Genomic DNA, 56,605 nt, shown 5'->3' on the forward strand with positions numbered 1-56,605 from the left:
CCTCTACTTTTAGCGTGCTCTAAAAATGGGGGGATTACCCTTGCAGGGTGGCATGGCAGTCGGCTGGTATCCCGGCCATACTTCCGACGCATGCGCGTATTACCTAACGGTTACCGCAAAAATCGGGACTGCACGACGAGTTACGTAAAGCTCGCCGGTAAAACCAAGAAAGCCACAGGTTAGACCGCTATGAGCCTAGGATGAAGCACAGGCGGCAAGATACGAAGTAAAACTTGGACACCTATGCGACGCGGCAGACTTCAAACAATTAGTTCCGAAAACTTCCACGATTTACTTCGGAGCGCTGCTATATAGCAAAGACCGAACTACTGGCCGACGAACGCGACCGAGCCGCCCGCCAGGCTGCGGAAAGCGCGCACCAGAGTGCGGAGCTGGGTAGCCAGCTTGCCGCCGAGCGCGCCAGGGTGACTGAGCTTCGCGGACGGCTTGAGCGAACAGCGCCGAAATCGGAATCGGCCAGCGAGGAGTTGGGTTTGGCACGGGCAGCGCGTCGTCAGCGGCGACCCTCACGAAGCAAGCCAGACAAATAGGCCAGGCCTGACGCCAGCGGCCCGAGTCCCACACGCCGATCCGCGAGCTGCAGCCAGTTGTCTCGTCTGTCATCACTGAACATCCGACGCGATTCCGTATCCATAAATACTTCCGTTGTACCTAAAGCTATTGACGTGATGAGTAGGCCATGAAGATTTACCTAAACATATAGACTCGACGGGGAAAACGGGGCTTTGACGCCGAGTCGGTAGATTAAGGTGCCCCGAGTACGGAGTTTTAGGTACGAGCGCTCCCAAGGTTCTTGAATTCATAAGTTCCGCACTGGCCCAACTGGCATAACGAGCTTCACGACCATAATTCGCATAATCTATATTATGTTAAATGCGCTGTTTGTCGATGGCTTGGTACACCTTGGCCGGGGACTTCCACACCTGCCCGGCAGCCCTCAACCCAACAAGTCGACCGACAGAATATACCCCTCCAGAGCGACAGAATGCCGTGAGTTCTTGCACATCTGGAAACGAACGCGACTTACTCACGCTATTCTGTCATGGTACCAAGGGGGTCACCAAAATGTTCACACTATTCTGTCGCTCCCCGAGCACTCGTTTTGGCTCCCAGTGATCCATTTTTCGACATATCCACAAGATTCTGTCGCGCCGCTCTATGCACCCAAGACTGTAGACGGACAACATACTCACATCTTTTTGTCGCCGACAGAGCACTCACTCTATCCTTTCGGTGCGGGCGGCCCATCGTCGCCGGCAACAACGGGATTCCGAGGCCTGGACGGTGCCCGCCAGGCCTGCCTAAATGCAGGTCTTGAACGGAACAAAACCCTTTCGGTGCCACGGCAGCTTATTCCTTCTGCTACAGGAAACGGCAATAGGTGCTGCGGCGAGCTTTCGAACGCACACTGAAGGCATGAACCGACATGCTTTCAGTCTTCCGGACGAATGATGCACGAGAGTCCAGCGGTAACTTGGAGGCCTTAGATGTCGAGCTTAGTGTCGTTACCCCCATAGGAATCGTATGGAGGGCTCAATGAATTTGAATCACTAGAGTCTGGTGCCGATGCCAGTCTAAATGCGCATCTGACCTTTGTGTTGTCGGATTAGCCAGTGAGGTTGCGTGTGCACTCAATGGCCGTTGGGCGGCTTGTAACGCGATTGCTGTGTACAGGGAGGTTGCAAGGAGTGATACCAATCTCAGATGAAACGAACTCGACATTAGCAGATATATTGTCGAGTTAAGGAAAGAAGCGCGAAATAACGTGTTGAATTCCTGACTTCTCACCTTTCACGGCCTGCGTCATCAGCTCTAAAACAAGCGGATTCTCTGTTCCATCACAGGCGTTGAGGCATCGACCAGTCTATCCAAAGTCGACAGGAGGCGGAAAAGTTGACCTATTTATCCGTCACTTCCGCTGACTCCTTTGGCGCGCCGTTTGCTTACGCTGCGCTGAGTGGATGACTCTCGACGAGTACTAGTTTTGACTCTGCTCCTCTCCAACTCGTCCCCCAGAAGGTTTGCTCGTGCACTGTCAGTAGCTGCTTGACGTATAGCTGCTTCAAGCTGCTCCCGCACTGACTGTAGCTCTGCCCTCTCGCGATCACGCTCATTAGTCAGCGTCTTAACGGAGTTCTGCAGCGCGCCGATCTGTTCCCTGAGCTGCCCGATTGTCGCCTGCGTCGCGTTTTGCTCGATGCGTGCCCGCTCAATGGCAGCGGCATGCTCTGCCCGTTCCGCTTCGGCCTTCTTCTGAAGCTTCGTCGCGGCTGTGCGTTCCCTGTCAATTTCGAGGAGCCCGCGTCTTTCCATGTCGGCGAACCGATCCTCAGTCAAACGAGTACGATCCGCTAGCCTCTCCCGCTCCGCGGCGTATTCGGTGCTCGATTGCTCCATGCGCGCCTGCATGACGTCAAGCTCGCGACGAGCATTTTCCAGCCGCTGCTCCAGTCCTTTTCTGGTGGCGGCAGCGGCCGCGAGCTCCTGCCGAAGCAGAGCGGCGGCGTCCTCACTCGTTCGCAGTTGTGTGTGGACGTGCTCGAGGGCTTGCAAGGCATCAGCGCGTTCGGCCTGGGCATTTGCTAGGCCCGCTTTTGCGCTGTCGACTACGGCAGCGGCCTCTGCCTGGAGTGTGGTCAAGGACTCAAGCGATTTCAACTGAGCTGACTTCCATAAGGTAGCCACCAGGTCGCCGGCTGCCGTTCGCAACTCGTCCGGGAGGTCCGAATGCTCGACCGTGACACGGGAGCGTTCGCGTAGCGTCTTCCAGAAGTTGTTCAGTGCTTCAGTCGGCGCCGACATACTGCCCTTACGCACGAGCTGATACAGCTTGTTCGCTGTTGGCGTGATGCCGTGCCGAAAAAATAATAAGACGCAGACCTCGCGGTAAAGATCCTGGGTGCGCGGGAACCGCTCACGCAGCTCCGCGACACCGACAGCGATGGCGCTTTCGATGGAAAGCTCTTCAGTCTTCATAATTAAGGCTCCGGGCGTCGTGGACACCAATATTATTACGTAATACGTAGAATAGCTAAGCAACCGCCTCGGAAATATGACATTACTCCTATAATGTCAGATCCAGCCAAGGTTCCTTCCTCTTATGCCGCGGCTGCGCCGCAAACGCTTCCCGCACAATCGAGGCACGCGCCTGGGACGGCGTACGTGCCCATCGTCAGCGTCGGAATGCTGGCGGCAGCCCACCACACAGCCTTATTGAAATGCTAATGCTCCGTTAACCCTCAACCCTTAGGCTTCTTTCCTAAGCGGTCCGCCAGCACGGAATGGCCGTGGATGGCAGCCATGTCGGCTGTCCGTTAGGAGCGCCGTAGTGGACGAATTTGACGTGGGTAGATGGGCAATACCGGCGCTGGCAATCTCCGCCAGCGCTGCCGTGAGCTGGTGGTACCGGCACAGGCGCGGCTGGCACAGCTGGCCAGCGATATGGAAAACGATTCTCGGCAGCCTGGTTGTGGCGCGTGTCATCTTCGTGCTGCAGAACGCACCGGAATATGCGGGCGAACCGCTCTCGATAGCCGATTTGAGTGACGGCGGCTTCTCTGACGCTGGCGGCATCCTTGCGGCATTCGTGCTGGGCGCACACTTTACGGCCCGGACTGGCACGCCGCGCCGTCCGGTCCTTGCGGCGATCCTCACCGGTGCCGTCGTCTGGATAGGTGGCGCGATCGCCACGCTCAATTTCGGGCCGCCCAGTACTCCAGTACCCCTGGTCGAACTACGGCGTCTCGATGGCACTCCGGTCCAGTTGCGGACCCTGACAGACAAGCCGATGGTGGTCAACCTGTGGGCGACGTGGTGTCCACCATGCCGACGCGAGATGCCAGCGCTTGAGGAAGCCCAGCGGCGTCACCCCGGCATCACCTTTGTCTTCGTCAACCAGGGTGAGGACGCGGCGACAATACAGGCCTTCATGGCGCAGCAAAAACTCAAGCTCGACAACGTATTCACCGACCGTGCCCGGGAAGTGGGACGGCGCACCGGCTCATTTGCCATGCCGACAACCCTGTTCTATGGCAAGGATGGGCGCCTCTTCCTGCGTCACATGGGGGAGCTAGACCGTGATGGCCTCGACACGCGCCTCGAGATGCTGGCGGCGCCGGTGAATGGATTCAAGCGCTGAACATCCAATAGCGCCCTGCCGAAGCGCCTTAGCTTACCGTCGCCGGCAACGAGTGACGACGCGCGTGGGTAGCCACGCCTTCCATATGCGGCCGATGCGCGACCTACCCGCGGCGAGCTTGAAAGTGCTGACCATTGCCAGAAGCTTCTCGGCCTGCGCCTGCATTGAACCGCAGCAGCAGCGGCCTCTTCCACGTGTGCCGCATCCTGCTGCGTAACCAGGTCCATCTGCGCGTTGGCGTGGTTAACGCGGGCGATCGCGGCGCTCTGCTCCTGCCCGGCAAGGGCGACTGCGGGCATGATGTCGGTGACACGCTTCACGCACGCACTTAGCCCGCGTCTTCGTTGGAAGAATCAGGCTGAGTCGCCCGATGAGGCATCCACAGTTTGGGGTACGCGGATGGCTTAGCTCATGTAGCGCCCTGCCCTGCTCGCGTTGGCGACGCGTGTCACTCCGCGCCGTAAATCACATCATTTGAACTTGGCCAGCGCCGGATCGCTTATCCGTTGTTCAGGCAGGCCAGTCATGGCGGGCAGTTCCGACAGGCGCGGCATGCCGCTCTTCACCTGGACCTTGCCTTGGCTGTCGCGCCAGACCACGCCAGGGGTACCGGCGATGCCGAACTGCTCCATCAGCTCGCCATTCCTGCGGATCGACGCCGCCACCGCGGGCTGGTTCTGCTCGGTCTTGCCGGCCTGTGGCTTCCACGGCTTCCCATGGTTCTGTTCCATGTGCCGGAAGGCCGCGGTCTTGTCCGGCGATGCCAGCACCTCGATCGCTTTCGGCATGCTCGTCGGGCCGAGCGTTGCGACGGGGATCCAGCGCACCTGCAGTCCAGCCGCCTCGTACGGCTGGACTGCACGCCACATGAAGTGGCAATAAGGGCAGTTCGGATCGACGAAGGCGTAGATGATGCTTTTCGGATTCTTGGTGCTGCCCTCGGCGATGAATGCCGATTTCTCCAGTTGTGCGAATGCGGCTGCGAAATCCGGCTTGGGGATGTACATGTCTTCGTGCTGGGCCGAGAGGTTCTGGCCACGTTCATCGATCAGCGCTCCCGCCACCAGCGTCTTTCCGTCCGCCGTTGTGTATACGAGCGAATGGCGCCCCCCCTGGGAAAGCACCCAGCCGGTGAGCCCCGAGCCGGCCGGGAACTGCCTGACCACCTTGACGCCGGCGCTTACGGCGCGCTCCAGGACCGGTGGGGTCTGCTCGGTGGCGAAGGCGGCCGTATTGATGAGTGCTGCTGCGAGTGCGGTTGGCACCGCGTATTTGAAAGCCTGCATGTCGACTCCGATAGTGAAGGCGTTGATTAAGATTGGGGGGGGGGTTGCGCGGCTTCCGCCTTGCGAAGCGAAGCGAGGAAGGAATCGGCATCCTCGTAGCCGATGACTCGTGTGCCGCCGAGTTCACGGCCGTCGGCGCCGAAAAAGATGATCCCGGGTGGGCCGAACAGGCCAAAGCGCTTGAGCAAGGCCTGGTCGGCCGCGTTGTTGGCAGTGACGTCGGCCTGGAGCAGCAGCATCTGGTCGAAGCGTGACTGTACGCGCGGATCGGAGAACGTGAAACGCTCCATTTCCTTGCATGACACGCACCAGTCCGCGTAGAAGTCGAGCATGACGGTCTTGCCCGGGCTCCGGGCCAGGACGGCATCGAGCTCCTCGATCGAGCGGATTCTCTGGAACCGGGTCTCCTGGTGCGCCTCCGCCGTGGCGAAAGGCGCCAGCGGATCGGTCCCGCCAGCGGCCAGGCCGGCCAGCTGCGCCGCGCCCAGCACCCCGACGACGAGGCCGGCGGCCACACCAAGCGGCCGGCGTGGACGCGGCAGCAGTAGCGACGCGGCATAGCCCGTTCCCAGCAAGCCCCAGCCCAGCATCAGCGCCTGGGGCGGCAGGACCGGCGCCGCGATCCACAATGCGGTGCCCAGCATCAGCACGCCGAAGAAGCGCTTGACACCCGTCATCCAGGCGCCCGCGCGCGGCAGCAGGGTGCCCGCCGAGGCGCCGACCAGCAGCAGCGGCACGCTCATTCCGGCGGCCATCGCGAACAATGCGCTGCCGCCGATGAAGGCATCCTTGGTCTGGCTGATGTACACGAGCGCGCCCGCGAGCGGTGCGGCGACGCAGGGACCGACGATCAGTGCCGAGATGGCTCCCATTGCAAACACCCCCGCGTGCGTGCCTGTCCCCTGCCGGTTGGAGGCTCCCGCCAGGCGCGACTGGATCGCCGCCGGCACCTGCAGCTCGAACACGCCGAACATCGGTAGCGCCAGCACGACCATCAAGAGGGCGAACGCGCCCAGCACCCAGGCGTTCTGCAGCGCCGCTGCCAGTCCTTCGCCCGCCAGGCCGGCCGCCACGCCCATCGCGGTATACACGATCGCCATGCCGAGCGAATACGACACCGACAGGGCAAGGCCCCGCAAGCGCGACGCGGAACCCTTGTCGCCGACGATGATCGAGGAGAGGATCGGCAGCATCGGCAGCACGCAGGGCGTGAACGAGAGGCCCAGACCCAGCAGCAGGAACATCGGGACGATGACCGCCAGCTCGCGGCTGCTCAAGGCCCGTTCGATGCGTCCACTATCGTTGTCGTCGGTCAGCGTACCTTCGAGGGCGGCTGCTGCCGGTTGCGCAGCAGCGGCCGGGCGCAGCCCCGATGGCCCGGCGGCCTCCAGGACCGCGCTCGATGCCATCGGCGGATAGCACAAGCCCTTGTCGGAGCAGCCCTGCGAGGTGGTCTTCAATGTGAAGCTTCCCGTCCCGTCCACGGGAATGCGCACCCTGACCACGCCGCGATAGGTTTCCATTTCCTTCTGGAAGGTCTCGTCGAAATGCTTCTCGCCAGCCGGGAACACAGGCTGTCCGAGCCGGGTCTCCCCGGCTTCGAATGCGAAGCGCTCGCGGTACATGTAATAGCCGGGCGCAATGTCAAAGCGCACTTCAGCGGTCTGTCCGTCGACCATGTAGGCGGCGAAGCGGAACGCCTGCTCGGGCGGCAGGAAATCGTCTTCAGCGGCCGCCGCGTTGCCGGATGCTGCAAGCAGCACCGCGGCAAGCGGAACCAGCAGCAGCGCAAGCAGCCACCGGCCCATTCCGGGTAGCGTTCGTGATAAGAAGACCATACGCTCTCTCCTGTCTTTCATTAATGTCGCTCTCTCGCGTTTCCGGTTCAGCGCTTGCTGCGCAGGACCGCCAGGTGTTCGGCCAGCGTGGCGCTCGATACCTCGCCCATCCGCTTGTCGACGAGTATTCCGTTCGCGTCGACAAACAGCGTGGTCGGCAGGCCCGGGGCGCCGGCTGCCTTGGCCAATGCTCCGCCGGGGTCGAGCACCACGTTCCGCAGCGGCAGGCCCTCGGCCTTCAGGTAGGCACGTACCGTGGCGCTGTCCTCGCCCTGGTTGACGAATACGAAGTTCAGGTCGTTCGCTTCGCGCTGCGCCTTGCCAAGGGCGGGCATTTCTCTCCTGCAAGGCGGGCACCAACTGGCCCACAGGTTGACCACCATGGGCTTGCCGGCAAATGCGGACAATGGAACGGCGCGTCCGTCAAGATCCGTCAGCATCACCTCGGGCAGGGCCTGGCGCTCGGTGGCCATGCGGATCAGCCCGTTCCCGGCGATCCAGATGAAGATGCCGGCCCATAAGGCAATGACGATCGCGGCGCGCTGCTCGGCCCTGCGCCATGCCAGGATGGCGCCGATGATGACAGCGGCCGTGAAGCCCGCGACCGGCGCCAGCCCGCCGTCGCGCAGGTCCGGCAGCCGCCAGGGTTCTTCCGCGTACAGCGGCCAGTAACGGGCGACAAAGACGATGCGCGCCACCAGGATCGCCCCGGCGATGATCAGCCAGAGCGAGCCCTCGGCCTTCACGCCGCGCCTGGCCGCCACCCTATTGCCGATGGCGGAACCGAGGATGATCGTTGCGAATGCGACCAGCAGTTGCGCGGGCAAGGCAAGCGGGCCGAGTGTGACAATCATGGTGGTGTGCTTTCCTGCGCATGGCGCCGGCCCGACGGGCCGGTTCGACGCCTGGCGAATACAGCCATCCTATTGCCTGACGATTAGCACCACATTAAGAATTCTGTCGAATTACCGGGAGGCACCGGTTTCGCCGCCGCCGTTAATCACGGGATAACCGTAAAGCGGTAAGATCGCGCTTCCTGCATCTACTACTCGGGTTAGCCATGCGTGTACTCGTCATCGAAGACGACGAACTGGTCGCCAGCGGCATTCTTGCCGGCCTGCGCCTGTCCGGAATCGGGGCCGACCATGTCGCCAATGCCTCGCAAGCGGAAATGGCCGTGCAGACCGGCCGCTTCGACGTCCTCCTCCTCGATCTCGGCCTGCCGGACACCGACGGGCTCACGCTTCTCAGGCGCTGGCGCGGCGCCGGCAAGGACTGGCCGGTACTGGTCCTGACAGCGCGCGACGACGTGCAGGACAAGGTGGCTGGCCTGCGCAGCGGCGCCGACGATTATCTGGTGAAACCCTTCGAACTCGACGAACTGGTAGCACGGCTGCATGCCTTGCAACGGCGTAGTGCCGGCCGCAGCGTCGACCGCATCGAGCATGGTCCGCTCGCCTTCGATCCCGCCACCCAGGTGGTGACGCTGGATGGGAACCCGGTCGAGCTGTCGCGGCGCGAACTGGCCCTGCTCCAGGCATTGCTCAACAGCGGCCAGCGCATCCTCAGCACCGACCAGGTCAAGGATAGCCTGTATGGGCTGGGCGACGGCGTCGAAAGCAATGCCCTGAACGTCCACATCCACCACCTGCGTCGCAAGCTCGGGCCGAATATCGTCGAAACCGTGCGTGGCCTCGGGTACCGGCTTGGCAAGGCGGGGGCATGAAGACGCTGCGCCTGCGCCTGTTGGTCACCATCGGCGCCTCGTTCGCACTGTTCTGGACCCTGTCGTCGCTGTGGACGCTGGTCGACCTGCGCGACGAGTTCCGCGACGCACTCGACGAACGGCTGGCGGCATCGGCGCGCATGGTCGCCGCGCTGATTGCCGACTCGCCCCATCTTTCGGTGCAGCCGGGTTCGCGCGGGGCCAGCCCGATCCCCTACCTGGTACGCACCGACAACGTGGCCTGCGAGATCCGGCTGGTGCGGGGCGGCATCGTGGGCCGCACCGAGAACAGCCCGGAACGCCTCGGCCTGGTGTCACCCGGCTACCGCACCCGCGTCATCGACGGCGTTACCTGGCGCAGCTACACCATCGAGCACAACGGTATGCGCATCACCACCGCCGACAAGACCGAGCGCCGCCAGCAGCTGTTCCGCAATATCGCCTTCGCCACCTTCGTGCCCTTCCTTGTCGCCATGGCGGCGACCCTGATCGCGCTATGGTTCGCCGTACGCCATGGCCTGCGGCCACTGGAACGGATCCGCGTTGCCCTCGAAGCCCGCGAACCCGGTGCGCTCCACCCGCTGCCCGAGGAGGACCTGCCGCGCGAGATCGCCCCGCTGGTCACGACCGTCAACGGCCTGCTGGCCAGGATCGAACGCACCATCGAGCGTGAACGGCGCTTCACCGGCGACGCCGCGCACGAATTGCGCACACCACTCACCGCCGTCAAGACCCATCTCCAGGTCGCCCGCATGAGTGGCGATGGGCCGGACACGGCGGTAGCTCTCCAGCAGGCCGAACGCGGGGTAGGACGCCTGCAGGGCATCATCAACCAGCTCCTGATGCTGGCGCGCGTCGAGGGTTCGATGGCATTCGAGGATGACGAGCGCCTGCACGCAGCCGCAATCGCGGAGCAGGTCCTCATGCACCTTCCGGCGCAGCAGGCCGCCAGGGTGTGCGTTCACGACGAAGGCGGCGCAGCACGCGTTCTCCGCATACCCGCATCCCTCGCCGTGACGGCGCTGCGCAATATCCTCGACAATGCGCTGCGCTACAGCGATGCCGAGGCCACTGTCGTGCTGCGGATCGTGCAGCATGGCGGGACGGCGGGCTTTACGGTGGAAGACCAGGGCAGCGGCATGAGCGATGCGGACATCGGCAAGGCCGGGCAGCGCTTCTGGCGCAAGGGCGGCGGCCAGGGCAGCGGCCTCGGCCTCTCGATCGTCATGGCGATCGTCGCGCGCTACGACGGCAGCTGGAAGCTCGAACGCCGCGCGGGAGGCGGGCTGGCCGCACACCTGGCCTTCCCTGCCGCATGAGCTTCGAACGACATGCCTCGCCGTCGGTGCCTTGGTAAAGGCACCTGCCTATGCGTACGTGCAGCGCCGCCACCGGTTTTCTGCTGGCGCGCGCAGTCGTATTCGATGCGCCGCTGCGGGACTCCGTCACGGGCGCTCTGCCAGACAACTTTAGCGTCCGGACTGCGGTCATGCAGGGCCGCTGACACGAAAAGCGGACGTTGCTTTTACTCTTCAAGCCAGTGCAAGGCCTGGCTAAGGTCGTTATAGAAAACACGGTATTCGCCTTCACCAAATTGTCCGAATGCGATCCGTGCAAAGTAGGCCAACCGAGTATTCGCCACCAAAATGGCTTTACGCAGGGGCCGGTCGTGGAACAGTTGACTGGCTTCTTTTTCGAGTTTTTCCTGCAACAGTGCATGCTCGACATTGGGCGACTCGATTTCCAAGCCGTCGTAGAGAACGCGCGTGTGTCCGGTATCCTGTAGCAGCTGGACGACCCGCTTGTGGGTTTCCTCAAGCATGCTTTCGCTTAATTCACCTCTCAATCGCGCCACTATGACATGGCCGAGAGGTTCGATCCACAGTTGAGTATTCGGCATCTTATACAGTTAAAATAGTTTGAAACCTATATGTTGGCTACAATCACCCGAGGCCACCGATACTTGACTGTGCCCTCTGATCCGATGGCAGAGGTCGGGACCGACAAGTGTACGGTCTTGTTGCTATCAGCACAAGGACGGTTTTTTCTGGCGTCTATGGATTCCCCCCCGGTTTGCCAAGCATTCATGGATAGGAGCGATCGGGCTCAAGGCAATATCTTGGCCGAACGCCAGTGGCGCAATGTCAAACAGGAGGACGTATATCTGGCCGCTTTCGCCAACACGTAACAGGCGCTCAATTACAATGAGCCAGCGAGCGGCAAGCGTAGTGGCAGTGGCAGTGGCAGTGGCAGTGGCAGTGGCAGTGGCGCGCTGATGGTCGGCAAATAGACAGTACGCAAGTGCTGGGCCAACGCCGGCCAACTGCAGTGACAGAAAACACCGCAGCCTTAACCCCGAAGAATTGTCTCACCGACGGGTCACTTTATATTGTCCCGATTTGGTTCTTTTTTATACATTTTACTGCACATGAAAATATCAGTTATTGGCACCGGTTACGTCGGACTAGTTTCAGGCGCGTGCTTTGCCGATGTCGGCAATACCGTCCTGTGTATGGACCTGGACCAACACAAAATCGCGATGCTCAACGCTGGCCGGAGCCCTATCTTCGAGCCAGGCCTTGATGCCCTGATCGCCCATAACACGGCGGCCCGCAGATTGCTTTTCACCACGAATTATGACGAAGCGGTCGCGGATGCAGACATCATTTTCCTGGCCGTGGGTACGCCGCCGGATGAAGATGGCAGTGCCGACCTGACGCACGTTCTTTCGGCGGCGCACAGCATCGGCCAGCTCATGCAACGGCCGATTACCCTGGTCAACAAATCTACCGTCCCAGTGGGCACTGCCGACCGGGTAAGAAGCGTGATTGCCGAACAACTCCGGGCCCGCGGTGTCTGTATCGACTTTTCTGTCGTCAGCAATCCCGAGTTTCTCAAGGAGGGGGCGGCAATCGAGGATTTCATGCGCCCCGCCCGGATCATCGTGGGCAGCGACAATCCGCAGGCGACGAAAATCATGCGGAACCTTTATGCACCGTTCAGCCGTAATCATGAAAAGCTGCTGGAGATGGATGCGCGCAGCGCCGAGCTGACGAAATACGGCGCCAATGCCATGCTGGCAACGCGCATCAGCTTCATGAACGAACTAGCGAACCTGGCGGAGACGCTGGGCGCCGACATCGAGCTGGTGCGGCGCGGCATAGGCTCGGACCCGCGCATTGGCCCGGATTTTTTGTATCCGGGAATAGGCTATGGCGGCTCCTGCTTCCCCAAGGATGTCCGGGCGCTCTTAAAAACGTCGGCCGACCATGGGCAGAAACTGCGCATCCTGGCTGCCATTGAAGCGGTGAATGCGACGCAAAAAAATATTCTGTTCAAAAAAATTGCGCAGTACTTCAATGGGACCGACAGGCTGGCAGGAAAAACCGTCGCACTTTGGGGCTTGTCTTTCAAGCCCAACACGGATGATGTGCGCGAGGCGCCGAGTCTTGCACTGATCAGGGCGCTTTTTGCTGCGAATTGCCGGGTCCAGGCATACGACCCGGCCGCCAGCGAAGAGGCAAAAAACGTGCTGATCAGCGAGCATGGCGAAGCACGTTGCCATGAGCTGCTCAACATCGTTGATTCCGCAGTAGCCGCAGTGGAAGGCGCCGATGTGCTCGCCATCGCGACGGAGTGGAAGGAGTTTCGCTCGCCTGACTTCGGCTACCTGGCTGCATCGCTTCGGCACCGGGCGATCTTTGATGGCCGCAACCTGTATGCTCCGGAGCTTGTTGCGTCGTTCGGGCTGAGCTATTTCAGCATCGGCAGACCCGTACTGGTGGCGCAGCGATGATTCCTGCCAACTCGCCTGTCCTGGTCACTGGCGCCGCCGGCTTCATCGGGAGTTTCGTCGCGTCGCGCCTTGCCCGGATGGGCATGGCCGTTACCGCGTGCGACAACTTCAATGGCTATTACTCGACCGATTTGAAGCACGCACGCGTCGAGGCCTTGCTTGCACCGCAGGGAATCAGGTGCGAAGCGGTAGAGCTTGCCGATGCGCTGCAAGTCAGGCAGTTGTTCGAACGCGTTCGACCCGCCTTTGTCGTCCACCTTGCGGCGCAGGCGGGCGTGCGTTATTCGATCGAGGATCCTGCCGCCTACGTGCAGTCGAACCTGGTCGCGTTCGCCAATATCCTAGAAGCTTGCCGGCAATTCAAGCCACGCCATCTGGTCTATGCGAGCAGCAGCAGCGTCTACGGTGCAAGCCAGAAAGCTCCCTTCAAGGAGAGAGATATAACCGATGAGCCTGTCTCCTTCTACGCGGCGACCAAGAAAGCGAACGAGGCAATGGCATATTCCTATAGTCACCTGTTTGGACTGCCGGCGTCCGGTTTGCGCTTTTTCACCGTATATGGTCCGTGGGGCCGCCCCGACATGGCGTATTTCAGTTTCGCGCAAAAAATGCTAAAAGGCGAGGCGATTCCCGTCTTCGCGCAAGGTGAACTGAAACGGGACTTTACCTATATCGATGACATCGTTGAAGGTATCGTGCGGGTGTTGGCGAAGCCTGCCGACGCGGGCGCCGGCGCGGCCCCGCACATGGTATTTAATATCGGTAATCACCAACCCGTGCGGGTACTGGATTTTATTGCAGCCCTGGAAGAAGCTCTGGGCGTCAAGGCAAAGATGCAATTCTTGCCGATGCAGCCGGGTGACGTGACGATCACGTATGCCGATACCAGCAAATTGCGGGACTGGGTCGGGTTCGCACCTGCAACGCCGCTTCGCGAGGGGCTGCTTTGTTTCCGGGAGTGGCTGGCTGGATGGATGGAGCACAACAAGATGAATTAGCCATGCAGAACGATGGGATCGCGAGTGCGTACCCGAAGCGCGCCGGCACCAATTTCCTCCTGGCGCTCGGGGCTTACTTCGTGCTGCAGATCATCCTGCGGACAAGTTCGCCAGCAGTGCTCGACCTGGACGAATCGGAACAGGTGCTGGCGTTCCAGCACCTGCAGCTGGGCTATGGCAGCCAGCCGCCCTTGTATGCCTGGCTGCAATGGCTCATGTTCTCGGTGTTTGGCGTCAATCGTTTTGCCCTCTCCTTTCTCAAGAATCTGCTGCTGTTCGGTACCTACCTGGCGATGTTTCATGCAGCCAGGTCGCTCGTCGGCATTACCGGTGGCATCATCGTCGCCGCCTCGCTGGTGCTGTTCCCGCAGATTGGCTGGGAATCGCAGCGCGATCTGACGCACTCGGTGTTAATGACCTGCATGGCGGCGCTCACGCTATGGTGCTACTTCGCTTTGCTTCATCATCCGGGCAAGATGCGCCATGCGCTCTTCGGTCTGCTGATCGGGCTCGGGCTGCAATCGAAATATAACTTTGCCCTGTTTGCGCTCGCCCTGACGATGGCCAGCCTGCTGGTTCGGGAACACCGTGAGCGACTGTGGAGTCGCAGGGCCTGGATTTCACTTGCAGTGATAGCAATTGCCGTTGCTCCACACGGGTTATGGCTGCTTAACCATCTGGATGCGGCCACCCGCTCTACTCTGGAGAAAATGAATGGCAGTGATGCCGGCTATATCGGCAATGTCGTGCGTGGCCTCGGCAGTATGGTGAGCGCGACATTTCTGTTCGTGACACCGTTGTGGATGGTGTACGCCTGGGTCTTCTGGCGGCGCCGTGCCCAGGCCGAGGCAAAGGTCGATGACCCGCATGCCCGTTTTTTTCTCCGGTTTTACCTGGCGGCCTACGGCGGCATCACGGCCCTGGTGCTCAGCGGCGAGCTAACGAGCTTCAAGGATCGCTGGATGCAGCCGATCCTGTTCCTGCTGCCGCTTGCATGCTTCGTCATCTTTCCCTCGCTCGCACGTCGGACAGTGTGCCGGGAGATACTTCAAATAGCGGGCATGTTTGCCATGATCGTTCTGGTGGGACTGTCGGCACGCGCTTACCTTGGCAAGAACACGCGCGCACCGTATGTCGAACTGTCGGCCACGCTCCTGCATTGCTTTCCGGAAGCAAAAACCCTGATCGCTAACGAACTGACGGATGCCGGAAACCTGTATCTGCAGAATCCAACACGGCCAACAATGCTGCTGTCCAATACTTTACAACAACGGCCGGACATCGGCGGCAAGGTCCTGCTGATCGATTCCGACAGCGGTCAATCCGATTGGATGCATAAATTTCTTCGTGCGTATCCGTCGAGCGCCGTCCTCGAGCGGGGACGACTCGCGGTCGGAAACCCGCAGGAGCGGCAAGGCGCGATGTCAGTGGAATATGCACTTGTAGCGATAAGGAAAGAGTAAATGCGATATCGCCTGCCATTCGCAACAGGTTTCCGACGGACGGAAACATCCTACATATCGAAATAGGATCGTCCTATTGGTGACAGGCTTATGAACGCTTACGATGATTTTCCTCTTTTTTAATCATTGTCGGCAGCTGCCCGGAATCGCCGCGACGTCGATAGCATTTCTTAACTACGAACCACGGGAGAATTCACATGAAGATGCGAACATTAGGGCAACAAGGCTTGACGGTTTCCGCGCTCGGCCTGGGCTGCATGGGCATGTCGGAATTCTATGGCCAGCCTGACGAAGCAGAGTCAATCGCCACCATTCACCGCGCCCTGGAATGCGGGATCAACTTGCTCGATACGGCCGACATGTACGGGCCGTTCACCAATGAGAAACTGGTCGGCAAGGCGATCCGCGACCGGCGCGATCAGGTGATCCTGGCAACGAAATTCGCCAACGTGCGCGGCGACAACGGAGAGTTTCTCGGGGTACGCGGCGATCCGGAGTATGTGAGGCAGGCCTGCGATGCCTCCCTGCAGCGGCTGGGTGTCGACCATATTGACCTGTATTACCAGCATCGGGTCGATCCCGGCGTGCCGATCGAGGAAACCATTGGTGCAATGGCGGACCTGGTGCGTGCCGGCAAGGTGCGCTTTCTCGGCATGTCTGAAGCCGCGCCGGAAACGATCCGGCGCGCCCATCAAGTTCATCCCATCAGTGCGCTGCAGACCGAGTATTCGCTCTGGAGCCGCGATCCCGAGCACGCCATCCTGCCTGCCGTGCGCGAACTCGGCATCGGCTATGTCGCGTACAGTCCGCTCGGACGCGGGTTCCTGACCGGCCAGATCAAGCGGATCGAGGACCTCGAAGAGCGTGACTACCGGCGCCATTCGCCGCGCTTCCAGGGGGAGAACTTCCAGCGCAATCTGGACCTGGTCACCGAAGTCGGGCGCATCGCCGCAGAGAAGGGCTGTACCCCGGCCCAGCTTGCGCTGGCCTGGGTCTTGGCGCAGGGCGAGGATATCGTGGCGATCCCCGGCAGCAAGAGACGGCCGCATCTGGAGGACAACGTCCGTGCGCTGGATGTCCGGCTGAGCGACGAGGACCTTGCCCGTATCGATCGCATCCTGCCACCCGGCGCTGCCGCTGGGGAGCGGTATGACGATTCGCAGATGCAGGCCTTGAACGGTTGAGCGCCATGGATTGGAAAACATTGGACGGGCGCGTCGCGATCGTCACCGGCGGTGGACGCGGACTGGGACGTGCGATGACCCTGGGGCTAGCGCGGGCGGGAGCGCGTGTAATCGCCACGGCCGCACGGGAAAGCGCGGAATTGGAACAGGTGGCCGCCGAGATGCATGCAGAGTGCGGCGAGCAGCGTGTGCTGCCGCTGATGGCGGATGTGCGCAATGCCGAAGATTGCGAACGGGTCGTGAACGCCGCGCTGGCGCAGTGGCAGCGACTCGACATTCTGGTGAACAATGCCGGACGCGGCATGAAGTACGCCAGCGAGCGTTTTCTTGTCGAGCCCCCCAGGTTCTGGGAAGTGGAGCCGGAGACCTGGCGCATGGTCATGGATACCAACGTCAACGGCCCTTTCCTGATGGCGCGCGCCGCCGTTCCACACCTGCTCCGGGCAGGCCGGGGGCGCATCGTCAACATCTCGATGAACCACGACACCATGCGCCGGCGGGGCTTCTCGCCTTATGGTCCGTCGAAGGCCGCGCTGGAATCCGAAACCATCATCTGGGCGCAGGACCTGGAAGGCACTGGTGTAACGGTCAATGCGCTGCTTCCGGGAGGAGCGACCGCGACCGGCATGATCCCGCCGGGCCTGCCCGATGCGGTGCGCGCCACGCTGCTGGAACCGGAAATCATCGTGGCGCCGCTATTGTGGCTGGTCTCGGCCGATGCGGATGGCATCAATGGCCGCCGCCTGCTCGCCAACCGCTGGGACGGTGCCGATCCGGCGCTTGCGATCGAGGACGCCGGATGGCCGCGCTCCTGACCCGGACAAAGCGAACGTGCGCCCGTGCTTCCGCGAGTTCAGGCTGCCAGATGCCAGCGTCATCGCTGCTTTAGCCAGCCCACAATGGCCAGTGCCACGGAAAGCAACGCCAGCAGGGCCGCCAGCTGCGGTTCGGAGGAGGAGACGATCGCGGCGCAGACAGCGAGCGCAGCGGGATAAACCGGGGGAGTGGCCGCGCCGCCACGCGCCTTGTCGCGCAGTCGCTCAAGGTCCGCGGGGGCGATGCTGACTGTGATCGCCCCGGTTCGGGCTACCTTCTCGATTTGCCTGACCAAGTTCGGGGTCGATAGCACCGCCCTTCCCAGCGATGCCAGCAGCTTGCCCGCTTCGCCGCGCAGTCGTGCGGGTCGGATGCGCTCCCGAATCAAATCCTTGGCGATCGGAGCCAGTTCGCTGGCGATGTTGAAATAGGGATCGATCCGTCGAACAAAACCCTCGGCCGTGAGCAGCGTCCGGAGCACCAGGGCCAGATCGGGTGGAAGGGTGAGATGGAATTCGCGCAATAGGGCAAAGACGCGCTGGAAGATGTCGCCAAGGTCGATCTGCTCGAGCAGGACGTTGCTGAAGCGGTCGATCAGGTCGGCCAGCGCCTCTTCCAGCCTGGTCCGGTCGACACTGGGCTCCCCGGCCCATAGCATGAGAATGTCGACCACGCCGCCCGTGTCCTGCGACGCAATCGCGAGACCGAGCCGAACCAGTTCCTCCCGGCGCTTCGGCAGGAGCGTCCCGACCGCGCCAAAATCGATGAGCCCAAGCGTTCCGTCCTCGAGGAAAAATACGTTCCCGGGGTGCGGGTCGGCATGGAAGTGACCGTTGATAAGGATCATGCGCAGCACCGCCTGTGCATAGGTGCTGGCCAGCGCACTGAGATCGAGCTGGCTCCGGCGCGCCGTCTCCAGGTCGCTCGCCGGAATGCCGCGCAGCCGCTCCTGGATATTTACCCGCCTGCCGGAAAGCTCCCAGTCGAACCGGGCGGTTCGAACACCGAGATCCTTGAGGAAGGCGCCGATCGCATTGCTGGCGCGCGCTTCCGCCCCGAGATCCATTTCGCGGTCGAGGCTTTCGGCGAAGTAGCGCAGCAACTCGTCCGGCTTGAGCCGTGCGACTTCCGGTATGGTGCGCTCGGCGATACGGGCCAGGCGCCGCAGAATCCGCAGGTCGGCGTCGACGATCCGCTCGATCCCGGGACGACGGACCTTGACGATGACGTCACGGCCGTCGAGCAAGGTCGCGGCGTGGACCTGGGCGATGGACCCGGCTGCGATCGCTTTCTCGTCGAAACTGCTGAAACAGCTCTCGATCGACCCGCCAATGGCGTCTTCGATCAGCGGCCGCATGGTCTGGAAAGGAAGCGGTGGAACCCGGTCCTGCAGGCTGGTGAGCGCCTCGATCCATTCCGGATCAAGCAGATCGCTGCGCATCGCAAGGATCTGGCCGAACTTGACGGCAACCGGGCCGATGTCGCGCAACAGCGCGACGACCGCCTCCGGGCGGGCGCTGTCGAGCGTCTCGTCTCCGCCGCTTCCTAGGCCGAGCCTGGCAGACAGTCCCTTCAGGCCATGTCGTCCGAACAGGACGAGGATTTGCGCAAACCGCTCGCGCTCTTTCAACGCGGCGACCTCGGAGCCGTCGTTCAGTACTGGATCAGCCATGGTTCTTCTTTCTTGAGGTAACAAAACGAGCGCTCCACAATCCGGCGGGCTCTTCGGTCTCAGTGCGGCGGTCACGCTGGCGCCGCCGGGGAAGCGCAACAGCCATTGAACTGGCCGCTTCCGACAAGCGCTGCACCTTGATTGTCGATGCGGGTGCCGAGGAAGGTGCCTGTCCGGGGTGCGCCCAGAGACCCTTGATGAATTCGTCGGCGATGTGGCAGTGCAACGGATACATTTGCAGGTAGCGTTCGGGCATCGGGAAATTATTTGGGTTTTCTGTGGCCATAGGGTTAGCCGAACCAATAGTATCCGTGGCCAAATGGTTGGGGTCGAGTGAACCAGAACATCAAGCGCGCACCCGATCCCCTTCTTTCGCCTTCTCCCCAACGCTCGACGGCATGAACATCATGACGGCCAACGCGATCGCGACCATGATGGTACCCGCTATGAACATGTCGGCAATCGCTTGCCGGTAGATGACCGGGGTCGGTGCCCGACCATGCAGGTGCTGCGCCAGGATGGCGCCGGAACCGGCGACGCCGACCAGGCCACCTAGGGAGCGGAAAAAACTCAGCATTGCCGTTCCAATACCGCGGCGCGGCGCCGCCAATGCGGTCTGAACCAGAATGGTCATATTGGGCGACACCAACCCCAGGCCCGCCCCGAGCACGAACATGGCGGGTTCGATAACGATGAAGCCAAGCGACTGCGCGATCGCCCATGAAAGAACAGCGAACGCGGCGAGCGCCATGCCCAGTCCGATGACCTGCATTCGCTTGTAGTCGAAGCTGTCGCGGCTCATCAGGCGTCCGTTGACCAACGACGCGAGCACCATGCCTACCATCAGCGGCATCGTGAGCAATCCGGAATTGGCCGGACTGGCCCCCATAACCAGCTGAAAAAGTATCGGGAAAAACATGCTCGCGCCCATCATGCCGACAAAGGTGAAGGCCATGACCACACTGCCGACGTTGAATACCCGGCTGTGAAAAAGGTCCGGCGGCAGGACCGGCTCTGGCACGCGATGCACGTGGAACATCAGCAGCGCAAGCATGCCGATCGCCGCGAGCGTCAGGTAAGCTACCGGCGGAGACTCCCATGGCCACTCACTCCCCCCGAGAGCCAGTACGAGCAGTGCTGAGGTCACCGAACCGATCAGCAAAACGGAGCCGAGGTAGTCGATACTGTGCCGGATGGTCCGGGTAGCCGCGGGCATCGCCCTAGCGATGAGAAACAGCGCAACCACGCCGACCGGCATATTGATATAGAAAATCCAGTGCCAGGATAGCAGGTCCGTCAAGATCCCGCCCAACACGGGACCGATGACGGTCGTGGAAGCGTAGATCGCCACGATGCGCCCATGGCGCCGTCCGCGCTCGGCAGGCGGCACCAAATCCCCAATGACGATTTGTGCCAGCGGCAGGAAGCCGCCCGCGCCAATGCCCTGGATCGCACGAAATCCGATCAGCTGCGGCAGGTCTTGCGCCAGGCCGCACAGGATCGATCCGATCAAAAAGCTGATGATCGCGAAATAGAGCAGCGGCTTGCGTCCGTACTGGTCGCTGAGCTTGCCGTAAAGAGGCATGACCGCGGTCGAAGCCAAAGCATAGGCCGTCACCACCCACGCCAGGTCCGACATGTTGCCGAACTCTGCGCCGATACGCGGCAAGGCAGTGGCAACGATGCTTTGGTCCAGCCCTGCAAGCGCCATCATCGTGACCAAGGCAAAATAGATCGCGCCGATCTGTTTCGATGACGTCGCGGACTCGGTTCCGGCTCCAGTTTCCGGGGAGTGCCGCGTCATTTACAGATCGCGGCGAGAAAGAGGAATGCCCGCACGGGGACTGGCGTAGTCACTGCGGCATACGGCGCCAGCTTGGGGGTGTCAATGCCTGCTTGCAGGCCAATGCCATGCAGCAGTTCCGAGGCTGATTCTGCAATGTTGTCGTCGTTGCCGGCGGTATGAACACTCATGTTTGATGAATTGGTCAGCCCAGCAACTATGATAGCCCAGCCTTGCAGCTTCCGCAAAGCTACCGCGTGCGTCGCTGCTGTGCCGAACCCAGCAACGCTGAGGCGAAGCACGCCGCAAACGTGCGCAAGCATCGCGTTAAGTAATCGATCCTTATTCTCACGACTACAAATCAGAATTTTTTGTTACTTCGGTTCGCTGTCTAGGCAAACGCTCACGCCGAATCCTCAGACAAGATGGTTATGTACCCGTCTATGGCCTATACCAGCACAGCGAATCGATTGTGGAGCGGGCGTGCACATTGTACCTAGTTATATGGAGGAACCATGAGCTCAAGTATATCGGCCTCGTCGAAAAAAAGACCCAACCTTGGGGTTAAAATACTTTATGTCGCTAACATCGCCGCAATGACAGGCGGTTGGATAGCCGATATGAACAAGACCCACATGTTCAATCCGAAGTGGACGCCGCACGCGAAGTTCCACGATGCTATGTCAATCAGTGCCGCAAGTTTGGCGGGCGTATCCGGTCTTTAGTCCCTGGCAGGTCGGCCGTTCGATCACCGCGTCAATACTGCGATCGCTGCCTTATTGCCTGCGATAATCTTTGGCGCGCAGGCAACTGCTTTTCTCTATTCTGGTGAAAAGGGGTTGGAACTGAAAACCCCACGATGGCACCCGAAGTCGCGGGCGTCCGGAAGAATGAGCTGCCAGTTGCGCTCCTCGGGCTCGCACTACCAGGCATCGGTTATTTCTTGACCATAAAAAGTCGCGGCTAGCTCGGATATCGGTGTGCCGCCGGAACCAGTTTTGTTGCCGAAACATTGTCCTGCCTTATCGAGCCGCGCATCTGCGGGGATACGCGTTCGGGAGGCTCCAAGACGACCTCCGCGCCGCGCGGCGGCGCGTCGCACATCACGTAGATCCGACTCGGCGTGATTCCCGTCCGCAGCGACTCGCCCCGAGGCGGCATGCGCCAAGGCGACCTGCTAAAAAAAATTGCGAACGTAAGGAGAACCCGGCCATGGTACGCCTATTTGCCATGGCGCCAAAAAGGACCTCCCATTGGATCAGGAAACAGGCCGGCTCGTACGCAACCGCAACGAATGGGCCTGCGTCGGCTATCGCAGTATAGCGCGTGACCTGTACAGTCGCGTTCAGACGCGATGCTCCGCGCTCATTCCGGACAGCAGCCTTCCCGAATTCAGCACCACGCTCAGACTGCTGGCCAGCATGGCGCAGGCAGCGGCAACCGGGGTCACCATGCCGCTGGAGGCCAGCCCCAGCACGGCCACGTTATAGACCATGGAGAACGCCAGGTTCTGGCGCACCACCCGGACGGTGCGCCGTGCATGCCGCCAGGCGGCGGCAACCTGCTCGACGCCGCCGCTCGCGATGACCACCCCTGCCGTGGCGACCGCCGCTGGCGCGGCACCCTGAACCGCGATGCCGCAGTCGGCTGCGGCCAGGGCAAGCGCGTCATTGACACCGTCGCCGACGAACACCGCGGGTCTGCCGGCCCGTTCGAGGACCTTCACCTTGTCCTCGGGCAGACAGTGCGCGTGGACATGCTCAGGCCCAAGACCGACGGCTTGCGCAACCTGGGCCGCGGCGGCCGCACTGTCGCCGGTGACCAGGCGGGTGCGGATGCCCGCATCTGCAAACGTGCGCAGGGCCTCGGCGGCGCTTTCCCGTATGCGGTCCTGCAACAGGATGGCGCCGATCCATGTTCCGTTCCGCGCGACTTCGACCCTGGTGCAGCCTGGCGGCGCACTTGCCGGCAGGGCCACGCCCTGCTCTTCGACAAAACCCGCGCTGCCCACGAGTACCGTCTGATTTCCGTCCTTGCTGCGCCAGGTGCAGCCGCGCGAATGGCGTTGCGCCAGCCCCTCCCCGGCGCTGCCCATGCCTGCGGCCTCGGCCGCCGTGCGGATCGCGCGCGCCACCGGGTGCGCAATGTCAGCTTCCGCCCGCGCCGCCAGGGCCAGTACCTCGGCGGAAGCGGCGCGCTGCGAACCGATCACCTCGCGTACTTCAAGCATGCCTTCGGTCAGCGTGCCGGTCTTGTCGAACAGGATTTCGCGCGCACCGGCAAGCGCTTCGAGCGAAGCAGGATCGCGCAGCAGGATACCCTGGCGCGCCCCACTTGCGGTCGACGCGGCATACGCCAGCGGCAGCGCCAGCCCGACTGCACAAGGACAGGCCGCTACCAATACCGACAGGGCACGCAGCGCCGCCTGCACCGGATCTCCGCTCGCGCCCCAGGCCAGTGCGAAACTGGCCGCCGCCAGCACCAGCGCACCCGGCACCAGCCAGCGCGCGAACCGTTCCGCCTGCATGGCGGCGGCGCTTTTCGTACCGAGCAATTCGAGCATGCGCACGCCGATGCGGTCGATGAAACGTTGGCCCCAGGGCTGCTCGACGCGCAGTACCAGCCGCGACGACACGTTGATGGAGCCGGCAACGATGCTGTCGCCGGGCGCGACCGGCAAGGGAGCCGACTCGCCGTTCACGATCGCCGCATCGACCTCGCCTTCACCTTCGACGACCGTGCCATCGACCGCGACGCGCTCGCCCGCGTGCACCAGCACCAGGTCGCCCGGACCGACCCGGTCCGCGGCTTCCTCCGTCGGGACGCCGTCGGCGCCGATCCGGCGTACCGTTTCCGGCACCGCCTGGCGCAACGCATTCACCGCCACCGAGTTGCGCCGCCGTGCGTGCAGTTCGATCAGGCGGCCGCACAGCAGAAAACTCACGAGCATCGTCGCGGTGTCCGCGTACACATCGGCGCTGCCGCGCAGCAGCGACCATGCCGAGAGCAGGCAGGACGCCAGCACGCCGGTCGACACCAGCGCATCCATGCCGGGCACGCCGGCGCGCAGGGTGCGCCAGCCGGCGCGATAGAAGGACAGGGCCGACCAGCTCACCACTGGCAGCGCGGCCAGGCAGGCGGCGAGCGCGACCCACCAACCCTGGGGCGAGGCGGCCAGCCCGGCGTCCAGGTACAGCGCCACCGATCCGAGCATGCTCCACATCCCGAAAAAGCCGGCCACCGCCAGCCGCATCCAGACCGCGCGCGCCTGGGCATCGATCTGCCGCTCCAGTTCCTGGGATTCGACCAGCGGGACGATGCCGTAGCCGAGCCGCTCGACGCGTGAGAAGACTTCATCGAGGTCGACGCGCTCCGGGTCCCAGCGCACCAGCGCCGAACCGCCCGCAAAACTGGTGCTGGCCGCGGTCACGCCGGGCGCGCGCGCGATCGTGCGCTCGACGGCCAGCGCGCAACTGGCGCACCACATGCCCTCGATGCTGACCACCATGCGCCCGGCGCGGCGCAGCGCCTCGCGGTCCATGCCGGCGAAGGCCGCCTCCACCTGCTTAACCCTTGGCCGGACTGGCCGCGCTGGCCGAGGTGGCGCGGGCCACGCCGACGCCGAGGATCCTGCCGTTCACTTCCTTGCCGTAGTAGCTCTTTTCCTTGTTGTGGAAACGCACCCGCGCCTCCTCGATCGTCCCGGTCTGGCGCGGATCCTTCGGCCGCTCGTGGCTGTTGATGTAGGCCGCCGCGTCCCAGGCGTCCTGGTCCGACAGGCTGTACGGCTTACCGAGCGGCATGTTGGCCTTGATAAAGCCCGCCGCGGTATCGATGCGCGACATGCCGGCGCCCCAGTTGTAGGCTTCCGGCCCCCACAGCGGCGGGAAGCGCAGCTTGCCGCTCTCGTCCTTGCGGCCCTGGCCGTCGGCGCCGTGGCACAGTGCGCAATTCTGCGCGTAGACCCTGGCGCCGCGCGCGTGGTCGTATCCCTGCGGCGTTTCCTTGACCTTGATGTAGCCGCCGCCGCGCATCTTCTCGCCGGTAGGCGCGCCATCGGCAAGCCAGTACATGTAGATCATCAGGTCCTTGTAGATGTCGTCGCCCGGCGGCGGCGCCTTGCCGGCCTCGGAAGCCTGCGCGTTCATCGAATAGTTGAAGCAGCCGTTGATCCGCTCTTCCAGCGTATTGACCTTGTTGTTCTTGGCCCGGTATTTCGGGTACTGCACGTAGGCCGCCCACATCGGCGCCGAATTCTCGCGCCGTCCCGCGTCGAGGTGGCACTGGGCACAGGCCATGCTGTTGCCGACATAGCGCTGGGCATACTGCGGCGTGTGGATGAAGATGTCGCGGCCGCGCCGGATCGCGTCGCCTTCCGCACCGTCGGGCATCTCGCTCTCGGATGGCGGCACGAAGTAGCCGTCCGGGCCGGTCGGCTGCAGCGGCGCGGCCACCTTGCCTTCCTTGTCCTTCTTGCGCTCGGCACGCGCGGCGAGCATCGCCTTGCGCGCTTCCGCCCCCGCGGCTTCGCGCGAAACGGCCGGCGCCGGCGTCTCGGGCGTGAAGCCCGCAGCGGTCTGGAAACTGCGCCAGGCGCCGGTCTGGACCACCAGGGCGCCAAAGGCGAACAGCACCAGGCCGCCGCCGGCCGCGGCGGCCAGGCGGCGGGCGGTACTGCCCAGGGCGTAGGGAGACTGCGTCGTGGTTTTTTTCGGGTCGTTCATATTCTGTCGGGTTCAAGCGTTGGCATCACAGCGTGGAGGCGGAGCGCGCAGCGCCTTGCGCCACCGTGGCGGGCGGCGTGGCGGGAGGTATCGCGGCCGGCGGCATCGAGCCGAGGTAGTCCGCAACGGCGCGCATGTCGTCGGGGTTCATGCGGCGCGCGATGTCATCCATCAGCTTCTGCGGCGAGTTCTTGCGCTCGCCCGCATGCCATGCCGCCAGCTGGGCGAAGATGTAGTCGGGCTGTTGGCCGGCCAAGGCCGGGAAGCCGGGCGCGACGCCCTCGCCGCTCATGCCGTGGCAAGAGAAGCAGGCCGGGACGTTGGATTTCCAGTCGCCTTTTTCGGCGATCAGCCTGCCGCGTTCCAGGTTGCCGCCCAGGCTGGGCGCCAGCGTGGTGCGCAGCTCGATGCCGGCGTAATAGCGCGCCAGCTTCTCGATATCCTGATCGGTCAGTGCGCGTGCCACGAAGGCCATCGACTCGTTGTGGCGCAGGCCCGAACGGAAGTCCTCCAGCTGCTTGGCCAGGTAGGCGGCCGGCTGGCCGGCCAGGCGCGGCGTGCTGAGGCTTCCCTCGCCGGCCGCACCGTGGCAGGAGGCGCAGCTCCAGGCCTGGCCCTTGCCGGCGGCGACGATCTGCAGCGTTGCCGCATCGGCCTCGCCCAGGCCGCGTGCCGCTGCCGGCGGCGCAAGCGCAGCCCGCACCGCGGCCGGGGCCTGCTGTTGTTTGGCCTGCAGCGCCCGCCGCTGCGCCTGGTACTCGGACACATAGGTCAGCAGGCCCCAGAAGGCCAGCGCGAACACGAGCGCCACCACGAACAGGGGAACCGGGCGCGTGCGCTCCCATGGATCGAAGGCCTCGTCAACTTGCGGCGCTGCCGGGCGCTTGCCTGGATCGTTCTCGTTCATCGCTGTTCTCCCTTGGACAAGGCGTAGCCTTCGTCGCGGACGGCTTCGCCCGCCGGCGCCGCCGGATAGGTTCGGTTCAGTCCCTGCAGGTAGGCCGCCAGGTCGAGCGCTTCCTGGCGCGCCACCACGACCTCGCCCTTCGGCTGGAACTCTGGGGGCAGCTTGACGACGACATCGCCCGGCGCGGCGTGCTTCTTGCGCTCGAACAGGTAGGGGTAGGCGGGCATGATGCTCCAGTCGAAGATCGCACGCGGCTGGTACAGGTGGGTCAGGTGCCAGTCGCGGCTCGGCAGGCGCGCGCCGACATTGAGAAGGTCGGGACCGGTTCGCATGGTGCCCAGCTGGTGCGGGCGGTCATGGGCGAAGTCGGCCGCGGTCGGAGGCCGCCCCCAGCCTTTCGACAGGTCGGCCAGGGTCTGCCCCGCCGCGCGCGGCTGCTGGCTGTGGCAATAGACGCAGCCCTGGTTGATGTACTGCTGGCGTCCCGCCAGTTGCTGCGGCGTGTAGTCGGCCAGGCCGGGCGCCGGCGCCTGGTCACGGATCTGGGCGCCGGGGATCACCACCAGCATCAGGGTCGCGAAAGCGAGGATGGCGATGGCGCCGACGAAAATCGGAATGAGGCGGTTCATGGATCAGGCTCCAGCGTTGGCAGCGGCGGGCGCCTCGCCGGCGATGGCCGTGCGCAGGGTGCCCTTGCCCATCAACAGGGCGGCGATGTGGAAGGCGAACACCAGGTGGCCCAGTGTCATCAGGCTGCCGCCAAGCGAGCGCGCCTGCAGGTAGGGGATGGTCGCCCGTGTGACGGACTCGAACGAACGGCCCGTGTCGAGCAGCCCCACGCCCTGCAGCCATCCGCCCGCGGAGACCGCCAGGAAATACACCGCGAAGCCGCCGACCACCAGCCAGAAATGCAGCTTGAGCAGGCGCGGCCATGGCCAGTCGCGCCCGGTCAGGTAGGGCAGCATGTAGTAGAAGGCGCCGAACAGCACCATGCTGGTGAATCCGTAGGCACCCAGATGGGCATGGCCGACCGTATAGTGCGTGAAGTGGGTGACCGAGTTCACCGGGCGCAGCGCCTGTAGCGAGCCCTGGAACGAGGACAGCGTGTACATCAGCGCGCCCAAGGCCACGAAGCGCAAGGCCACCGACTGCTTCAAGGCCCAGGCGTTGCGGGCAACCGTGGTGTGCTGGTTGATCGCGACCGCGATCACCGGGATGAACATCATCACGCTATGGACGATCGACAGCGTCACCAGCCAGGTCGGCACCGGGGCGCCGATCAGGTGATGGATGCCGACCTGGCTGTAGAACAGCGCCAGGCCCCAGAAGCCGAGCAGCGACAGGCTGTACGAATAGACCGGCTGGCCCACGATCTTCGGGATCATGTAATAGGCGGTTCCCACGCCGAGCGGGGTCAGCCACAGGCCGAGCACGTTGTGCGCGAACCACCAGTTCACCGTGGCGTGCTGCACCCCGGCATGCAGGCCAGGCAGGTTGGCGATGAGGTACAGCACCGGGAACCACACCAGGCCGCCCAGGAAGTACCAGCCCGACACGTAGATGTGGTGCGACTTGCGGTGGCGTGCCGTCATCACCAGCGGGAAGGCCAGGCAGGCACCGCCCACCGCGAGCAGCAAGCCGATCTGCCAGGGGATCTCGAGCCATTCGACGCCTTGGGTGTAGCCCAGGCCGATGGCAGTCACACCCATGCCGACGCCGATGGTCCAGACCATGGCGCCGAATATGGCGACGCCCGGGTGACGCAGTGGCGTGTGGAAGATGCGCGGTACGATCCACAAGGCCGAGGCGATGCCGGCGACCGACAGCCAGCCGTAGGCGACCAGGTTCAGGTGCATGCTGCGCATGCGTCCGAAAGTGAGCGGCGCGTGGCCTACGAGCCAGTCCGGCAGGTGCAGCTTGAGCGAAGCGATCACGCCGAACACCGAGCCCAGCACCAGCCAGAACGCCGCCACGGCCGCCATCAGCAACACGGTGCGGCGCCCGGCGACGTCGATCCGTTCACGGATCACGTCGAAGCGGTGGGCATGGGAGCCTTGCGGCGCACGGCCGAAAGCGGTGGTGTCGTCGGGCGCGGCGGTCTCGCCCGGCTCGAAGATCGTGGAGGCATCGCTTTGCGACAGTGCGAACTGGCGGCGGGCGATGGCCCAGATCAGGAAGCCGAGCGCGGCAAGCGACGCGCCGAAGCTCAGCGCGAGCAGTAGTCCAATGGTAATGGGCATGGCCTTGAAATGGTAGCGGGCTGCGCCAGGCTGGACACTGCCCTGTTCACGGGTTCGCAAACTCAGAACCGCGCTGATTGTCGAACAGGTCACGTCATCGACGTGTGCCGTGTATTGATTACGGGCAATTCTTCGTTGCGGAGTGGGATGCTACGCGGCGCCGATTAAGGCAGGATTAAGGAATGCCGTCGTACCGGACTGTCGTCCGTGACCGGGAATGGCGCGGGCGCTGCCACGACCTGCGTCCGCATTATTGTTTAACGGGAATTTAACGTCGACTGGTGCAGAATGATGTTGGGCAAGACATATCAAGTCGTGCACGCTGTCCGCTCATCGAACGCCACAATAAACGTCTTCATAAATGATTGAACAACATGTCTGAGGAAACAAACGACAAGCAAGCATTCCTGGTATCGGTGCTGATTCCGGCAAAGGACGAGGCCGGCAACATCGGGAACCTGGTGGACGAGGTTCATCGCGCCCTCGCCGGCCGCTATTCGCATGAGGTAGTCCTGGTCGACGATGGTAGCAGCGACGACACCGGCGCTGTGTTCCTGCGGCATTGCCAGCAATCGGGCACGCCGGCGCGGCTGATCCGCCATGCGCGCAGTGCCGGGCAGAGTACGGCACTGTGGACCGCCGCGCGCCACGCCGCCGGGCGTTTTTTCGTCACGATAGACGGTGACGGCCAGAACGACCCGGCCGACATTCCGGCACTGGTGGCACAGGGGCTGACCCTGGAAGAGAAGCACCCGCATTTCTGCATTGCCGGCTTCCGCAAGAACCGGCGCGACACGCGCTGGAAGAAACTCCAGTCGCGCATCGCCAATGCGGTGCGCCGCAGCATACTCGACGACGGCGTACCCGATACCGGCTGCGGCCTCAAGCTGGTGCCGCGCGAAACCTGGCTTGGCCTGCCCTATTTCGACCACATGCACCGCTTCGTGCCGGCGCTGGTCAAGCGCCTGGGCGGCGTTATCGCGGTAGTGCCGGTGCACCATCGGCACCGTACCGCCGGCGTATCGAAATATACCGCCTGGAACCGGCTGTGGGTCGGCATCGTCGACATGTGGGGGGTCAGCTGGCTGATCCGGCGCAGCAAGCTGCCGCTGATCGAACGCATGGAAGTGCGGCAATGAAAGCCGAACTGAAACTGCTGTTCAAGCCGCTGCTGCTGAGCTGCCTGCTGGCGCTGGGCTTTGCCTCCCTCCATTTCCAGTGGTGGGGATCCTTCACCGAAATGGACCTGCTGGACCGGCTGTTCGAACGACATTGGACGATTGCCTGGCCTGTTTTCGTGATCATCGGCGTCGTGTACACCGCGCTCGGGGGCCCGCGCCAGCTGCTCGCCTTCAGTTGCGGTTACTTGATGGGGGGCTTGGCGGGTGCGCTGCTGAGCACCCTTCTTACCGGATTCGGCGCCCTGCTGGCGATCTACTGGGTGCGCAATATCGGCATGGAGCGCATGCTCAGGCGCCATGGCGAACGCGTCGCCTTCATCCGCAGGCTGCTGGCGGAGGACACCTGGCTGTGGATCTGCACGGTACGCCTGATGCCGGTCGGCAGCAACCTGGCGACCAATATCGCGGTGGCGCTTGCCAGGCTGAGCATACCGGCGGTGTTCTGGGGCAGCCTGCTGGGCTACCTGCCGCAAATGCTGCTGTTCAGCTTTGCCGGCGCAGGCCTGGCCTTGCAGGACGAGCAGCAGCTCTGGATCAGCCTGCTGATGCTGGTGCTGTCCACGGCGCTCGTGCTCTATCTCTACCATCATGGCTTCAAGCAGCGGCTACAGGAAATCCGAGGACAAACGCATGCAACTCCCATCCAATCCCAGTGCTAGGCAAGACGCAAGCTGGTGGCCGTGGATCGCTGCCCTGCTGATCGTGGTCCTGTTCGCCGGCATCGGGCTGCGCGACCCCTGGCCTGCCGACGAGCCGCGCTTTGCCCAGGTCGCCCGCGAAATGGTGGAATCGGGCCGTTGGCTCTTCCCCACGCGCGGCGGCGAGTTCTATCCGGACAAGCCGCCCGTCTTCATGTGGCTCATCGCGCTCTTCTACCAACTGACCGGACAACTGAAGATCGCATTTCTGCTGCCCAGTGCGCTGGCGGGCCTGGGGACGCTGTGGCTGGTATTCGACCTCGGGCGGCGCCTGTGGGGAGAGAAGGTCGCGCGTTCGGCTGTGCTTGCGCTCGCGTTCACGCCGCAGTTCCTGCTGCAGGCCAAGGGCGCGCAAATCGATGCGCTGGTCTGCTTCTGGATCACCCTCGGCTGCTACGGACTGCTCCGTCACTTTCTGCTCGGTCCGGCCTGGGGCTGGTATGCCGCCAGTTGGGTGGCGATGGCCCTGGGCATCGTGACCAAGGGCGTCGGTTTCCTTCCCGCACTGATGCTGATACCGCTGGCGATCTGGGGCCGCCCCGCCACCGCGTCCGGGCGGCAGGTCTGGTCCATGCGCGCGTGGTGGGGACCGGCCCTGTTGCTGGGCACACTGGCGCTGTGGCTGGTGCCGATGTGGATCGCGGTCGAACGCATCCAGAGTCCGGAACTGCTGGCCTACCGCGACAACATCCTGCTCAGGCAAACCGCTGAACGCTATGCCAATGCCTGGCATCACATCAAGCCCTGGCACTACTACCTGACGATTGCGCTGCCGAGCATGTGGTTTCCGCTGGCCGTGCTGTTCCTGCTGCGGCTGCGCAGCATCAGGAAGCTGTGGCCCTCCAGCGCCGCGCTGCGCGTACTGCTGAGCTGGGTTGCACTGGTGTTGCTCTTCTTTTCCATCAGCCCCGGCAAGCGCGAGGTCTACATCCTGCCCGCGCTGCCGATGTTCGCCCTGGCGCTCGCCTACGTCTGGGAACAGGCGCCGGCAGAAGGGCGCCGCGGCACGGCTGTCGTGTTGCGTGCGGCGCTCGCGATCATGGGGCTGCTGCTGATCCTGCTTGCGGCGGTCGCGCTGTTTGCCCCCGAGCACCTCCCGTCCCGGGCGGACGACTATGCCGACGCCGTCGCGGCGCTGGCTCCGGGCTTGCTCGTCCTCGGACTGGCGCTGTCGGGCATTGTCTGGCTGTTGCGCAAACGCGCATTGTTCGAACAGCTCGCCCTGGCCAGCGTGCTGACCTGGCTGTTCGTCTCTTTCTGGCTATGGCCCATCCTCAACCCACTTCGGACGCCGCGCGCCATCATGCAGGAACTCGAACGACGCCTTGCCCCGGAAGCGGAAGTGGGCATGCTCGAGTTCAAGGAACAGTTCCTGTTGTTCGCAGACCGGCCTCTGGTCCACTTCAGCTATCTGGCGCCGCTGCCGCGGCAGGAATGGAATGCCTGGCGCTGGATGCGCGCAGACCCGACGCGCGTGCTCCTCCTCCCCGATGGCCTGGCCTTGCGCTGCTTCGACCTGGCGAAGAAACGCGTTCTTGGCGAAGCCCATCGCCGCAACTGGGTTCTGCTCGATGCCTCGTCCGCACGTGAAAGCTGCGATGCGGCTGCCGATCACGCCCCCTACCGCTACGTACCGGTGAAGAAGGATATCCTTCAGTGAATCAGGGCGGAACGACGGGTGCCGGGTGCTGGTCGACGGCGCCGCCAGGCTTCATCGGCTGCTGGGATAATTAGACGCTATCGGCCGCTTGCATTCGATTTGGTTTAACGCGATCTTAACGGCGCCTTAACGCCGTCCTAACGGCGCTTGTCCTAAGATCGCCCTCCACTTTCCCCTATGCACTATTCGCTTCCCCTGCGATGGGAGACTTCCTGTCTTAGCGGCGGTCCACGTCAACCGCGCCTGCCTGGAGTGCGGCAGTATTTTTGAGCGACTGACAACCCCATCCGCAAATATCTATGAGCAATGCATTGCCTGGTAAAACCTCGATCTTTCATCACTGTGCGCACCGTCTTGCACGGTCAAGCAGCTGGGCAGGCCCCTTTGCCGGCACGCTCCAGATGCTGCTCATCGGCCTGGTCATCCTGTCGCTATCCAGGTTCGCGCTGGTCGCATGGCAGTGGGACCGCGTCGAAGCGGCCGCGATCCCGGCTTCGCTGTTCGTCCAGGGCCTGCGCGCGGACCTGATCCTGCTGGGGTACTTCGAGGTGCTTCCCCTGTTGCTGGCCCCCTTGCTCGCCTACCGCTCGTTCGCACGCGTGTGGAGGACTGTGAGCATTGCCTGGGGCACTGTTGCTCTTATTTTCATCTTGTTTATGGAATTGTCCTCGCCTCAATTCCTGATGCAATACGACGTCAGGCCGAACCGCCTGTTCATCGAGTACCTTGCCTACCCGAAGGAAGTGTTCGCGACGCTGTGGAATGGTTTTCGCATCGCGGTGGTGACCGGCGTCGGATTGACGATCGGCCTCGGCCTGTTGATTTTCGATCTGCTCAGGCGTGCTTCGCCCGGCATAAGCATGTGGCCCGCAAGGAAACTGCTGCTCGTATGGCCGGTTCTGTGCCTGATCGTACTGATGCAGATCCGGTCGACCACGGGGCACCGCCCAGCCAACCCGGCCTTCTTTGCGCTGACCGGTGACGCGATGGTCAATTCGCTCATCATCAACTCGGCATGGTCGGTGCTGGACGCGCTCAACTCCCTGAAGAAAGAAGCAGTCTCCTCCGACATCTATGGGGCATTCCCGCGGGAACAAGTTTTTCGAGAAGTTAAATCAGCGCCCTGGCTGCACGGCTATACGTTCAGCAATACCGACACTCCGACTCTACATTTCCAGCAAGCCGCCATCGCGCGAAACCGGCCGCTTAACCTGGTAATCGTCCTGCAAGAAAGTCTGGGCGCGACCTTCGTCGAGTCGCTGGGCGGACTGCCAGTGACGCCGGAGCTGGAAAAGCTCAAGAGCGAAGGCTGGTGGTTCGAGCAGCTCTATGCGACCGGCACCCGTTCGGTGCGAGGCATCGAAGCGGTCGTGGCCGGCTACGCACCGACGCCCGCCCGCAGCGTGGTCAAACTCTCGCTCGCGCAGCAAGGCTTTTACACGATTGCGGCAGGACTGAAACAGCAGGGCTATCATACTGAATTCGTGTATGGCGGCGAAGCGCATTTCGACAATATGCGCAGCTTCTTCACCGGGAACGGATTCCAGCGCGTGGTCGACATACGGGAAATGCGTCCGGCCTTCACGGGAAGCTGGGGAGCGTCCGACGAGGACTTGTTCAACAAGTCGCTGGAACGCCTGAAGGAACTTCATGCCCAGGAGAAACCGTTCTTCAGCCTGATTTTCACCTCATCGAATCACGAACCGTTTGAATTTCCGGACGGAAAAATTACGCTTCACGATCCGGTCAAGCAAACGGTGAACAACGCCGTCAAATATGCGGACTACTCGCTCGGGAAATTTATCGCCGAAGCGAAGAAGCAGGCGTACTGGAAAGACACCCTGTTTCTCGTCGTTGCCGATCATGACAACCGCGTCTACGGCAATAGTCTGGTGCCCGTCAAGAAGTTCCATATCCCGGGACTCATCCTGGGGGCGGACATTGCACCGAAACGGATTGGAACGATCGCCAGCCAGATCGATCTTGGACCGACCCTGCTGTCATTGATGGGCGTTTCGAGCATGCATCCGATGATCGGCCGGGACTTTGCAAGAGACAGCAGCACCCCTGGCCGCGCCATGCTCCAGTTCGATAATTATTTCGCCTGGCTCGAAGACGGGTCGGCGACGATCCTGCGTCCGCGCCAGCATCCACTGCTTGGAAACTATGATGCCCAGAGCGGAAAACTGGATCTTCAGGCGGGTGCGCCCGACAAACTGCAAGTGAGCAAGGCAATGGCTCACGTTGTTCTGCCCTCGCTACTCTACCGCGAGCGCAAGTACACCTTGCCCGAACGAGGGCCTTGAATAGCGCTCGCTCGATGGCAATGGTCCTCCATCGGAGGACCATTGTGCTTACTTCAGCAAAACCGGCGCCACGATCACGGTCCAGGTGACTGCCGCAACGGCCACCGACAGGAATACCGCCGCGCTGCCCAGATCCTTCGCGTTCCTGGATAGAGGGTGCCGTTCCAGAGAAATGCGGTCGACGACGGCTTCGATCGCGGAGTTGAGCAGCTCGACAATCAATACCAGCGCCAGCACCAGTACCAGGGCCAGCTTTTCCAAGACCGACACGGGAAGGAGCAATGCGACGAACAGCGCCGGAACCGAGACGAGCAATTCCTGCCTGAACGCGTGTTCGTACTTCCACGCGATTCTGAGACCCCGGGCGGAATAAGCTGACGCGGCCACGATGCGAGCCAGACCGCTGGTGCTCTTGAATTCACTGACCTCTTGCTTGTCCTGAAGCATGGTTGTAGACCTTTTGGAATAGTCGGCTTCGCGATTTGTAAGCGAGCCGGGTTAATCAGTTGGATTCGGAAATGTCCGTTTCAGGGTCGAGCCTGTGCCGCTTCTGCGTTGCGGCGGAAGCCGACGGGGAAATCACGGCAGCGCCGGCTTGCCTCCCCTGAAGAACAAGGATGACGAGGACCACGGTCGCGCTTGCGATCCAGATCGACCAAAGGCTGTGGGTGAGGAAATGGGCACCGCGCAGTTGCTGCAAAAGCCCGAGAAAGCTGCCGGCAGCGATACCCGAAAAGGCCGCTATCCGGGCTGCGCGAGCCTGAGCAGGTAGCCAGTAGACCGCCAGCGACAACAGCCACAGTGCGCTCGAGGCGTGGCCAGCAGGAAGGCATTGGCCAGGAATCGCGCCGTCCGGCAGTATGTCGAAGATCCGGACATAAGGCTGCTCCCCTCCGTAACGAGAAAGGTCCCATGGGCAGTGCGATGAACTGAGCTGCTTCAGCAAGCTGATCACGGCCGGGACCAATATCGCGGACGATGCGACGATACGCAGGCGTAGCCGGCCCAGGACACACAGTCGTGGCAAGGGCCGGAACGCATCGACCGCCGCACACCCGATAAAGGCCAGCGCCGCGAGCGTCAGCACCCGCTTCAAGATGACGTGTCCGAAAGTCTCGGTGAGCCATGCATCGCGCCAGGGAAAAGTATTGCTGGCGGCGTCGAATACCGCATCGGCGAGCAGCAGATCAATATCGGAGTAACGTCCGATCCACAGCGTGGACACGGCTCCGGCGATGAGTGCGACAGCGATCCTTCGCGCCGCGCGATAGCCCAACAGTGTCGGGCAAGCAAGGTGACCAGGCCGACGCATCAGCCTCCCCTGACACAGGAATGGAACATGTCGAGCCGTGGATTGAGTACTGCGGTATTCACATCGAGCATCCCGAGGACGGAATGAAACACATTGTCATGCGAGAGCGGTTGCTGGCGCCGTTCGTTCAGGCAGCGTCGATCGACACGAAAGCGCTCGCTGAAGCCCGGCGACATCCACAGCATCATGGGCACTTCGGTCTGCTCGCGCGGCGCCAGGAAATACGGGGCGCCATGGAGGTACATGTTGTTTTCTCCAAGAGACTCTCCATGGTCGGAAAAATACAGCATGGCCGTATCGATGCCCCCGCGTCCCGCGATGCCGCGCAACATATCGATGGTCTTGCTCAGAAAGTAATCGGTGTAGACGATCGTGTTGTCATACGCGGCCTGGATGGATTCACGCGAACACTCTTCGAACCGGTTGGACGTGCACACCGGCCCGAACCTTGAGAACTCGCGTGGGTAACGGTTCGCATAAGCAGGGCCGTGGCTCCCCTTCTGGTGCAGCACAATGACGAGATCCCTGGTGCTGTTGCGGATCAGCTCAGGCAAACCTTCGAGCAAACGCTCGTCGTAGCACTCCTTAGCGCCACAATGGCTGTCAGGCCCCGCCGGCTTCGACAGATCTTCGTACTTCACACGGGCGCACACACCCTTGCATCCGGAGTTGTTATCGCGCCAGATGACGTCGAAGCCGGCGTGCGTGAGTACGTCGAGCAATCCTTCCTGGCTGGTGGCCTTCGACTGGCTGTACCCATCCCGGCCGAGTGCCGAAAACACGCACGGTACTGACACCGCGGTCGCTGTACCGCAAGAACGCACGTTCGAAAAATTGATCAGCCCCGCTTGCCGCGCCAACAAGGGATTTGTCTCGCGAGCATATCCGTTGAGCGAAAAGTTCGCGGCACGTGCCGTTTCGCCGACCACGATGACGGTGAGCGTTCTGCGCTCCTGGCCGGTCCAGGTCGCGCCCTTGACCGCGTCGCGGCCAAGGGGAGCCACGACGAGGCTGGCAGCCAATCGCTTGCGCAGATAGCCATGCGTCGCCTGGATAAAATTGGTGGGAGTCACGAGAAAACGCAGCTCCCGATGCTCGCGCAGTACTGGCGCCAGGCTCTTGAAACACAGGATGAGCAGCAAGGCCGCCAGCGCCAGCGATCCCGCCGCAATGCCGAAGCGCTGCATGAGTCCCTTTGGTCCTTGCGGGAAATGGATCCTGGCACGCGCAATCAGCAGCGACGGCAGCACGCCGAGCAGGCAGACCGTCGCCGCCAAATGCCAGCTGATCAGCTCCATCGCTTCGCGCGCATCCGTCTCGAAGACATTCTGGACCATGGCCTTATCGATGACGATCCCATAGGACGCCATGAAATAGCTGGCAGCCGATGCCGTCAGTATCAATGCGATCAATACCGGTTTCGCGACATAGCGGAAGCTCGCCATGGTCAGGCACGCGTTGAAGAACAGGACAAGCATGAGGAATGCCCCTGTCAGCAAGGGCAGCCTGTCCAGCGAGGCGCCGCCTGTAGCCTGTGTAAAGGTCGACCAGAATGTCTGGTTGCTGGCGCTTGCCAGCAACAGTGCAACCGCCAGCGTGAGAACCGGCGCATCAACCCGCCGTGCAAATAGTTTTTCCACTCTCGTATCCATTCAAAGCTGCCGCCCACAGGGCAGCTTGCTTGAAGGATAGAGACGCGCCTATGAGGGCATCGTCAAGGTCGCGTTAGGTTTGCGTGAAACCGGGAGGAAAGATGATCGAGAAGCGGCTGCCGCCGTCCGGACGGTTCGCGTAGTCGAGCGATGCACCCAGGTATCCGCAAATACGTCTCACCAGCGACAAGCCAAGGCCTGTCCCGGCCGAGCCACTGGAGGGAATGGCAGTGGCGCCCTGCCCCAAGGTTTGTCGCACCGCATCCGGCAATCCCGGTCCGGTATCTTCCACGATCACGCGCCCGGGCTCGAGCACGACCGTTACCGAACCCTGCTCCGTGTACTGGCATGCATTGCGTATCAGGTTCGCTATTGCAGACTTGCATAATTCAGAAGGCGCACGCACGCTGATCTCAGCACTACCCACACACAGCAGCTTGACAGGCTTGTGTGCCAGCATGGGCTGGTAACGTTCAACCTCGCGTCGCGCAATCTCGCTCACGGACACTGGTGCGAGCAAGCCGACTTCCGGTGCACGGGCCAGCATGAGCATGACACCGACGCATTCCGTGGCCTCTTGTGCCGCGCGATAGATGCGCTGTGCCGGTGCCTGGATTGCCGTGTCCTGGCTTGCTTCCAGCAGGATCTCGGCCGCCCCCATGATCACGGTGAGGGGCGTACGCAACTCGTGACTGACGTCGCCCGTAAAGAAGCGCTCCCGGTCGAGAACCTCCCGCAACTCGGTCGTATGTGCGGCCAGCGCCCGCGCAAGTACGCCAAGCTCGTCCCGGCGTTCGGTGAGCGGCAAGGTCGACGCTCCGCGCTCGACCGCTTCGACGAGCGCGCGAACCGGCCCAACGATCCTGCGCCCGACAAAACGGCCAAGGAAGACCGCCAGCAGCACAAAACCTGCAAAAAATCCCGCAAATACCGAATACACCAGCAGCTCGACCTTCTCGTAGTCGCTTTCATGATCGACGACGACATAGGGGCCACGCGCGTCCGCACCCGACAGCACATGCAGGCCGATGCCATCCACGATTGCGTCCGACACGCCGGCTGGCAGCCCGCGCAGCGATAACGGGATCTCTTCGCCACGGTGGAAACGCAAGCCAGCCGGCAGGTCCGCCGCCAGCCCCGCAGCTTCTCGTGGACGCGCCCAATTCTCGACTTCGGCCAGCCGGTTGTCGACCAGGTAGACCTCGATTCCTTCGACAGCCAATGCAGCCAGCACCGCAAAGAATACGGACAGGACGATGCCGAATAGGAGGAAGGCGGCGACGATCGGCCGGCTCAAGGAATCAGCCTGGCGCATCGGGAAGAACAAGCCGGTAGCCAACGCCGGGAACAGTATGGACCATGGGGAGGGCAAAAGGTTTGTCGAGCGCCTGGCGAAGCGCGTGGATGTGCGTACGCAAAGCATCGCTGTCAGGTCGGTCATCGCCCCAGACAGCCTGCTCGAGGTCATCGCGCGGGACGATCCGCGGAGCGGCACTCATCAGGCAGCGCAGCAAGACATAGCCTGTCCTGGTAAGCACGACTTTCTTGCCGTCGCGGGAAGCATCGAGCACATCGGGATCGAAGACCAGTCCGCCAAAGCGCAGCGCGCGCCCCACCAGCACCGATCCGCCGGAACGACGCACCAGGGCTCTCAGCCGGACCTCGAGCTCCACCAGGGAATAAGGCTTGACCAGGTAGTCGTCCGCGCCGCTGTCGAAGCCGGCAACCTTGTCGGGCAGGCTGTCGCGCGCCGTCAGCATCAGGACCGGTGTCGGTGCACGGAGCTCGGAGCGCAGTTTCCGGCACAGTTCCAGGCCATTCAAGCCGGGAAGCATCACGTCCAGGATGATCACGTCATACAGGCTTTCGGAAGCCAGGGCAAGCCCGCCGTAGCCGTTGCGGGCGGAATCGACCGTATATCCCTTTGGTTCCAGGAAGCCGTACAAATTTGCCAGGATATCCGGATTGTCTTCTACGATGAGGATACGCATCCATGCATTGTAAGGCGAAACAGTCCTTGTCGAGCAGGGTCCGGCCCGCTAAATTTGTTGCAGGAAGGCATGACGAACGCCATGCAGTGCGCGTACGGCAGCAGCAGACGTGACGCCGGCCCGGACGCACGGGCCCCTCGACCCGCCCTGGCCGTAGCTGTACGGCATTGCGCTCGCCCACCAGTGCAATTGTTCTTGCAAGCATTTGAACAGTCGGGCGATACTCGCCGCTCACGTATTCGAGATACAAGATCACGCAGAGACGATATGCACGCAGCAATGGGCACGACCGAGATTTTCCTGATCGCCATGGCGATCATTTTCAGTATTCCCTACCTGATCTGGCGCTTGGGCGACACGGACTATTACGCCCCGCTGGTGGTAGTGCAGATTATTACCGGCATCCTGCTCGGACCAGGCATTCTCGGCAGCGTTTATCCGGAATACTATGGCTTCGTGTTCAATCCCGAGGTAATCCAGTCGCTCAACGGCATTGCTTGGTGGGCCGTGATGATCTTCGTAATGGTCGCGGGCATCGAACTCGACCTGAAAGCGGCCTGGGCGCACCGCCGCGAGAGCATGATCACCGCGTCGCTCGCGCTGGGGACGCCGCTGGTGTTTGGCTGTATCGCCGCGCTCGGCATGCTGGGCTATGCCGGCTGGATCGGTCCGAAGGCCGAGAGCTGGCAATTCGTACTGGCCGTAGGCATGGCCTGCGCTGTCACGGCCTTGCCTATCCTGATATTGCTAATGGAGAAACTGGAGATCCTGCGCCAGCCGATCGGGCAGCGCATCCTGCGCTATGCCAGCCTGGACGATATTGCGATCTGGGGTGTGCTGGCCCTGATCCTGCTCGATTGGGACCGTGTCGGACGTCAGCTCGGGTTCCTGGCGGTGTTCGCACTGGCCACCGTGTTGTTCCGCAAGCTGATGGCCAAATTGCAGGAGACCGACCGCTGGTACGTCAGCCTGGTCTGGTTGGCGGCCTGTTCCTTCGCAGCCGACTGGGCCGGCCTGCACTACATGGTTGGCGCCTTCCTGGCCGGTGCGGTAATGGACGCGCACTGGTTCGACCAGAAGAAGATGGATCTGATGCGTCACCATGTGCTGCTGGCCTTCATGCCGGTGTTCTTCCTGTCCACCGGCTTGCGCACCAACTGGGCGATGGGTGGACCGGCCGTGTTCCTTGTCGCCGCCGTGCTCCTGCTCGCCTCGGTGAGCGGCAAGTTGGCCGGCACCCACATCGCCGGGAAGATCCTCAAGTGGGGTGGGGGCGAGGCATCCATCATCGGCTGGCTGTTGCAGACCAAGGCACTGATCATGATCATCTTCGTCAATATCCTGCTGGACAAGGGGATCATCACCAGCGAAACCTTCACGGCCCTGCTCCTGATGGCCGTGGGCAGTACCATGCTCACCGTTCCCATGGTCTACCCAAGGCTGCGGCGCGTTGCCGCCCTGGTGTTCAAAGCCAGCTGAATTTGCTACGGAAAATACAGGTACAGCAGCCACAATGCCACGCCCAGCAAGGGCGCGAACACGATCAGGAAGGGCGTGGTGCGCACTCCTATCAGATCGGGCAGCTGGATGCACCCGCGGTCACCCCAGGCCAGCACGTTCGAGCTGAGGCTTCTGGACAATTCGGCGTAGAGATAGCTGCCCGCCAGGAGTCCGGCGATCCCGGCGACGGCATCCAGATTCCCTTGTCCCAAGGCTGCGGCGCCTGTTCCTGGGCAATATCCGATCAAGGCAAACCCTGCTCCGAAGACCAGGCCGCCAAGCACATTGGCCGCATACTTCGTGGGTTTGAGCTGCAGCTTGACGAGTCCGAGAGCGTGCATGGCGAAAATGCCGATCATCCCGACAAGAATAGCCGCCAGCATGATTTTCATGACCGTGAAATCGGTCAGCAGAAGCGCCCCAAGCAGAACCTCGTACTTGGCAACGCCGCCTTTCTGCAACAGGAAACCGAAGATAATCCCGAAGAATAGACCCAATGCGAGCTGCCTTGGCGCGTCGCTTTTCCCGGCCCCGCCATCCGTGCTTCCTGGTGGCTTGCCGTGGTCAACGCCGGGCTTTGCGGATGTGTTATCCATACATCACCTGCGCTACCAGGGAACCGCCTGCGAAGAAGCATGCCAGCGCAATCCACGACCCGACCGACAATTGCAGTGCGCCGCTGATTCCATGGCCACTTGTGCACCCGCCTGCAAGCCGCGCCCCGAACGCCATGATCACTCCGCCAACGAAAGCGACAGACAGACGCAGCGGTACAGAGTCTCCGAAATGCGCCTCCCACAGCGGGGGGATAACGCTGGCATGGAATTCGCCACCCGACAAGGCGGCGAAGAATGCCCCGACGACAATGCCGAATGCGAGCATGACTTCCCACTCGATTTTGGGAGTCTTATCCTGATAAAACGCCAGGGAGTCGGTGTGTTCCCTGGCGACCAGGTAGCCCAGCAGGCCGGCCATGCGTGCGAAAGCAGTCGACACGCCCAGCGGTTTGCTAGAAAAGTAAAATGTCGCCATCGAGAGGACGCCGATAAGGGCGCCGACCACATACGGATTCCATGCGCCGCCAGCCGTGTTCATGTCCGTCTCCTTCGCGCGTTATTCGACCTGATTCCTGTTTAATGGCAGTCCGAGCTTGTCCCATGCCGTTATACCGCCAAGCATGTTAAAGACGTTCGTATACTCGTTACGCCGAAGGATACTGACCGCAAGCCCGGAGCGATGCCCCACGCTGCAGTGGGCGACGATCCGGCGATCCTTGGGAATCGCGGGAAGGTTTTCTTCGAGATGGCCCACGAAGCTATGGTGCGCGCCCGGTATGTGTTTCTCCTTCCACTCCATGTCGTCGCGCACGTCCAGGATAGTCAGGTCCCCTTCCTCGTTCCAGCGCGCAGCCTCGCTGGCGCTCGTCGTGCCCGATGCTTCGATGGGCAGGCCCGCTTCGCGCCATGCCTCGACCCCGTTCACAAGCACTCCCTCGACGCGGTCGAGGCCGATGCGTGCAAGCTGTGCGATTGCTACAGGCGCCTTGGAGGGATGTTCCACGATCAGGAAGATCGGTGTCTGTTCGTCTGCGAGCCAGCCGCCGAAGGTGGACAGCCCCTCCAGCCATACGTTGTACGAGCCCGGAATGTGTGCGCCTGCGAAGGCATCAGGCGATCGGGTATCGATCACTACCCCGTCCCTGGCGCGCTCCTGGAATGCCTTTGGCAACAGCACGCGATCGGCGGGGGATGAGGGCACGGGCCGTCCTGCCTCCAGGTTGACCACTTCCATGTGCGAGAAATACGGTGGCCGCGGCAGATGTTCACCGTCCTTCTGCGCCATGAATTCCGCGCGGGTTTTCTTGAATACAGGATTGGTCGCACGTTCGATGCCCAGCGTTGACTCGTCGCGCTCGGAAATGTTCCCCCCACATGCAGATCCCGCGCCGTGCGCCGGCAAGAGGATCGCCTGGTCACCAAGCGGTGCCAGTTTCTGGTGCACCGAATCGTAGAGCAGTCCCGCATTTTCTGCGGTTTTTTCCGGGTCCGAAAGGTCAGTCCTTCCGGTATCACCCACGAACAGGGCATCTCCGGTAAACACGCCCCAGCACTGGTCGCCGGCGTCATTGGGATAGACCGCATAGGACATGCTCTCGGGCGTGTGTCCTGGGGTAGCCAGCGCGACGAAGCGCGTCGTTCCCACCGTGAATTCCTCGCCATCCGCTACCTGCACATCGACGCGGCCGAACAGGGGATGTTTGCCCGCCAGAATCTTGGCGCCGGTGAGTTCTGCCAGGCTTGCGGACCCGAACTCGAAATCCTCTTGGCGATGCGTTTCGATGCAATAGGCAATGCTCAAGTCATTGTCGCGTGCCAGTTGCAGATACTCTGCCACGTCCCGCCGCGGATCGACGACCACTGCAAGCCCGTTGCCGCATCCGAGCACATAGGCGTTGTGGCCTAATCCCTGCGTTTTAACCCGTTGAAAAAACATGTTCCGCTCCTTTCGTTGAGTCAGTCATGCCTGCGGGACGGCTGTGATTGCCGTCCTTACTGTCGCACAATGCGCTGCCGAGCAGCGCACATGTTGCGATGCGCAGGGCCTCCGTGCGTGTGGAATCGTTCGCCGTCGCCGATGCGCACGAGTCTCAAATCGGGCTCCATATAACCGTGCAGATCACTGATCTGCAAGATGGCCGGGCAGTGCTTCGTCGTTATCTTCATGGGCCCTTGACCTAGTGTCGCCACCCAGGATTAGCTGCACGTTAACGGGCGCGAGCGGGAAATGGTCGTGCCGCCAGATTTTCCCTGCCGCCCTCTGGTGCTTACCGGGCGACGGCGCCGAGCGGCTGTACCTCGACGATACCGTGGTGCGCGGCCGGAAGCGGCTTGACCAAGCGGATGCGGTCCAGCTCCAGCCCGCCTTTCGTCAGGCTCTTCCCCGGCAAAGAGTCGAGGTACATCTTCACGACGTCGGTGCCGTCCAGCGGTGCGCCCTTCTCGTCCTTTACCACCACGACCCCTTTGGCCGGCAGCCTGTTGACGAGGGCCGGAATCTCCTTGTACCAAAGTCCGGCCACGGTATAGGTCGCGTCCATGCGCATCGGCTTGCCATTGATGCGCATATTGCTCACACGCGAACCCTGCGGCGCCTGCGGGTTGAAATCCGCCGTCAGTCCGCTGATGCCCGCGGTCCAGCCATTGATCCATTCACCGGACCGGGCCTGCGTGTTCTGGGGATTGCCCTCGAGTGCTTTCTTGATCTGGATCCCGGTCAGCTCGCCGCGTGCGATCTGGGCTCCCATCGGCAGGAAGTGGTACAGATCCTCGAGCTTGATCGGCCCGGGCGCTACCGCCGTGCCATAGCGAAAGCCCGTGATCATGCCGAGCTGCGCCCCGCTCTGCCGGCGGAAGGCATCGGTCAGGAAGTCGTGCGACGAACCCTCGATCACCGCCGGCATGCGCTCGTTGCTGAAGTTACTGCGGTGCAGCGGTACTTCCGTCTGTCCGACCACGGTGTCGATCGGGTAGCGCAGCAAGGCGCCGCTGAACGGGTTGGCAATGGCGCCCGGTTTGAACGCAGGGCCGCTGACCAGCGGCGCCCGCACCTGCGCGACCATGGCGGCAATACGCTTGTCTTCGGCCAGCTGCTCCGTGATCCTGTGCGACACGTAGCGCCTGTCGGCGACCACGCCCTTGTGCACGCGCACCTGCAGTTCGCCCACCACCTGGCCGTCCATGCCCTGTTCCACGATCAGGGTGCCATTGCGGGACACTACCGGCTTCGGCGTGATCTCATGCTTGTCCGACGAAAGGATCACATCGACGCCAGGAATGGCATCGGCCAGCGTCAGGTTGCCGTGCAGGCCCAGCTCCGAGATAACGACGAGCAGGTCGACATCCTGCGCGCGCACTTGTTGTACGTACTTCGCATATTCTTCCTTGCCATCGGTGAAACGCAGGCCTGCCGTGACCTTCTGGTCACCCGCCTGCGGGCCGCGGTCCGAAGTAAAGCCTATGATGCCAACCCGAAGGCCGCCGACCTGCTTGATGAGGTAAGGAGGAGCTACGGTCTGTCCATTCTTTGCTTTCAGACCGGGATAGTTATCGTAGTACAGGTTCGCGATCACCGGGTTCCAGCGCGCTTTCGGGTTTGGACCGGTAAAGTACGACAGGAATTTGTCTGCCCCGTAGACATAATCCCAGTTGCCGGGCGCATAGGCGTCGAAGCGGAAGGCGTTGAGCACCTCGATCATCGCTTCCCCCTTGGTGAACAGTGCTTCGGCCCCGCCATGCAAGGTGTCGCCTGTATTGACCAGTAAGGTCTTTTCGGGATTGGCGTGGCGGATCTGTTCCACCAGCGTGTAGATGCGCGCAACGCCGCCTTCCGTCTTGCCCGCCGCGTCGCTGCGCACGCTTGCGTGTGGCACCAGGTGGCCGTGAAGGTCGCCCATGTGGATCAGGGTTACCTCGCCCGTACGGTCCGAGGCGCTCGCCTGCGCTCCCATGCCGAAGACCAGGCCCGCGAGGGCAAACGTCGCTGCTTTATGCAATTTCATTCGAAGCTCCTTGAGTGGCACTGCCCCGCGCAACGGTCAATGAGGACCTGCGCTGGAGCGCTGCCCAATCGTAAGCGGCCGCGATTAAGGCAGCGTTATCGGCAGTACGGATATGCCGGCAACGCAGTCCTGCACTGGGCAGTGTCCACTACCATGGAGGCGGCGGGCTTCAAGGCTTGATGTAGGCGTACCCCTCCTGTGACTGCAGTCGCGCCACTTCCGCAACACCGGACGGCACCACGGTCGCTTCCGGAAGCACCCGCTTGCGATCGATCTTGCGCCCCTCGAGGGTGTTATTGCATACCCGGAACTGGACCTTGCGGTTCGCGAGTTCCTGGACCACCGCGTCGTAGGGATTGCCGTTCTTGTCCTTGGCGTCCTCGAGCAGGAAGTCGATCCCGGCGCCATGGGTGACCACGACGATGCTGGCGTTCGGACTGGCGTTCAAGTGGTTACGGATATTGCCGAGCGCCTGCATGGCGTTGCTCGCGTCGCTGATGTGGTACACGACTTTCTCAGGCCGCCCAGCGGCGCCGGCGCTCACGGCAAGGCTCAGGAACAGCATGGCAGCGATTACACGGAACAGTTTCATATCGTCTCCTTTGATTGGTAAGCGGCGTTACTTCTGCTGCAGGCTCTCCCGCTCCATGAGCAGGAAGGTCCCGTAGGCGTTGATGCGGTTGGCCTGCGCAAATGCAGGATAGCCTGCGTACGCGCTCCAGTCGACCTTCGCATAGGCTTCGTCGAAGGTCGCCAGCTCCGCGACCGCCTCGCCCATCACCTTGCGCAGGAAAATCAGGTAGGAGCGAGTCAGCGCGAGGTCCTTGCCCGGATCGCGCGACACATCGCCGTGGCCGGGCACTACCACGGCCGGGGCCAGCGCCAGCATGCGCTCGAGTGCGCCCAGCCACACGCGGCTGTCGGCATCGCCCACGAAGGGCAGCCGCCCGGTGAAGAACAGGTCGCCCGCGAAGAGCAAGCGGTCTTCGACGACGGCCAACATGATGTCGTCCGGTGCATGGGCGCCGCTGGTGTCGATCACTTGGAAGTGCAGTCCGCCCATCTCAAACGCGATCGGCTTGCCTCGCGGGAAAGAGAGCCAGCGGTCCGCCGGCAGCAGGCGCGTGCGGCCATCGACCCACGGCTTGAGAGCTTCTTTGCGCTGCGCCAGGCGCAGTGCGGCCGTGTCCGAGGCCAGGTAGGCGCGGCCCTGCTCGTGCGCCCAGATCTCGGCACCCGCCGCCTTGAATGCCTGCAGTCCGTAGAAATGATCAGCATGGTAGTGGCTAACGATGACGCGGCGGATCGGCTGTTTCGTCACGCCGCGAATGGCCAGCACCATCGCCTCGCCCAGGGCCGGCGTGCCGAGCGCGTCGAAGACGACCACGCCATCCCCGGTAACCACGAAACCGGCGTTCGACATGAAGCCGGCGTTGGCGTTGTCGGCCATGCCGGAGTGCCCCCTGAACATGTACGCGTGTGCGCTGACCTTGATGGGCTGCAGCACCGGAAGCGGCGCCGCGGCGGCGCCGGCCGCCAGCCAGGACACGGCGGACAACACCAGCAGGAGGCGCCACACCCTGTGCGGGAGTGCCGCCGCGATACGAATCGACTGCATGTTCAGGTCCTTCTGCGCACGGTGGCGCATGTCAAGAAACGGGTCAGAAATTCAGGTCCTCGGCCACCGCCGCGATTCCCGCGCGTGCGCAGGTGTCGTCGGCGGCGCCACCAGGAGCGCCGGAGACGCCAATCGCGCCCACCAATGCACCGTTGGCCTCGACGGGAATGCCGCCGCCGACGGCCAGCACGCGGCGGATGTGCCGGATCCCGCTGGCCTCGGCGCCCTCCTTGGTGGACAGCGCGAGCGCCGTGGTGCCCATCTTGAAACTGGCTGCGGTCCAGGCCTTGTCGGCCGCTGCGTCCACCGTATGGCTTCCCGCCAGGCGGTCGCGAAGCACTACCTGCACTTGGCCGCCGCGGTCGGCCACCGCCACCGCCACCTGGTAGCCGGCCTGGCGGCATGCAGCCAGCGCGGCCTGGGCCATGCGCAGGGCCAGTTCGGGACTCATCAGGGTGACGGTGTAGGTGGCAGGCGCAGGCGCCTGCGCCGCGGCGGAGCCGGCGTTCAGCGCCAGCAGCAGCACGCCGCCGAGGATGCGCAGTCTCATTCGGTTCTCCTGTTTTTGGATGCGGCCAGCGCGCGGCGCGCGCCGGCCAAGGCTTCGTCGAGATAGGCGCCGTACATGCCGGCGACGTCCCCGCCCTCGAGCACAGGCACCAGCAGTTTGCCGTGGCCGTCGAGTATGGCCACGCTGGGCGCCACCCGGATACCGTAGCGCGACGCCAATGCTTTGCCGCTGCTGGCCTGCTTATCGAAGCCGCGCAATGGCGCGGTCGACGCCAAGCCGGCTTCGCGTATGATCGGACGCTGGCCCGGCACACCTTCCCGGGACAGAGGCAGAAGGTAGTTGCGCCGCACTGTTTCGCAGTAGCTGCAGTCAGGCAGCGAGAACAGAATCACGAGCGGTACGCGGCGCTGGGCGGCATCGTGGCCGTCTGCGGCCAGATCGCCCGAGGCAGGTAAAGCCGTGTGCTGTGCTGACGCGCCACTACCGGCCACGCACGCCGCCAGCAGCGCCGTGTGCACAATGGCGCGCAGCACAACCCCTGCACGCTCAGTAGGCCGGGAAGTAAGCACGCGTCTTGCCCAAGTCGTAGGACCACGGCAGGCCGGCGTTTTTCCAGCCGTTCAGGATCCGCTGGCCACGCTTCTCACCCGATGCCACGGCGTCTCCTTCGAAGCCGTCGACGACCGTGTACACCGATGTGTAGCCCAGTTGGCTCAGCAGGTTGGCCGCGCGTGCGCTGCGGTCGCCCGAGCGGCAGATCACGAGCACGGGAGCATCCTTGCCGAGTCCGGCCGTTTGCAGCCGGCGCGCCAGTTCCGGGCCGAAGTCGCTGTTGACATCGAGCTTGAAACGGCCGGCCTTGTCGTCCCATGGGGCGTCCTCCGGGTGTTCGACATAGGGAATATTGGCATCCACCACGGTCGGCAGGCCGACGTAGGCGACTTCGTAGCGGGTCCGCACGTCGACGAAATAGGCGCGCGGGCCCAGCTCGCGCTTCATCGCGTAGGCCTCGCGTGCATCGAGGTAGCGCCCCGCGATGGTCTGCTTGTTCTTCGGCACCGCACTCGCCTCGACCGCCCAGGCGTGCGCGCAGGCCAACAATGCCAGCGCGGCCGCCAGTGCCCTGATCTTCCGGATTATCGTCGCCATCCTCGCCTCCTCAGGCCATGATGCCTGGATTGCCCTGCACGCCAACTAGGCGCGGCGTATTCAGCTTGCGCGGCTTGACGACTTTCTCCGAACGCAGCCATTGCGCCACCACGTCCCACACCGGCTCGCCGGAAGCGCCTTCCGCCACCGGCGCCCAGCCGGCCACCTTGTAGGTCTTCCCCGCTTCGAGCAGCTTTCCGCCCAGCCGCATGTCGCTGATGCGCGAGCCCATCGGCGCCGTGGGATCCATCGCGTAGCTCATCCCGCCCACCCTCACCATGTCGCCGCCCTGCTGGTAGTAGGGATCGGGGTTGAACAGGTTGTCGGCCACGTCCTCCAGCACGGTCTTGATGGTTGCGCCTGTCATCGCGGTGAGCGTGGAATGCGAGTACGTCGTGGCGGTCTGGTCCATCAGGTGTTCCATCAGGATCGGGCTGTCGGGCAGCAGCGTGGTGCCCCAGCGGAAGCCAGGGGAGAACGCCATATCCGCACCCTTGACCGCCATCAGCGCATCGATAATCAACTGATCGAAGGTGCCGTTGAAGTTGCCGCGCCGGTAGAGCGTGCCTTCGGTGACCGCCAGCTTTTCGTTCAGACGGGCTTCATATGGCTTGCGGACCTTTGCTATCAGGGCAGCCATCTCGCGGTCGGCCGGTAGGAAATTGGAAAACACCGGCAGCAGACGGTACTGGAACGCCTGCACCTTGCCGCCGCGCACATCGAAGTCGAGCACACCCAGGAACTTGCCGTTGCTGCCGGCGTTCGTCACCAGGGTCTTGCCGCCGCCATTGCTGACGATGACCGGCACCGGAATGCCATCGTGCGTATGCCCGCCCATGATGGCGTCGATGCCGCGCACGCGCGAGGCCATCTTCAGGTCGACGTCCATCCCGTTGTGGGACAGCACGACCACCGCTTTCGCGCCCTTGGCCCGGGCCTCGTCCACCATCTTCTGCATGTTTTCTTCCTGGATGCCGAAGCTCCAGTCGGGAACCATGTAGCGCGGGTTGGCGATCGGGGTGTACGGGAAGGCCTGGCCGATGATGGCCACCGGCACGCCGTTCATTTCCTTGATCACGTAGGGCGGGAATACGGGATCGCCGAAGTCGTTGGTCTTGACGTTCTGGGCCACGAAATCGACCTTGCCCTTGAAGTCCTTGCCAACGATTTCCTGTACCCGCTTGTCGCCAAGCGTCATTTCCCAGTGCGCGGTCATGACGTCGACGCCCAGCAGCAGGCCGGCGTCGACCATGTCCTGACCTTTGGTCCAGAGCGCCGTGCCGGAGCCCTGCCAGGTGTCGCCGCCATCGAGCAGCAGCGCGCCGGGGCGCTCGGCCTTCATCTTCTTGACGAGGGTGGCCAAGTGGGCGAAGCCGCCGACCTTGCCGTAGGTGCGCGCCGCCCGTTCGAAGTCGAGTGCCGTGAAGGCATGTGCCTGCGGCGTGTGGGGCGCGAGCCCGCTTTCCTTGAGCAGGGCTTCGCCGACCAGGTGCGGCATGCGCCCCGCCGCCGGCCCGAGTCCGATGTTGACGCTCGGCTCGCGAAAATAGACCGGCATCAGCTGCGCGTGGCAGTCGGTGAAGTGCAGGAAGTGGACGTTGCCGAAGCGCGGCAGGTCGTACAGCGCGCCAGGGGACGGCGCCGCCATGGCGCCGCGCGTGCCGAGCAGCATGCCGCCGGCGGCGGCAATCCCGAGCAGTTGCGCGAATTCGCGCCGATTCATACCCATGCTATGTCCTTGATACTGTTGGCCGGCTGGCATCCGGATGCCACCCGGCGTGGTTCACTGGTTGACGGGCGAGGCCGGATCCATCAGCAATGCCATCACATCCTTGAGCTGGGCCTCGGTCAGGATGCCGCTGTGGCCGAAACGCGGCATGTTGGAGCAGGCCGTAAACGCCTGTGCGTTATAGATTTTTCCCCAGGTGTACTTGAGCATCTCGTCGCTGCTGCCGCGGATCTTGCCGTAGTTGTAGAGGCTCGGCCCGATATTCCCGAACGAGATTTCCTGCTTCGAAATCTGGTGGCAGGCGTAGCAGTTGCCGCCGTTGATGCCGCCGACCTTGTCGGACGACTGCATGCCGCGTCCGTTCTGGGCGACCTTCTCGCCCTCTTTCCAGTCGCCCAGGTACTTGCCGTCGGCGGGCTGGCGGATGTTCTTCATCTGCGTGGCTTCGATCCGTGCCGCGACCTCGGCCGGGCGCTCCTGCGGATACTGGCTGCATAGCTGCTGGGCTTCGTCCTGGGTGATGACGCGCTCCAGCGTCGCCGGCCCCTTCGAACGGAAGTCCTGCTTCAGCAAAGCGAGCGCGGCCTGCCGGTAATCGGGCTCGGCTGCGACGGTTGCGCAGCCGGCGGCAGCGGCTCCCAGCACGACCATCAGCGTGGTTTTCAGTGGTGTCATGCTGGCCTCCTATCGTTTCAGTGCCGGACCGGCGTACACGCCGCCGTCTGCGTTTTTCGCAAGGAACATCGTGATCGCGGTGATCGCCTCGGATGCGTACATCGGCTCCGGAAAACGCTGCTGCCGGAAGCAGTCGTTCAGGCGGTGCTGCATGGTGCGTACCTCGCCTTGGGAAACGCGATAGGCAGGCCAGGTGGTGTAAGCCGCCTGAGCATTCGCCTTCTCTAGGATGTTCGGCAGTTCCTGGAGCCGGATGCGCTGGCCCGAGGCCGAATGGCAGGTGGCGCAAGCGAAGTCGTGTGCGCCCCCACGATAGAAGAACAGCTGCTTGCCCGTCTCGTATGCCTGCTTTTCCTTCGGATGCCTGGTCGACACCGCCATCGTGGCGCCGCGCGACTCGGCCGTGATGTAGGCGACGAGCGCTTCGATATCCGACTTCTTGCCGGACGCGCCGAAATGCTGCTTGGTGGCCTCGGCTTTACTGAGTCCCTGCAGGGTCATGCGGCAATGCAGCAAGCGTTGTTCGAGATCCATGACCTTGTCGACGTCCTGGAAGTAGCGCGGCAGTTCGGCATACGCGCCCTTGAGCACGCCCGGCCCTTTGCCGAAGTCACATCGCTCGAGCGAAGCATTCTTCGGACCTGCTTTCTTCTTCCACAATTCCTCACCGCTCATTTCCCACAGCTCGGCGGGGTTGCCGTCGGCTAGCATCTGGCGGTATTTGGCGATCTCGTCGGTTGCCGACGATTGCGCCAACGCCGCGGCGCATATGGCCAGCAGCGGCACTGCGACGAAACCGGAACGCATCCTGGTCATGGCTGTCTCCTTTGAATATGTCTGTGCGGTCTGGCGCCGCGCATGCCTGCGCCCCAGTCCGGGGCGGCTCGTGCTTCAGCTGATGGTGCCTTCGTCGGTCCGGGTGTCGCCGGCGCTGTCGGTCCAGGTCACGCTGACCTTGTCGCCCTTGGCGGCGCCCTTGAACTTGAATGCCAGGAACGGGTCCTTCGACACAGAGGGACCGAAGTTCGCATCCAGCACGACCTTGTCCTTGACTTTCGCCACAAGCGTCTTGATGTAGTGGGCCGGAATCACTTTGCCGGACGCGTCCTTGCGTTGTCCGGTCTCCATGTCATGCCGCATCAAGACCTTCACCTCGACCGTGTCGCCAGCAAGGCTGGCGCGAATACGCATTGGGTCTGCCATGTTCTTTCCTTTCAATGAGCTTGATTGATCAGCCGCCGCAGCCGCCGAGCGTGACCTTGATTTCCTTGCTGGCGACCAGCCATTTTCCGTCGGCGCGCACCAGCGCGTGCACGTTCGAGGTTGCTCCCATCTTGACCCGGGTGGTCACGGCCGCTTCGGTGCCCGCCGGGATATTGAAGCTGGCCGACATGGTGCTCGGATTCTTTTCCACCAGGACCGCCATAAAGTCGGTATTCGGTGCCTTGCTGGCGATCGATACCGGCACCACGGCGCCGTTTTCGGCGATGTCCGGTCCGGTAATCGACACGTCGGTGCTGACCGTGAACTTGTCGCCGCCCAGTTCCTTAACCGCCGCCTCGAGGCTCTTGGCGTCGAAGACCTTCTGGCTCCATTCGGCCGCGAACACGTCGGCCGGTTTCAGCACCCCCGCGGCGAACGCGGCCCCCAGGATCGCGCTGATGCGCATGACATTGCGTCGCTGTTGATTCATACCATCCTCCAATTGTTGAAAACGCTATGCTGCCGGAGCGGCATGCATGCTCACTTCACCTGCGCCATGTACTTGTCGAGGCGATCCTTGCTCATGACGAAGGACTTCGACAAAGCATCCGCCCCCTTCTTCGCCTCCGCCAGATTGACCGGCTTGCCGACCTGGATCACCCCGGCCATGGCCATCATCTTGTGCGGCTCGCACACGTAGACGTAGACACCTTCCTGGTCGAGCTTGACCGAGATTTCCTCGTCCGGCTTGCCTTTCCACGCGGCGGCGCCGGGCGGCGTGACGACCGAGGCGCTGTTGTGCGACGCATCGACCTTGATGAACTTGACGGTGTCGCCCTTGGCGACCTTCAGGAAACCCGGCTCGAAGACCATGGTGCCGTCCTTGCCGGTATTGAGCATCTTGACCTGGTGGTCGGCGGCCATCGCGCCTGCGCAGGCGAGCGATAGGATGAGTCCGGTTACGACATGTTTCATATTGCTACATCTCCGTTAAGTATTGTTAACGGTACGGCTTGCGGCCGTACCGGTTTATTGCGGGGCCAGGATCCAGCCCACCAGCACCTTCAGGTCTTCTTCCTTCACGTGGGCCTGGGGAGGCATCGGGACCGGCCCCCAAGCGCCGCTGCTGCCTTGCCTGATCCTTTCGGCGAGCCGCGCGGGCGCAGCGGCATCGTCCTTGTATTTGGCGCGCACCGCGGCGAAGCTCGGGCCCATGACCTTGTTGTCGATACCGTGGCAAGCCAGGCAGGCGTTCCCCTGCAGCAGGGCGGTCGGCACGGAGCCGGCCGCGGCCTTGGCCGGTGCCGCCGGCGCTGTCACTGCTGCCGGCAACGCAGCTGCACTGGCGGCAGCGCGGGTGGCTGGCGCGGGACGGGTGGTATCGACGCCGCGGGTGGCGCCGAAGCCGCGGGTCTGCAAGGCCAGGTTGCCGTGGGCATTGCGCGCCGCTTCGGGCAGGGCCGACCGGGGCGCCGGATCGACCGGGCAGTTCTTCATGCAGGCCACGCTGCGCACGTCGGGCTTGCCCTTGACATCCCACATCCCGTGCTTCGTCACCATGCCATTGCGGTTAGGTATGCGCGCCTGGGCCTGCGCCATCGTTTTATCGGACAGCACGAAGTCCTCGGGAATGATCTCGCCCATGTTCAGCATGTAGGCGGTCACCGCGTAGACTTCGTCGGTGGTGAGCGACTTCGGAGCGGTCCAGGGCATTGCGCGGTTGATGTAGTCCCAGAGCGTCGAGACGGTGGCGACTTTCATCAGGGTGGTTTTCTGCGGCTGGCGGCCGTTGGCGAGCGCGGCCACCCGGCCGGTCTTGACGTCTTCGGCCGTCGTACCGCCGACCAGCGGCGTGAATACCTCATTCGATTCGCCGAAAGTGCCGTGGCAGGACGCGCATTTGCCTTCCCACACGACCTGGCCGGCCGCCACGGTGCCGGAACCTTTCGGCAAACCCTTGAAGTCGGGCCGCACGTCGATATCCCATGCCGCGACTTCACTGGGCGTCGCTGGGCGCCCAGGCAAGGCCTGGGGGCCGGCGAACACGGCCGCTGTCGCGACCGCCAGCAGCGCACCCGCCGCGAGCTCAATAGACCTGGACATTCGACACCTCCCCCGATTGCGCCACTTGCCAGGACTGGATCGCATTGTTGTGATAGATCGAGCGCGTGCCGCGCACCGCGCGCAGCTCGTTGATCTTTGGCTGGACGTAGCCGGTATCGTCGATTGCCCGCGATTGCAGGATGGTCGGCGCGCCGTTCCATTCCCAGTCGATGTTGAAGCGGGTCAGGCATTTGTCCAGCACCGGTGTTTCCAGCCGTGCCGTGCGCCAGTTGCGTCCGCCGTCGACCGAGACGTCGACCCGCTTGACCTTGCCCCGTCCGGACCAGGCCAGACCCGTAATGTTGTAGAAGCCGGTGTCCAGCAGGCGCTGGCCGGCCGACGGCGTGGTGATCACCGATTTGCACTCCTGGATCGAGGTGTACTGGCGGTAACTGCCGTCGGGCATGGCGTCCATGTAATGGATCGCCTCGTCCTTCGTCGCGTAGGGCTGGTCGCCAACCTCGATCCGGCGCAGCCACTTGACCCAGGAAACGCCCTGGATGCCGGGCACGACCAAGCGCAGCGGGTAGCCGTTCTCCGGACGCAGCATTTCGCCGTTCATGGCCCAGGCGACGATGACGTCGTCGAGCGCCCTGTCGATGGGGATTGTGCGCGTCATCGACGAACCGTCCGCGCCTTCGGCCAGCACGACCTTGGCCTTGCGCTTGTCGTAGCCGCAGTCTTCCAGCAGCACCGACAGCGGCACGCCGGTGAACTCGCTGCAACTGAGCATGCCGTGCGAATACTGCACCGACGGGACGGCCACGTTGCCCCACTCCATGGCGGTATTCGCCCCGCATTCGATGAAATGCATGCGCGACACCGAGGGCATGCGCATCAGGTCATCCATCGTATAGACCTTCGCCTGCCTGACCAGTCCATTGATCATGAAGCGATGCTTGCTCGGATCGATGTCGTGCCATCCCTGGTGGTGGCGTTCGAAGTGCAGACCGGAGGGCGTGATGATCCCGAACAGGCCCTGCAAGGGAGTAAAGGCCACGGAAGCCGCCGACACGCGGGTCAGCCCCGGGGATTCCCGGCGCTGCAGGTTGACCTCGAACTGGGACGGCATCCCGTAAGGCGCCGAGGCCACCGGCTTGCCCAGCGTGCGCGCATGTTCGGGCAGCGTCAGGATATTCAGGTCGCCCTCGCCTGCCTGGGCCAGGACTCCACCACTTGCCATTGCCGCACTGGCTGCGAGAAAGCTGCGGCGCAGAAATCCACGTCGCTCCTCGTTTAGGCCGTGCGCGCTGATGTCATTGATTAGAGAGTGCTCGACAAAATTTTCTGGCGCCTTCACTACACGGCCGAACTTGCGAATCGGGTTACCCATCTACTCCATCCTTACGATGAACAATAAAATTACCGCATGATCATATGCCTATATGAGCATATGATCATATGATCATATGATCATATAGAAGCTGAGCGCCTTCTACTTCGTCTTACCCGACAACTTATTAGCTTCCTGTCATGAAATTTTCGAGCGCTGCCTGGTCTATCTGGCGGCTTTTCTTCACCTTTTCTGCCATGTGATTGCACACGGTGCGGCACAAGGCGATGGTGTTCTGGTCTTCGATTCGGTAGTACACCTGCGCGCCGTCCTTGCGGCGCCCCAGGATGCGGGCACGGTATAGCATGTTCAGCTGGCGCGAGACGTTTGCCTGGGTTGCCCCAAGTTGCGTCACGATTGCCCCAACCGAACGCTCGCCATTACACAGGGCGTGGAGGATCTTCAAGCGTGTTGGTTCCGAGAGCAGGCTAAAGTAGTTCGAGACTTGTTCGAATACTTCTGCCATCTCCTCCTTGTCGAGATCCACATCCATCGATTCAGTGCGCTGTGAAGTTATAAGCTTATGTGTTTATAAGCATATAACCATTAAGATCGATGTACAGCAAGATATTTCGATGCTGCAAAGCGGCATGCAGTGGCTTGTCGTGGTCCATACCACTATCGCTAACACAAGAGGCTTAGAATTCTCCGTTCGCAGCGCGATCAAGCATCTTCAGCATAGTTGCACGCACCTGCGTGACTCTCGTACGGAGATCGGGTGGCATAGGCCTCCCCAGTTTGATCAGGATGTCCATGTTCATCGCGTAGATCCAGAGGCCGTCGTGCTGCTCTACAACGGAAATCCGGCAGGGAAGGAACGCGGCCATCGCCGGA

At 62.7% G+C, this 56,605-nt stretch carries 52 protein-coding genes (1 of these 52 cut by a window edge); 14 read left to right on the forward strand and 38 right to left on the reverse strand.

Annotated elements, in window-relative coordinates; genetic code table 11:
- Positions 1 to 1,923: 1,923 nt before the first annotated feature.
- A complete protein-coding gene (locus QPK27_RS17845; RefSeq protein WP_290419598.1) occupies positions 1,924 to 2,997 on the reverse strand; it encodes a DNA-binding protein in 1,074 nt (357 codons plus the stop codon).
- 352 nt (positions 2,998 to 3,349) lie between these two features.
- Between QPK27_RS17845 and QPK27_RS17850 the strand changes: the two genes are divergently transcribed.
- On the forward strand, positions 3,350 to 4,159 hold the full coding sequence (locus QPK27_RS17850) for a TlpA disulfide reductase family protein (RefSeq protein ID WP_027867948.1): 810 nt from the start codon (positions 3,350 to 3,352) through the stop codon (positions 4,157 to 4,159).
- Positions 4,160 to 4,629: 470 nt separating this feature from the next.
- Here the strand turns inward: QPK27_RS17850 and dsbG are convergent, their stop codons facing one another.
- From dsbG to QPK27_RS17870, 3 genes are read right to left on the reverse strand one after another with little or no spacing between them, the layout of a single operon-like run.
- A complete protein-coding gene (gene dsbG, locus QPK27_RS17860) occupies positions 4,630 to 5,445 on the reverse strand; it encodes a thiol:disulfide interchange protein DsbG (protein WP_273162127.1) in 816 nt (271 codons plus the stop codon).
- Positions 5,446 to 5,471: 26 nt separating this feature from the next.
- Complete coding sequence (gene dsbD / locus QPK27_RS17865) at positions 5,472 to 7,283, reverse strand: protein-disulfide reductase DsbD (protein ID WP_273162124.1); 1,812 nt, start codon at positions 7,281 to 7,283, stop codon at positions 5,472 to 5,474.
- A 47-nt stretch (positions 7,284 to 7,330) separates the two neighbouring features.
- Positions 7,331 to 8,137, reverse strand: coding sequence for a TlpA disulfide reductase family protein (locus QPK27_RS17870; RefSeq protein WP_027868051.1), 807 nt, complete (start codon positions 8,135 to 8,137; stop codon positions 7,331 to 7,333).
- A gap of 206 nt (positions 8,138 to 8,343) precedes the next feature.
- Between QPK27_RS17870 and QPK27_RS17875 the strand changes: the two genes are divergently transcribed.
- Positions 8,344 to 9,009: a response regulator gene (locus tag QPK27_RS17875; protein WP_027868050.1), complete on the forward strand. Its 666-nt coding sequence runs from the start codon at positions 8,344 to 8,346 to the stop codon at positions 9,007 to 9,009.
- Complete coding sequence (locus QPK27_RS17880) at positions 9,006 to 10,328, forward strand: ATP-binding protein (protein ID WP_273036603.1); 1,323 nt, start codon at positions 9,006 to 9,008, stop codon at positions 10,326 to 10,328. Before QPK27_RS17875 ends, QPK27_RS17880 begins: the two co-directional genes overlap by 4 nt.
- A 206-nt stretch (positions 10,329 to 10,534) precedes the next feature.
- Here QPK27_RS17880 and QPK27_RS17885 read toward each other — a convergent pair whose 3' ends face one another.
- On the reverse strand, positions 10,535 to 10,909 hold the full coding sequence (locus QPK27_RS17885) for an STAS/SEC14 domain-containing protein (RefSeq protein ID WP_349680687.1): 375 nt from the start codon (positions 10,907 to 10,909) through the stop codon (positions 10,535 to 10,537).
- A gap of 528 nt (positions 10,910 to 11,437) precedes the next feature.
- On the opposite strand from QPK27_RS17885, the gene QPK27_RS17890 reads away from it, so the two are divergent.
- From QPK27_RS17890 to QPK27_RS17910, 5 genes are all read left to right on the forward strand, one after another.
- Positions 11,438 to 12,805 (forward strand): UDP-glucose/GDP-mannose dehydrogenase family protein, encoded by a 1,368-nt coding sequence (locus tag QPK27_RS17890; RefSeq protein WP_273036606.1) that lies wholly within the window; start codon positions 11,438 to 11,440, stop codon positions 12,803 to 12,805.
- The gene (locus QPK27_RS17895; protein WP_027867971.1) at positions 12,802 to 13,803 is read left to right on the forward strand and encodes an NAD-dependent epimerase/dehydratase family protein; all 1,002 of its coding nucleotides are present in this window, start codon (positions 12,802 to 12,804) and stop codon (positions 13,801 to 13,803) included. The genes QPK27_RS17890 and QPK27_RS17895 overlap by 4 nt, the downstream gene beginning before the upstream one ends.
- Positions 13,776 to 15,266: a glycosyltransferase family 39 protein gene (locus QPK27_RS17900; RefSeq protein WP_084416612.1), complete on the forward strand. Its 1,491-nt coding sequence runs from the start codon at positions 13,776 to 13,778 to the stop codon at positions 15,264 to 15,266. Before QPK27_RS17895 ends, QPK27_RS17900 begins: the two co-directional genes overlap by 28 nt.
- A gap of 197 nt (positions 15,267 to 15,463) precedes the next feature.
- On the forward strand, positions 15,464 to 16,450 hold the full coding sequence (locus QPK27_RS17905; protein WP_027867972.1) for an aldo/keto reductase: 987 nt from the start codon (positions 15,464 to 15,466) through the stop codon (positions 16,448 to 16,450).
- A 5-nt stretch (positions 16,451 to 16,455) separates the two neighbouring features.
- On the forward strand, positions 16,456 to 17,265 hold the full coding sequence (locus QPK27_RS17910; protein ID WP_051306776.1) for an SDR family NAD(P)-dependent oxidoreductase: 810 nt from the start codon (positions 16,456 to 16,458) through the stop codon (positions 17,263 to 17,265).
- Positions 17,266 to 17,324: 59 nt separating this feature from the next.
- On the opposite strand, the gene QPK27_RS17915 is transcribed toward QPK27_RS17910, so the two are convergent.
- Genes QPK27_RS17915 through QPK27_RS17930 form a run of 4 tightly spaced genes read right to left on the reverse strand, consistent with a single transcriptional unit; the run spans position 17,325 to position 20,912 of the window.
- On the reverse strand, positions 17,325 to 18,938 hold the full coding sequence (locus QPK27_RS17915; protein ID WP_027867973.1) for an AarF/ABC1/UbiB kinase family protein: 1,614 nt from the start codon (positions 18,936 to 18,938) through the stop codon (positions 17,325 to 17,327).
- Positions 18,931 to 19,224 (reverse strand): hypothetical protein, encoded by a 294-nt coding sequence (locus QPK27_RS17920; protein ID WP_156923906.1) that lies wholly within the window; start codon positions 19,222 to 19,224, stop codon positions 18,931 to 18,933. Before QPK27_RS17920 ends, QPK27_RS17915 begins: the two co-directional genes overlap by 8 nt.
- 60 nt (positions 19,225 to 19,284) lie before the next feature.
- Complete coding sequence (locus tag QPK27_RS17925; RefSeq protein ID WP_290419599.1) at positions 19,285 to 20,742, reverse strand: MDR family MFS transporter; 1,458 nt, start codon at positions 20,740 to 20,742, stop codon at positions 19,285 to 19,287.
- Positions 20,739 to 20,912 carry a hypothetical protein gene (locus tag QPK27_RS17930; RefSeq protein ID WP_156923907.1) on the reverse strand — a complete coding sequence of 58 codons (174 nt, stop codon included), beginning with the start codon at positions 20,910 to 20,912 and terminating at the stop codon, positions 20,739 to 20,741. Before QPK27_RS17930 ends, QPK27_RS17925 begins: the two co-directional genes overlap by 4 nt.
- A gap of 324 nt (positions 20,913 to 21,236) precedes the next feature.
- Between QPK27_RS17930 and QPK27_RS25515 the strand changes: the two genes are divergently transcribed.
- Positions 21,237 to 21,446, forward strand: coding sequence for a DUF6640 family protein (locus QPK27_RS25515; protein WP_369094361.1), 210 nt, complete (start codon positions 21,237 to 21,239; stop codon positions 21,444 to 21,446).
- A 620-nt stretch (positions 21,447 to 22,066) separates the two neighbouring features.
- Here the strand turns inward: QPK27_RS25515 and QPK27_RS17935 are convergent.
- From QPK27_RS17935 to QPK27_RS17955, 5 genes are read right to left on the reverse strand one after another with little or no spacing between them, the layout of a single operon-like run.
- A complete protein-coding gene (locus QPK27_RS17935; RefSeq protein ID WP_290419600.1) occupies positions 22,067 to 24,283 on the reverse strand; it encodes a cation-translocating P-type ATPase in 2,217 nt (738 codons plus the stop codon).
- Positions 24,284 to 24,287: 4 nt separating this feature from the next.
- Positions 24,288 to 25,445, reverse strand: a complete 1,158-nt coding sequence (locus QPK27_RS17940) for a c-type cytochrome (protein ID WP_027867974.1) — start codon at positions 25,443 to 25,445, stop codon at positions 24,288 to 24,290.
- Between the two features lie 25 nt (positions 25,446 to 25,470).
- On the reverse strand, positions 25,471 to 26,352 hold the full coding sequence (locus QPK27_RS17945; protein WP_273161505.1) for a c-type cytochrome: 882 nt from the start codon (positions 26,350 to 26,352) through the stop codon (positions 25,471 to 25,473).
- On the reverse strand, positions 26,349 to 26,981 hold the full coding sequence (locus QPK27_RS17950) for a cbb3-type cytochrome c oxidase subunit II (RefSeq protein ID WP_027867975.1): 633 nt from the start codon (positions 26,979 to 26,981) through the stop codon (positions 26,349 to 26,351). Before QPK27_RS17950 ends, QPK27_RS17945 begins: the two co-directional genes overlap by 4 nt.
- 3 nt (positions 26,982 to 26,984) lie before the next feature.
- Positions 26,985 to 28,592 carry a cbb3-type cytochrome c oxidase subunit I gene (locus tag QPK27_RS17955; protein ID WP_290419601.1) on the reverse strand — a complete coding sequence of 536 codons (1,608 nt, stop codon included), beginning with the start codon at positions 28,590 to 28,592 and terminating at the stop codon, positions 26,985 to 26,987.
- Positions 28,593 to 28,966: 374 nt separating this feature from the next.
- Here QPK27_RS17955 and QPK27_RS17960 point away from each other — a divergent pair, with 374 nt between their 5' ends.
- The 4 genes from QPK27_RS17960 to QPK27_RS17975 all read left to right on the forward strand — a co-directional run bounded on the left by QPK27_RS17960 (position 28,967) and on the right by QPK27_RS17975 (position 34,437).
- On the forward strand, positions 28,967 to 29,731 hold the full coding sequence (locus tag QPK27_RS17960; RefSeq protein WP_156923908.1) for a glycosyltransferase family 2 protein: 765 nt from the start codon (positions 28,967 to 28,969) through the stop codon (positions 29,729 to 29,731).
- The gene (locus QPK27_RS17965; RefSeq protein WP_027867978.1) at positions 29,728 to 30,432 is read left to right on the forward strand and encodes a TVP38/TMEM64 family protein; all 705 of its coding nucleotides are present in this window, start codon (positions 29,728 to 29,730) and stop codon (positions 30,430 to 30,432) included. Before QPK27_RS17960 ends, QPK27_RS17965 begins: the two co-directional genes overlap by 4 nt.
- Positions 30,404 to 32,131, forward strand: a complete 1,728-nt coding sequence (locus tag QPK27_RS17970; protein WP_273161506.1) for a glycosyltransferase family 39 protein — start codon at positions 30,404 to 30,406, stop codon at positions 32,129 to 32,131. Before QPK27_RS17965 ends, QPK27_RS17970 begins: the two co-directional genes overlap by 29 nt.
- A gap of 299 nt (positions 32,132 to 32,430) precedes the next feature.
- Positions 32,431 to 34,437 carry an LTA synthase family protein gene (locus QPK27_RS17975; protein WP_273161507.1) on the forward strand — a complete coding sequence of 669 codons (2,007 nt, stop codon included), beginning with the start codon at positions 32,431 to 32,433 and terminating at the stop codon, positions 34,435 to 34,437.
- A gap of 48 nt (positions 34,438 to 34,485) precedes the next feature.
- On the opposite strand, the gene QPK27_RS17980 is transcribed toward QPK27_RS17975, so the two are convergent.
- The 5 genes from QPK27_RS17980 to QPK27_RS18000 all read right to left on the reverse strand — a co-directional run bounded on the left by QPK27_RS17980 (position 34,486) and on the right by QPK27_RS18000 (position 39,392).
- Positions 34,486 to 34,884, reverse strand: a complete 399-nt coding sequence (locus QPK27_RS17980; protein WP_273161508.1) for a diacylglycerol kinase — start codon at positions 34,882 to 34,884, stop codon at positions 34,486 to 34,488.
- A gap of 55 nt (positions 34,885 to 34,939) precedes the next feature.
- Complete coding sequence (locus QPK27_RS17985; RefSeq protein ID WP_290419602.1) at positions 34,940 to 35,662, reverse strand: phosphatase PAP2 family protein; 723 nt, start codon at positions 35,660 to 35,662, stop codon at positions 34,940 to 34,942.
- Between the two features lie 86 nt (positions 35,663 to 35,748).
- Positions 35,749 to 37,389: a phosphoethanolamine--lipid A transferase gene (locus tag QPK27_RS17990; RefSeq protein WP_273161510.1), complete on the reverse strand. Its 1,641-nt coding sequence runs from the start codon at positions 37,387 to 37,389 to the stop codon at positions 35,749 to 35,751.
- An 85-nt stretch (positions 37,390 to 37,474) separates the two neighbouring features.
- On the reverse strand, positions 37,475 to 38,716 hold the full coding sequence (locus QPK27_RS17995) for a HAMP domain-containing sensor histidine kinase (protein WP_273161524.1): 1,242 nt from the start codon (positions 38,714 to 38,716) through the stop codon (positions 37,475 to 37,477).
- A complete protein-coding gene (locus QPK27_RS18000) occupies positions 38,703 to 39,392 on the reverse strand; it encodes a response regulator transcription factor (protein WP_273161511.1) in 690 nt (229 codons plus the stop codon). The genes QPK27_RS17995 and QPK27_RS18000 overlap by 14 nt, the downstream gene beginning before the upstream one ends.
- A gap of 279 nt (positions 39,393 to 39,671) precedes the next feature.
- On the opposite strand from QPK27_RS18000, the gene QPK27_RS18005 reads away from it, so the two are divergent.
- Positions 39,672 to 40,871, forward strand: a complete 1,200-nt coding sequence (locus tag QPK27_RS18005) for a cation:proton antiporter (protein WP_370660072.1) — start codon at positions 39,672 to 39,674, stop codon at positions 40,869 to 40,871.
- 5 nt (positions 40,872 to 40,876) lie between these two features.
- On the opposite strand, the gene QPK27_RS18010 is transcribed toward QPK27_RS18005, so the two are convergent.
- From QPK27_RS18010 to QPK27_RS18100, 19 genes are all read right to left on the reverse strand, one after another.
- Positions 40,877 to 41,488 (reverse strand): YeeE/YedE thiosulfate transporter family protein, encoded by a 612-nt coding sequence (locus QPK27_RS18010; RefSeq protein ID WP_273161513.1) that lies wholly within the window; start codon positions 41,486 to 41,488, stop codon positions 40,877 to 40,879.
- Positions 41,481 to 41,987, reverse strand: coding sequence for a YeeE/YedE thiosulfate transporter family protein (locus QPK27_RS18015; RefSeq protein ID WP_273161514.1), 507 nt, complete (start codon positions 41,985 to 41,987; stop codon positions 41,481 to 41,483). The genes QPK27_RS18010 and QPK27_RS18015 overlap by 8 nt, the downstream gene beginning before the upstream one ends.
- An 18-nt stretch (positions 41,988 to 42,005) precedes the next feature.
- Positions 42,006 to 43,385 (reverse strand): rhodanese-like domain-containing protein, encoded by a 1,380-nt coding sequence (locus QPK27_RS18020; RefSeq protein ID WP_273161515.1) that lies wholly within the window; start codon positions 43,383 to 43,385, stop codon positions 42,006 to 42,008.
- A gap of 331 nt (positions 43,386 to 43,716) precedes the next feature.
- Entirely contained in the window at positions 43,717 to 45,450 is a 1,734-nt protein-coding gene (locus tag QPK27_RS18025) for a bifunctional UDP-sugar hydrolase/5'-nucleotidase (RefSeq protein ID WP_273161516.1), read from the reverse strand.
- 169 nt (positions 45,451 to 45,619) lie between these two features.
- Positions 45,620 to 46,042, reverse strand: a complete 423-nt coding sequence (locus tag QPK27_RS18030) for a DsrE family protein (protein WP_273161517.1) — start codon at positions 46,040 to 46,042, stop codon at positions 45,620 to 45,622.
- A 27-nt stretch (positions 46,043 to 46,069) separates the two neighbouring features.
- Positions 46,070 to 47,068 carry an MBL fold metallo-hydrolase gene (locus QPK27_RS18035; RefSeq protein WP_273161518.1) on the reverse strand — a complete coding sequence of 333 codons (999 nt, stop codon included), beginning with the start codon at positions 47,066 to 47,068 and terminating at the stop codon, positions 46,070 to 46,072.
- 43 nt (positions 47,069 to 47,111) lie between these two features.
- Positions 47,112 to 47,618 (reverse strand): heme-binding protein, encoded by a 507-nt coding sequence (locus QPK27_RS18040; RefSeq protein WP_273161519.1) that lies wholly within the window; start codon positions 47,616 to 47,618, stop codon positions 47,112 to 47,114.
- Positions 47,615 to 48,112 carry a thioredoxin gene (locus QPK27_RS18045; RefSeq protein WP_273161520.1) on the reverse strand — a complete coding sequence of 166 codons (498 nt, stop codon included), beginning with the start codon at positions 48,110 to 48,112 and terminating at the stop codon, positions 47,615 to 47,617. Before QPK27_RS18045 ends, QPK27_RS18040 begins: the two co-directional genes overlap by 4 nt.
- A 13-nt stretch (positions 48,113 to 48,125) precedes the next feature.
- A complete protein-coding gene (locus QPK27_RS18050; protein WP_273161521.1) occupies positions 48,126 to 48,728 on the reverse strand; it encodes a rhodanese-like domain-containing protein in 603 nt (200 codons plus the stop codon).
- A gap of 10 nt (positions 48,729 to 48,738) precedes the next feature.
- Positions 48,739 to 50,451, reverse strand: coding sequence for a thiosulfohydrolase SoxB (soxB, locus tag QPK27_RS18055; RefSeq protein WP_273161525.1), 1,713 nt, complete (start codon positions 50,449 to 50,451; stop codon positions 48,739 to 48,741).
- Between the two features lie 60 nt (positions 50,452 to 50,511).
- A complete protein-coding gene (gene soxX, locus QPK27_RS18060) occupies positions 50,512 to 51,132 on the reverse strand; it encodes a sulfur oxidation c-type cytochrome SoxX (protein ID WP_273161522.1) in 621 nt (206 codons plus the stop codon).
- A 9-nt stretch (positions 51,133 to 51,141) separates the two neighbouring features.
- Positions 51,142 to 51,939 carry a sulfur oxidation c-type cytochrome SoxA gene (gene soxA, locus QPK27_RS18065; RefSeq protein WP_027868018.1) on the reverse strand — a complete coding sequence of 266 codons (798 nt, stop codon included), beginning with the start codon at positions 51,937 to 51,939 and terminating at the stop codon, positions 51,142 to 51,144.
- An 84-nt stretch (positions 51,940 to 52,023) separates the two neighbouring features.
- Positions 52,024 to 52,335, reverse strand: coding sequence for a thiosulfate oxidation carrier complex protein SoxZ (soxZ, locus tag QPK27_RS18070; protein WP_027868017.1), 312 nt, complete (start codon positions 52,333 to 52,335; stop codon positions 52,024 to 52,026).
- Between the two features lie 28 nt (positions 52,336 to 52,363).
- Complete coding sequence (soxY, locus tag QPK27_RS18075; protein ID WP_027868016.1) at positions 52,364 to 52,825, reverse strand: thiosulfate oxidation carrier protein SoxY; 462 nt, start codon at positions 52,823 to 52,825, stop codon at positions 52,364 to 52,366.
- 50 nt (positions 52,826 to 52,875) lie between these two features.
- Entirely contained in the window at positions 52,876 to 53,310 is a 435-nt protein-coding gene (locus QPK27_RS18080; RefSeq protein WP_027868015.1) for a pseudoazurin, read from the reverse strand.
- A 54-nt stretch (positions 53,311 to 53,364) separates the two neighbouring features.
- The gene (locus QPK27_RS18085; RefSeq protein ID WP_027868014.1) at positions 53,365 to 54,438 is read right to left on the reverse strand and encodes a c-type cytochrome; all 1,074 of its coding nucleotides are present in this window, start codon (positions 54,436 to 54,438) and stop codon (positions 53,365 to 53,367) included.
- Positions 54,422 to 55,771: a sulfite dehydrogenase gene (soxC, locus tag QPK27_RS18090; protein ID WP_027868013.1), complete on the reverse strand. Its 1,350-nt coding sequence runs from the start codon at positions 55,769 to 55,771 to the stop codon at positions 54,422 to 54,424. Before soxC ends, QPK27_RS18085 begins: the two co-directional genes overlap by 17 nt.
- Positions 55,772 to 55,898: 127 nt before the next feature.
- Entirely contained in the window at positions 55,899 to 56,237 is a 339-nt protein-coding gene (locus QPK27_RS18095; protein ID WP_084416620.1) for a helix-turn-helix transcriptional regulator, read from the reverse strand.
- 172 nt (positions 56,238 to 56,409) lie between these two features.
- Positions 56,410 to 56,605, reverse strand: partial view of a DUF302 domain-containing protein gene (locus QPK27_RS18100; protein WP_027868012.1) — the 3' portion only. Its footprint extends 374 nt past the window's final position; only the last 196 of its 570 coding nucleotides appear in the window; its start codon lies beyond the right edge, outside the window; its stop codon occupies positions 56,410 to 56,412.

The organism is Massilia sp. YIM B02443 (assembly GCF_030411955.1).
Lineage (GTDB): Bacteria > Pseudomonadota > Gammaproteobacteria > Burkholderiales > Burkholderiaceae_D > Telluria.

Excerpts from the sequence above, each read along its gene's own strand:
- QPK27_RS17885 (WP_349680687.1), bottom strand. The coding sequence starts at position 10,909 with ATGCCGAATACTCAACTGTGGATCGAACCTCTCGGCCATGTCATAGTG.
- QPK27_RS18035 (WP_273161518.1), bottom strand. The coding sequence starts at position 47,068 with ATGCAGTCGATTCGTATCGCGGCGGCACTCCCGCACAGGGTGTGGCGC.
- QPK27_RS17905 (WP_027867972.1), top strand. The coding sequence starts at position 15,464 with ATGAAGATGCGAACATTAGGGCAACAAGGCTTGACGGTTTCCGCGCTC.
- QPK27_RS17870 (WP_027868051.1), bottom strand. The coding sequence starts at position 8,137 with ATGATTGTCACACTCGGCCCGCTTGCCTTGCCCGCGCAACTGCTGGTC.
- QPK27_RS17895 (WP_027867971.1), top strand. The coding sequence starts at position 12,802 with ATGATTCCTGCCAACTCGCCTGTCCTGGTCACTGGCGCCGCCGGCTTC.
- QPK27_RS17930 (WP_156923907.1), bottom strand. The coding sequence starts at position 20,912 with ATGAGTGTTCATACCGCCGGCAACGACGACAACATTGCAGAATCAGCC.
- dsbD (WP_273162124.1), bottom strand. The coding sequence starts at position 7,283 with ATGGTCTTCTTATCACGAACGCTACCCGGAATGGGCCGGTGGCTGCTT.
- soxY (WP_027868016.1), bottom strand. The coding sequence starts at position 52,825 with ATGAATCAACAGCGACGCAATGTCATGCGCATCAGCGCGATCCTGGGG.
- QPK27_RS17955 (WP_290419601.1), bottom strand. The coding sequence starts at position 28,592 with ATGCCCATTACCATTGGACTACTGCTCGCGCTGAGCTTCGGCGCGTCG.
- QPK27_RS18030 (WP_273161517.1), bottom strand. The coding sequence starts at position 46,042 with ATGAAACTGTTCCGTGTAATCGCTGCCATGCTGTTCCTGAGCCTTGCC.
- soxC (WP_027868013.1), bottom strand. The coding sequence starts at position 55,771 with ATGGGTAACCCGATTCGCAAGTTCGGCCGTGTAGTGAAGGCGCCAGAA.
- QPK27_RS17945 (WP_273161505.1), bottom strand. The coding sequence starts at position 26,352 with ATGAACGAGAACGATCCAGGCAAGCGCCCGGCAGCGCCGCAAGTTGAC.
- QPK27_RS17910 (WP_051306776.1), top strand. The coding sequence starts at position 16,456 with ATGGATTGGAAAACATTGGACGGGCGCGTCGCGATCGTCACCGGCGGT.
- soxX (WP_273161522.1), bottom strand. The coding sequence starts at position 51,132 with ATGACACCACTGAAAACCACGCTGATGGTCGTGCTGGGAGCCGCTGCC.
- QPK27_RS17915 (WP_027867973.1), bottom strand. The coding sequence starts at position 18,938 with ATGGCTGATCCAGTACTGAACGACGGCTCCGAGGTCGCCGCGTTGAAA.
- QPK27_RS17845 (WP_290419598.1), bottom strand. The coding sequence starts at position 2,997 with ATGAAGACTGAAGAGCTTTCCATCGAAAGCGCCATCGCTGTCGGTGTC.
- QPK27_RS18040 (WP_273161519.1), bottom strand. The coding sequence starts at position 47,618 with ATGAGACTGCGCATCCTCGGCGGCGTGCTGCTGCTGGCGCTGAACGCC.
- QPK27_RS18050 (WP_273161521.1), bottom strand. The coding sequence starts at position 48,728 with ATGGCGACGATAATCCGGAAGATCAGGGCACTGGCGGCCGCGCTGGCA.
- QPK27_RS18015 (WP_273161514.1), bottom strand. The coding sequence starts at position 41,987 with ATGAACACGGCTGGCGGCGCATGGAATCCGTATGTGGTCGGCGCCCTT.
- dsbG (WP_273162127.1), bottom strand. The coding sequence starts at position 5,445 with ATGCAGGCTTTCAAATACGCGGTGCCAACCGCACTCGCAGCAGCACTC.
- soxB (WP_273161525.1), bottom strand. The coding sequence starts at position 50,451 with ATGAATCGGCGCGAATTCGCGCAACTGCTCGGGATTGCCGCCGCCGGC.
- QPK27_RS18010 (WP_273161513.1), bottom strand. The coding sequence starts at position 41,488 with ATGGATAACACATCCGCAAAGCCCGGCGTTGACCACGGCAAGCCACCA.
- QPK27_RS17965 (WP_027867978.1), top strand. The coding sequence starts at position 29,728 with ATGAAAGCCGAACTGAAACTGCTGTTCAAGCCGCTGCTGCTGAGCTGC.
- QPK27_RS17890 (WP_273036606.1), top strand. The coding sequence starts at position 11,438 with ATGAAAATATCAGTTATTGGCACCGGTTACGTCGGACTAGTTTCAGGC.
- QPK27_RS17980 (WP_273161508.1), bottom strand. The coding sequence starts at position 34,884 with ATGCTTCAGGACAAGCAAGAGGTCAGTGAATTCAAGAGCACCAGCGGT.
- QPK27_RS18020 (WP_273161515.1), bottom strand. The coding sequence starts at position 43,385 with ATGTTTTTTCAACGGGTTAAAACGCAGGGATTAGGCCACAACGCCTAT.
- QPK27_RS18095 (WP_084416620.1), bottom strand. The coding sequence starts at position 56,237 with ATGGCAGAAGTATTCGAACAAGTCTCGAACTACTTTAGCCTGCTCTCG.
- QPK27_RS18000 (WP_273161511.1), bottom strand. The coding sequence starts at position 39,392 with ATGCGTATCCTCATCGTAGAAGACAATCCGGATATCCTGGCAAATTTG.
- QPK27_RS17900 (WP_084416612.1), top strand. The coding sequence starts at position 13,776 with ATGGATGGAGCACAACAAGATGAATTAGCCATGCAGAACGATGGGATC.
- soxA (WP_027868018.1), bottom strand. The coding sequence starts at position 51,939 with ATGCGTTCCGGTTTCGTCGCAGTGCCGCTGCTGGCCATATGCGCCGCG.
- QPK27_RS17880 (WP_273036603.1), top strand. The coding sequence starts at position 9,006 with ATGAAGACGCTGCGCCTGCGCCTGTTGGTCACCATCGGCGCCTCGTTC.
- QPK27_RS17875 (WP_027868050.1), top strand. The coding sequence starts at position 8,344 with ATGCGTGTACTCGTCATCGAAGACGACGAACTGGTCGCCAGCGGCATT.
- QPK27_RS25515 (WP_369094361.1), top strand. The coding sequence starts at position 21,237 with ATGAGCTCAAGTATATCGGCCTCGTCGAAAAAAAGACCCAACCTTGGG.
- QPK27_RS17960 (WP_156923908.1), top strand. The coding sequence starts at position 28,967 with ATGTCTGAGGAAACAAACGACAAGCAAGCATTCCTGGTATCGGTGCTG.
- QPK27_RS17975 (WP_273161507.1), top strand. The coding sequence starts at position 32,431 with ATGAGCAATGCATTGCCTGGTAAAACCTCGATCTTTCATCACTGTGCG.
- QPK27_RS17940 (WP_027867974.1), bottom strand. The coding sequence starts at position 25,445 with ATGAACGACCCGAAAAAAACCACGACGCAGTCTCCCTACGCCCTGGGC.
- soxZ (WP_027868017.1), bottom strand. The coding sequence starts at position 52,335 with ATGGCAGACCCAATGCGTATTCGCGCCAGCCTTGCTGGCGACACGGTC.
- QPK27_RS17925 (WP_290419599.1), bottom strand. The coding sequence starts at position 20,742 with ATGACGCGGCACTCCCCGGAAACTGGAGCCGGAACCGAGTCCGCGACG.
- QPK27_RS17920 (WP_156923906.1), bottom strand. The coding sequence starts at position 19,224 with ATGGCCACAGAAAACCCAAATAATTTCCCGATGCCCGAACGCTACCTG.
- QPK27_RS17995 (WP_273161524.1), bottom strand. The coding sequence starts at position 38,716 with ATGCGCCAGGCTGATTCCTTGAGCCGGCCGATCGTCGCCGCCTTCCTC.
- QPK27_RS17950 (WP_027867975.1), bottom strand. The coding sequence starts at position 26,981 with ATGAACCGCCTCATTCCGATTTTCGTCGGCGCCATCGCCATCCTCGCT.
- QPK27_RS17970 (WP_273161506.1), top strand. The coding sequence starts at position 30,404 with ATGCAACTCCCATCCAATCCCAGTGCTAGGCAAGACGCAAGCTGGTGG.
- QPK27_RS18025 (WP_273161516.1), bottom strand. The coding sequence starts at position 45,450 with ATGAAATTGCATAAAGCAGCGACGTTTGCCCTCGCGGGCCTGGTCTTC.
- QPK27_RS18085 (WP_027868014.1), bottom strand. The coding sequence starts at position 54,438 with ATGTCCAGGTCTATTGAGCTCGCGGCGGGTGCGCTGCTGGCGGTCGCG.
- QPK27_RS18005 (WP_370660072.1), top strand. The coding sequence starts at position 39,672 with ATGGGCACGACCGAGATTTTCCTGATCGCCATGGCGATCATTTTCAGT.
- QPK27_RS18080 (WP_027868015.1), bottom strand. The coding sequence starts at position 53,310 with ATGAAACATGTCGTAACCGGACTCATCCTATCGCTCGCCTGCGCAGGC.